General features: G+C 29.5%; 53 protein-coding genes, 1 tRNA gene, 1 other RNA gene and 1 other annotated feature (1 of these 56 running past the window's edge). Of the genes, 52 read left to right on the top strand and 3 right to left on the bottom strand.

What is annotated here, in order from left to right; all coding sequences use genetic code 11:
- From I6E15_RS01790 to I6E15_RS01765, 6 genes are all read left to right on the top strand, one after another.
- Positions 1-44: the 3' portion of a putative RNA methyltransferase gene (locus I6E15_RS01790; protein WP_235243699.1), read on the top strand. The gene continues 778 nt to the left of window position 1, outside the view; the window shows 44 of its 822 coding nt (coding positions 779-822); the start codon falls outside the window, past its left edge; the stop codon is at positions 42-44.
- Between the two features lie 27 nt (positions 45-71).
- A complete protein-coding gene (locus I6E15_RS01785; RefSeq protein ID WP_235243697.1) occupies positions 72-1,397 on the top strand; it encodes a YjiH family protein in 1,326 nt (441 codons plus the stop codon).
- 514 nt (positions 1,398-1,911) lie between these two features.
- Positions 1,912-2,826, top strand: coding sequence for a glutaminase A (gene glsA, locus I6E15_RS01780; protein WP_235243695.1), 915 nt, complete (start codon positions 1,912-1,914; stop codon positions 2,824-2,826).
- Positions 2,827-2,860: 34 nt separating this feature from the next.
- Positions 2,861-4,282: an alanine/glycine:cation symporter family protein gene (locus tag I6E15_RS01775; RefSeq protein ID WP_235243693.1), complete on the top strand. Its 1,422-nt coding sequence runs from the start codon at positions 2,861-2,863 to the stop codon at positions 4,280-4,282.
- 155 nt (positions 4,283-4,437) lie between these two features.
- Positions 4,438-5,829 (top strand): alanine/glycine:cation symporter family protein, encoded by a 1,392-nt coding sequence (locus I6E15_RS01770; RefSeq protein ID WP_235243691.1) that lies wholly within the window; start codon positions 4,438-4,440, stop codon positions 5,827-5,829.
- A gap of 128 nt (positions 5,830-5,957) precedes the next feature.
- Positions 5,958-6,782, top strand: a complete 825-nt coding sequence (locus I6E15_RS01765; RefSeq protein ID WP_235243689.1) for an EFR1 family ferrodoxin — start codon at positions 5,958-5,960, stop codon at positions 6,780-6,782.
- Positions 6,783-6,836: 54 nt separating this feature from the next.
- On the opposite strand, the gene I6E15_RS01760 is transcribed toward I6E15_RS01765, so the two are convergent.
- The 3 genes from I6E15_RS01760 to I6E15_RS01750 are packed head-to-tail and all read right to left on the bottom strand — an operon-like array spanning position 6,837 to position 9,573.
- The gene (locus tag I6E15_RS01760) at positions 6,837-8,432 is read right to left on the bottom strand and encodes a S1 RNA-binding domain-containing protein (RefSeq protein ID WP_235243687.1); all 1,596 of its coding nucleotides are present in this window, start codon (positions 8,430-8,432) and stop codon (positions 6,837-6,839) included.
- Positions 8,413-9,300, bottom strand: coding sequence for a 4-hydroxy-3-methylbut-2-enyl diphosphate reductase (ispH, locus tag I6E15_RS01755; RefSeq protein ID WP_235243686.1), 888 nt, complete (start codon positions 9,298-9,300; stop codon positions 8,413-8,415). Before ispH ends, I6E15_RS01760 begins: the two co-directional genes overlap by 20 nt.
- Positions 9,301-9,303: 3 nt before the next feature.
- The gene (locus I6E15_RS01750; RefSeq protein ID WP_235243685.1) at positions 9,304-9,573 is read right to left on the bottom strand and encodes an HPr family phosphocarrier protein; all 270 of its coding nucleotides are present in this window, start codon (positions 9,571-9,573) and stop codon (positions 9,304-9,306) included.
- Positions 9,574-9,880: 307 nt separating this feature from the next.
- Here I6E15_RS01750 and I6E15_RS01745 point away from each other — a divergent pair, with 307 nt between their 5' ends.
- The 46 genes from I6E15_RS01745 (at position 9,881) to rnpB (ending at position 57,249) form a co-directional block, all read left to right on the top strand.
- A complete protein-coding gene (locus I6E15_RS01745) occupies positions 9,881-11,998 on the top strand; it encodes a glutamine synthetase III (protein ID WP_235243684.1) in 2,118 nt (705 codons plus the stop codon).
- Between the two features lie 154 nt (positions 11,999-12,152).
- Positions 12,153-13,142 (top strand): Holliday junction branch migration DNA helicase RuvB, encoded by a 990-nt coding sequence (ruvB, locus tag I6E15_RS01740; RefSeq protein WP_177161775.1) that lies wholly within the window; start codon positions 12,153-12,155, stop codon positions 13,140-13,142.
- 5 nt (positions 13,143-13,147) lie between these two features.
- A complete protein-coding gene (locus I6E15_RS01735; RefSeq protein WP_235243683.1) occupies positions 13,148-13,570 on the top strand; it encodes an RrF2 family transcriptional regulator in 423 nt (140 codons plus the stop codon).
- An 11-nt stretch (positions 13,571-13,581) separates the two neighbouring features.
- Positions 13,582-14,298, top strand: a complete 717-nt coding sequence (locus I6E15_RS01730) for an RsmE family RNA methyltransferase (RefSeq protein WP_235243682.1) — start codon at positions 13,582-13,584, stop codon at positions 14,296-14,298.
- Complete coding sequence (gene mtaB / locus I6E15_RS01725) at positions 14,285-15,592, top strand: tRNA (N(6)-L-threonylcarbamoyladenosine(37)-C(2))-methylthiotransferase MtaB (RefSeq protein WP_235243681.1); 1,308 nt, start codon at positions 14,285-14,287, stop codon at positions 15,590-15,592. Before I6E15_RS01730 ends, mtaB begins: the two co-directional genes overlap by 14 nt.
- Positions 15,582-16,565 (top strand): LytR C-terminal domain-containing protein, encoded by a 984-nt coding sequence (locus I6E15_RS01720; RefSeq protein ID WP_235243680.1) that lies wholly within the window; start codon positions 15,582-15,584, stop codon positions 16,563-16,565. Before mtaB ends, I6E15_RS01720 begins: the two co-directional genes overlap by 11 nt.
- 26 nt (positions 16,566-16,591) lie before the next feature.
- A complete protein-coding gene (locus tag I6E15_RS01715) occupies positions 16,592-18,373 on the top strand; it encodes a ribonuclease J (RefSeq protein WP_235243679.1) in 1,782 nt (593 codons plus the stop codon).
- A gap of 34 nt (positions 18,374-18,407) precedes the next feature.
- Entirely contained in the window at positions 18,408-18,713 is a 306-nt protein-coding gene (gene yhbY, locus I6E15_RS01710; RefSeq protein WP_177161781.1) for a ribosome assembly RNA-binding protein YhbY, read from the top strand.
- Between the two features lie 26 nt (positions 18,714-18,739).
- Positions 18,740-19,204, top strand: a complete 465-nt coding sequence (locus I6E15_RS01705) for a divergent PAP2 family protein (protein WP_177161782.1) — start codon at positions 18,740-18,742, stop codon at positions 19,202-19,204.
- Positions 19,205-19,223: 19 nt separating this feature from the next.
- Positions 19,224-21,026, top strand: a complete 1,803-nt coding sequence (dxs, locus tag I6E15_RS01700; RefSeq protein WP_235243678.1) for a 1-deoxy-D-xylulose-5-phosphate synthase — start codon at positions 19,224-19,226, stop codon at positions 21,024-21,026.
- Entirely contained in the window at positions 20,989-21,873 is an 885-nt protein-coding gene (locus I6E15_RS01695; RefSeq protein ID WP_414146506.1) for an HD domain-containing protein, read from the top strand. Before dxs ends, I6E15_RS01695 begins: the two co-directional genes overlap by 38 nt.
- On the top strand, positions 21,857-22,654 hold the full coding sequence (locus I6E15_RS01690; RefSeq protein ID WP_235243677.1) for a TlyA family RNA methyltransferase: 798 nt from the start codon (positions 21,857-21,859) through the stop codon (positions 22,652-22,654). The genes I6E15_RS01695 and I6E15_RS01690 overlap by 17 nt, the downstream gene beginning before the upstream one ends.
- 9 nt (positions 22,655-22,663) lie before the next feature.
- A complete protein-coding gene (locus I6E15_RS01685) occupies positions 22,664-23,947 on the top strand; it encodes a S41 family peptidase (RefSeq protein WP_235243676.1) in 1,284 nt (427 codons plus the stop codon).
- 10 nt (positions 23,948-23,957) lie between these two features.
- Positions 23,958-24,686: a 16S rRNA (cytidine(1402)-2'-O)-methyltransferase gene (rsmI, locus tag I6E15_RS01680; RefSeq protein ID WP_235243675.1), complete on the top strand. Its 729-nt coding sequence runs from the start codon at positions 23,958-23,960 to the stop codon at positions 24,684-24,686.
- 7 nt (positions 24,687-24,693) lie between these two features.
- Positions 24,694-25,581 (top strand): ribosome biogenesis GTPase YlqF, encoded by an 888-nt coding sequence (ylqF, locus tag I6E15_RS01675; RefSeq protein WP_177161787.1) that lies wholly within the window; start codon positions 24,694-24,696, stop codon positions 25,579-25,581.
- A gap of 35 nt (positions 25,582-25,616) precedes the next feature.
- Complete coding sequence (locus I6E15_RS01670) at positions 25,617-26,369, top strand: NAD+ synthase (protein ID WP_414146507.1); 753 nt, start codon at positions 25,617-25,619, stop codon at positions 26,367-26,369.
- 13 nt (positions 26,370-26,382) lie between these two features.
- A complete protein-coding gene (locus tag I6E15_RS01665) occupies positions 26,383-26,763 on the top strand; it encodes a hypothetical protein (protein ID WP_177161788.1) in 381 nt (126 codons plus the stop codon).
- Between the two features lie 160 nt (positions 26,764-26,923).
- On the top strand, positions 26,924-27,091 hold the full coding sequence (gene rpmG, locus I6E15_RS01660) for a 50S ribosomal protein L33 (RefSeq protein ID WP_255456936.1): 168 nt from the start codon (positions 26,924-26,926) through the stop codon (positions 27,089-27,091).
- Between the two features lie 35 nt (positions 27,092-27,126).
- Positions 27,127-27,202, top strand: a tRNA-Trp gene (locus I6E15_RS01655).
- A gap of 33 nt (positions 27,203-27,235) precedes the next feature.
- Positions 27,236-27,421 carry a preprotein translocase subunit SecE gene (gene secE / locus I6E15_RS01650; protein ID WP_177161789.1) on the top strand — a complete coding sequence of 62 codons (186 nt, stop codon included), beginning with the start codon at positions 27,236-27,238 and terminating at the stop codon, positions 27,419-27,421.
- 1 nt (position 27,422) lies between these two features.
- Complete coding sequence (nusG, locus tag I6E15_RS01645) at positions 27,423-28,025, top strand: transcription termination/antitermination protein NusG (protein WP_177161790.1); 603 nt, start codon at positions 27,423-27,425, stop codon at positions 28,023-28,025.
- A 66-nt stretch (positions 28,026-28,091) separates the two neighbouring features.
- The gene (rplK, locus tag I6E15_RS01640; protein WP_177161791.1) at positions 28,092-28,517 is read left to right on the top strand and encodes a 50S ribosomal protein L11; all 426 of its coding nucleotides are present in this window, start codon (positions 28,092-28,094) and stop codon (positions 28,515-28,517) included.
- 72 nt (positions 28,518-28,589) lie between these two features.
- Positions 28,590-29,297: a 50S ribosomal protein L1 gene (gene rplA, locus I6E15_RS01635; RefSeq protein WP_177161792.1), complete on the top strand. Its 708-nt coding sequence runs from the start codon at positions 28,590-28,592 to the stop codon at positions 29,295-29,297.
- A gap of 68 nt (positions 29,298-29,365) precedes the next feature.
- Positions 29,366-29,507: a sequence feature (ribosomal protein L10 leader region), on the top strand.
- Positions 29,508-29,523: 16 nt separating this feature from the next.
- Positions 29,524-30,030 (top strand): 50S ribosomal protein L10, encoded by a 507-nt coding sequence (rplJ, locus tag I6E15_RS01630; protein ID WP_177161793.1) that lies wholly within the window; start codon positions 29,524-29,526, stop codon positions 30,028-30,030.
- A 58-nt stretch (positions 30,031-30,088) separates the two neighbouring features.
- A complete protein-coding gene (gene rplL, locus I6E15_RS01625; protein WP_177161794.1) occupies positions 30,089-30,457 on the top strand; it encodes a 50S ribosomal protein L7/L12 in 369 nt (122 codons plus the stop codon).
- Positions 30,458-30,643: 186 nt separating this feature from the next.
- A complete protein-coding gene (gene rpoB / locus I6E15_RS01620) occupies positions 30,644-34,219 on the top strand; it encodes a DNA-directed RNA polymerase subunit beta (RefSeq protein WP_235243673.1) in 3,576 nt (1,191 codons plus the stop codon).
- Between the two features lie 71 nt (positions 34,220-34,290).
- Positions 34,291-38,241, top strand: a complete 3,951-nt coding sequence (gene rpoC, locus I6E15_RS01615) for a DNA-directed RNA polymerase subunit beta' (RefSeq protein ID WP_235243672.1) — start codon at positions 34,291-34,293, stop codon at positions 38,239-38,241.
- A 63-nt stretch (positions 38,242-38,304) separates the two neighbouring features.
- Positions 38,305-39,177, top strand: coding sequence for a YicC/YloC family endoribonuclease (locus tag I6E15_RS01610; RefSeq protein ID WP_177161797.1), 873 nt, complete (start codon positions 38,305-38,307; stop codon positions 39,175-39,177).
- 29 nt (positions 39,178-39,206) lie between these two features.
- On the top strand, positions 39,207-39,770 hold the full coding sequence (gene gmk, locus I6E15_RS01605; RefSeq protein ID WP_177161798.1) for a guanylate kinase: 564 nt from the start codon (positions 39,207-39,209) through the stop codon (positions 39,768-39,770).
- The gene (gene rpoZ / locus I6E15_RS01600) at positions 39,770-39,985 is read left to right on the top strand and encodes a DNA-directed RNA polymerase subunit omega (protein WP_177161799.1); all 216 of its coding nucleotides are present in this window, start codon (positions 39,770-39,772) and stop codon (positions 39,983-39,985) included. The genes gmk and rpoZ overlap by 1 nt, the downstream gene beginning before the upstream one ends.
- A complete protein-coding gene (locus tag I6E15_RS01595; protein ID WP_419180942.1) occupies positions 39,969-40,952 on the top strand; it encodes an FAD:protein FMN transferase in 984 nt (327 codons plus the stop codon). The genes rpoZ and I6E15_RS01595 overlap by 17 nt, the downstream gene beginning before the upstream one ends.
- 73 nt (positions 40,953-41,025) lie before the next feature.
- Complete coding sequence (locus I6E15_RS01590) at positions 41,026-43,032, top strand: sodium-translocating pyrophosphatase (RefSeq protein WP_177161801.1); 2,007 nt, start codon at positions 41,026-41,028, stop codon at positions 43,030-43,032.
- A gap of 167 nt (positions 43,033-43,199) precedes the next feature.
- Positions 43,200-43,829: a LysE family translocator gene (locus I6E15_RS01585; protein ID WP_235243670.1), complete on the top strand. Its 630-nt coding sequence runs from the start codon at positions 43,200-43,202 to the stop codon at positions 43,827-43,829.
- A gap of 76 nt (positions 43,830-43,905) precedes the next feature.
- Entirely contained in the window at positions 43,906-44,595 is a 690-nt protein-coding gene (locus I6E15_RS01580; RefSeq protein ID WP_414146500.1) for an isoprenyl transferase, read from the top strand.
- On the top strand, positions 44,585-45,385 hold the full coding sequence (locus I6E15_RS01575; RefSeq protein WP_235243669.1) for a phosphatidate cytidylyltransferase: 801 nt from the start codon (positions 44,585-44,587) through the stop codon (positions 45,383-45,385). The genes I6E15_RS01580 and I6E15_RS01575 overlap by 11 nt, the downstream gene beginning before the upstream one ends.
- A gap of 13 nt (positions 45,386-45,398) precedes the next feature.
- Positions 45,399-46,556 (top strand): 1-deoxy-D-xylulose-5-phosphate reductoisomerase, encoded by a 1,158-nt coding sequence (locus I6E15_RS01570; protein WP_235243668.1) that lies wholly within the window; start codon positions 45,399-45,401, stop codon positions 46,554-46,556.
- Positions 46,557-46,564: 8 nt separating this feature from the next.
- Entirely contained in the window at positions 46,565-47,245 is a 681-nt protein-coding gene (locus I6E15_RS01565; RefSeq protein WP_177161806.1) for a dTMP kinase, read from the top strand.
- Positions 47,246-48,265, top strand: a complete 1,020-nt coding sequence (locus I6E15_RS01560) for a M50 family metallopeptidase (RefSeq protein WP_235243667.1) — start codon at positions 47,246-47,248, stop codon at positions 48,263-48,265.
- Positions 48,266-48,449: 184 nt separating this feature from the next.
- Positions 48,450-49,835, top strand: a complete 1,386-nt coding sequence (locus I6E15_RS01555; protein WP_177161808.1) for a sigma-54-dependent transcriptional regulator — start codon at positions 48,450-48,452, stop codon at positions 49,833-49,835.
- Between the two features lie 27 nt (positions 49,836-49,862).
- Positions 49,863-51,572: a peptidylprolyl isomerase gene (locus I6E15_RS01550; RefSeq protein WP_235243666.1), complete on the top strand. Its 1,710-nt coding sequence runs from the start codon at positions 49,863-49,865 to the stop codon at positions 51,570-51,572.
- Between the two features lie 117 nt (positions 51,573-51,689).
- On the top strand, positions 51,690-53,492 hold the full coding sequence (dnaG, locus tag I6E15_RS01545) for a DNA primase (RefSeq protein WP_235243665.1): 1,803 nt from the start codon (positions 51,690-51,692) through the stop codon (positions 53,490-53,492).
- Between the two features lie 15 nt (positions 53,493-53,507).
- Complete coding sequence (gene rpoD / locus I6E15_RS01540; RefSeq protein ID WP_177161811.1) at positions 53,508-54,773, top strand: RNA polymerase sigma factor RpoD; 1,266 nt, start codon at positions 53,508-53,510, stop codon at positions 54,771-54,773.
- Between the two features lie 45 nt (positions 54,774-54,818).
- A complete protein-coding gene (locus I6E15_RS01535) occupies positions 54,819-55,595 on the top strand; it encodes a sigma factor (RefSeq protein WP_235243664.1) in 777 nt (258 codons plus the stop codon).
- Positions 55,592-56,374 carry a Nif3-like dinuclear metal center hexameric protein gene (locus I6E15_RS01530; RefSeq protein ID WP_235243663.1) on the top strand — a complete coding sequence of 261 codons (783 nt, stop codon included), beginning with the start codon at positions 55,592-55,594 and terminating at the stop codon, positions 56,372-56,374. Before I6E15_RS01535 ends, I6E15_RS01530 begins: the two co-directional genes overlap by 4 nt.
- Positions 56,375-56,384: 10 nt before the next feature.
- The gene (locus tag I6E15_RS01525; RefSeq protein ID WP_235243662.1) at positions 56,385-56,852 is read left to right on the top strand and encodes a hypothetical protein; all 468 of its coding nucleotides are present in this window, start codon (positions 56,385-56,387) and stop codon (positions 56,850-56,852) included.
- 61 nt (positions 56,853-56,913) lie between these two features.
- An RNA gene (gene rnpB / locus I6E15_RS01520) (RNase P RNA component class A) lies at positions 56,914-57,249 on the top strand.
- Positions 57,250-57,671: the final 422 nt, after the last annotated feature.

Below are 57,671 nucleotides of genomic sequence, written 5' to 3'. Positions count from 1 at the left end.
CAATAACTGTAGATGTAAATTTAGATGTATTTAAAAAACCTTAGGTAAAAAAATTAAAAATAGGAGGAAAAATGGCGGTTTTTAAATTTTTATTTTACTCAATTTTAGGAGTAATAGCTTTTTTGGCACCGATTACAATAGGTGGAGAATCTTCAATTTTGATGGGACATATTAAATCTATAATTATAGATGGTTATATTGAACAAATTAGAGTGTTAGTAATAATAGCTTCTGTAACAACAGTTGTAGGAACTATAATAGGTTTTATAAAAAAAGATTTTAAAAACAAATATTTAAAAGAATTTTTTATATGTGGTCCAATTAATGGAGCAGCAAGAATATTAGGTGGAATATTTTTCTTAATGGTTCACTACGGAATAGGACCAGCTATAATTTTAGATCCAAATACAGGTGGAATGATGGCAAATGATTTGCTTCCATCACTAATGGTAACTTTTTGTGTTGGGGTTATGTTGATGCCACTTCTTACAGCTTTCGGACTTGTTGAATTTATTGGAGTTTTGATAGCTCCTTTTATGAGAAAAGTTTTTAAAGTACCAGGGTATGCAGCTATTGACGCAATCGCTTCATTTTTAGGAGATGGAACAATAGGGATAGTTGTTACTGATGAACAATATCAAAAAGGTTATTATACTCAAAGAGAAGCAGTAATAATAGCTACATCATTTTCAATAGTTGGAATATCTTTTGCGGCAGTTGTATCAGATTTATTAAAATTATCAGATAGATTTATAATATTTTATGCAACAATCGCTTTTTCAACAGTGATAGCAGGAATAATAATAGCAAGACTTCCATTAAAAAAATTCAAAAATGAATATTATATGGGGAAAAATTTTGCAGGAGAAGAGGGAAGTACATCTTTTATTGTTGCAATAAAAAAAGCTACAGAAGTAGCAAATAAAGCGAAAGAAATAGAAATTTTACTTGATTCAATAAAAAAAGTTGGAATTTTATATATAACTTTTATACCAGTTATTATGTTTATGGGAACTCTTGGACTTGTAATAGCAGAGCATACAAATATTTTTAATATTATAGCAATGCCACTAGTTCCAATTTTAAAACTTTTTGGTTTCTCTAAAGAGATAGCTACAGTAATGGCACCGGCTATGATAGTTGGATTCTCAGATATGTATCTTCCATCATTATTAATAGAGGGTGTTCCAAGTGAAATGGCAAGATTTTTAATAGGAACTCTATCTTTTGCACAACTTATTTTCTTAAGTGAAACAGGAATGATATTAGTTGCGTCAAAAATAGGATTTAATTTCTGGGATACTTTAAAATTCTTTGTTCTAAGAACTATAATAACTTTCCCAGTAATATTTATAATAGTTAGAATACTATATAGTATGGGAATACTAGCAAATTAATGAAATAAAAAATAAATAAAATTGTTAAGGAGCTTATTGGCTCCTTTTTTTGTATTAAAATGTACTGAAATAATAATTAAATGATTAGAATTTACTTTTTGGCTCATAAGTTTCCATAAAATGATTATTTTATAAAATTTTATAAAAAAATAAAAAAAATATTTAGATAGTTAAAATGAATTATGCTATAATTAACCTCATAAATTTATAATGATATATTTAATTAATTTAAAATATATTAAAAATATAAAAAAATTCCAAAAATAAAATATTTAAAAAATATATTTTTTAAATTAATTTTATATATTAAAATTTTAGTTAAAAAACTTATGAAAAAATAAATAGATTCTACCCGCCAATGTAATATAAAAAATATATAGCAAACATTTTAAATTTATATTGACAGAATAAAATTAAAGTTGTATATTGTTTAAGAGGAATGTTGTTGTTTTATAAAACAAAAAATTATATTTTTTGAATAAAACATATTGAAAAGTATCGCGGAGGAAGAAAAATGGAAGATTTATTAAAAAATCTAGTAAAAAATAATCAAGCAAAATCAAAACTAGGAGAAGTTGCTAATTATATACCGGAACTAGATAAAGCTAAAAAAGATGCTCTAGGAATTTGTATATATGATATAAATGGAAATGAATATTGTGCAGGAGATTGTGAAGAAAAATTTACTATTCAAAGTATATCAAAAATAATCACATTGATGTTGGCTATACTTGATAACGGTGAAGAGTATGTTTTTAGTAAAGTTGGAATGGAACCAACAGGAGATCCGTTTAACTCTATAAAAAAATTGGAAACTTCTAGTAGAAAAAGACCATACAATCCAATGATAAATGCTGGAGCTATAGCAGTAAGCTCAATGATAAAAGGAAAAGATGCAAGAGAAAAATTCCAAAGATTATTGGATTTTGTTAGAAAAATTTCTGAAGATGATACACTAGATGTAAACTATAAAATTTATTGTGGAGAATCAGAAACAGGAAATAGAAACAGAGCTATGGGATACTTCTTAAAAAGTCAAAATATCATAGAAGGAAATGTAGAAGATGCACTAGATGTGTATTTTAAACAATGTTCAATAGAAGCCACAGCTAAAAACTTAGCAAGAATTGGACTTTTCTTAGCAAGAGGTGGAAAAACTAGTACAGGAGAACAGGTTATCAACCCAAGAATAGCAACAATAGTAAAAACTTTAATGGTTACTTGTGGAATGTATGATAGTTCAGGAGAATTTGCAGTAAGAGTTGGAATTCCTTCAAAGAGTGGAGTAGGAGGAGGAATAGTATCTGTTGTTCCAGGAAAAATGGGAATAGGAGTTTTTGGACCATCATTAGGTAAAAGAGGAAACTCTGTTGCAGGGGTAGCTGTATTAGAAGAACTATCAAAAGAACTTAGTTTAACAATTTTTTAAAAAAAGATAAATAAAAAAATTAAAGGAGGTAGCTATGAACTTTTTACTTTCAATAGCTGGAACAATTAACGATTATTTATGGTCTTATATTTTAATGGGACTTTTAATCGCACTAGGATTATTTTTTACATTTAGATCAGGTTTTGCTCAAGCAAGATTATTAGGAGATATGGTTGGTTTAATAACTGGTAGACTATCTACTCTTAAAGATGGAGAAAAAAAAGTTACAGGACAAGTTACAGGATTTCAGGCATTTTGTATTTCAGTAGCATCTCACGTTGGTACAGGAAACTTAGCGGGAATAGCTATAGCTATTTCTATTGGAGGACCTGGAGCAGTATTCTGGATGTGGCTAATCGCACTTTTAGGTGGAGCAACAAGTTTGGTAGAAAATACTTTAGCACAAGTTTATAAAGTAAAAAATGACGATGGAACTTTTAGAGGAGGACCTTCATATTATATGGAAAAAGCTCTTGGAATGAAAGGTTTAGGAGCAATATTCTCTGTTATAGTTATAGTAACTTTCGCCATTATATTTAACACTGTTCAAGCAAATACAATAACTTCAGCTCTTCAAGGATCTTTTGGATTAAATCTTTATATAGGTGGAGGAATTGTTACATTATTAACTGCAGTTGTAATATTTGGAGGAACTGAAAGAATAGCAAATGTTTCTGGAGTTATAGTTCCAGTAATGGCTGTGGCTTATATTATAGTTGCAATTGTTGTTTTACTTTTAAATATAACTGAATTACCTAGATTATTTATGAGTATAGTAGAAAATGCTTTTGGAATTCAACAAGCAGTTGGTGGAGGAATTGGAGCAGTAGTACTTCAAGGGGTAAAAAGAGGATTATATTCAAACGAAGCTGGTATGGGATCTGCACCAAATGCTGCTGCTATATCTAATGTTTCTCACCCTGTTAAGCAAGGTTTATTACAAGCTTTTGGTGTATTCGTTGACACAATATTAGTTTGTAGTGCAACAGCTTTCATCGTTTTATTATATCCAGATTATCAAGCAGCTTATGCTCAAGGATTTGAAGGAATACAATTAACTCAAATGGCACTAGCACATTCTGTTGGAAATTGGGGAATTCACTTTGTAACTTTCTGTATTTTCCTATTTGCTTTCTCTTCTGTAATAGGAAACTACTACTATGGAGAAACTAACTTAGGTTATATTTCTAAAAATAAAACAAGCTTATTTATATTTAGATTATTTGTTCTAGTTGCTGTTTATATTGGTTCAGTAGCAAAACTTGGTACTGTATGGAATATGGCAGATTTATTTATGGGTATTATGGCTTTAATTAATATTGTTGTTATAGCTATTCTTTCTCCTATCGCCGTAGCAACTATTAAAGACTATATGAAACAAAGAAGAGAAGGAAAAAATCCTGTATTTAAAGCTAAATCTATTCCAGGTTTAAAAAATACGGAATGTTGGGACTAATTTAATAATTAGTTAATTAGAATAAAATCTAAGAACTACTAGAGTTAGATTGTTATAGAAAAAATACTAACTTTGGTAGTTCTTTTTTATTAAAAAATTGTATTATTTATACAGATATAGTATAATATTACAAAACATAAAATATAGGGGGGAGTATGGAACAAATATCTCAACTTATAGGAACGGTAAATAATTTGCTGTATTCTTATATATTAATCGCTTTACTTTTAGTTTTAGGAACTTATTTTTCAGTAAAAACAGAATTTATTCAAGTAAGAATGCTTGGAGAAATGTTTAGAATTTTAGGTGGAAAATCTTCAGGTAGCTCAAAAGGAATCTCTTCCTTTCAAGCTTTTTGTATATCAATAGCTTCTTGTGTAGGGACAGGAAATCTTGCAGGAGTAGCAATAGCTATAGTAATTGGAGGACCTGGAGCAGTATTTTGGATGTGGCTTATAGCTTTAATTGGAATGTGTTCAAGTTTAGTGGAATGTACGTTAGCTCAAATCTATAAAATAAAAGATGGAGATCACTTTAGAGGTGGACCAGCTTATTATATGGAAAGAGCTTTAGGAAAAAAATGGATGGGAGTAGTTTTCTCTATTCTTATGTCTGTAACATATGGACTTGTATTTAACTCAGTACAGGCAAATACAATGGCATCAGCTTTTAATAAAGCTTTTGGAATAAATCAACTTTATGTTGGAATAGTTTTAGCAGTTGTTACAGCAATAATTATATTTGGTGGAATTAAAAGAATAGCTCATGTTGCGGAAGTTTTAGTTCCAGTAATGGCAGTAGCTTATATTTTTGTAGCAGTATTCATTATTGTAAAAAATATTGCTATGATTCCTTCTCTTTTATCTTTAATTTTCTCTAGTGCATTTGGATTGAAACCAGTGGCAGGAGGATTATTTGGAACAGTTATAATGCAAGGAATTAAAAGAGGATTATTTTCAAATGAAGCTGGTATGGGAAGTGCTCCAAATGCAGCTGCAACATCTGATGTTTCTCACCCTGTAAAACAAGGTCTTGTTCAAGCTTTTGGAGTATTTACAGATACGATAATTATTTGCTCTTGTACAGCTTTTATAATATTAATTTCAGGAAATTATACAACTGGAAATGCTAATGGAATTCAATTAACTCAAGATGCAATCGTTTCTCAAGTTGGATCTTGGGGAGCAGTATTTATAGCTGCTTGTATATTATTCTTTGCTTTTTCATCAGTAATTGGAAACTATTATTATGGAGAAACAAATATAGAATTTATAAAAGTTAATAAAATATGGCTGACAATTTACAGAGTTTTGGTAGTTGCAATGGTACTTTGTGGTTGTATAGCAGATCTTCCATTTGTTTGGAACTTAGCGGATCTATTTATGGGTCTAATGGCAACAATGAACTTATTAACAATTGCAGTTCTTGCTAAATTTGCTTTTGCAGCTATCAAAGATTATGAAAAACAAAGAAAAATTGGAAAAGAACCAATATTCAAAGCTAGTAACATTCCAGGATTAAAAAACACAGAATGTTGGGACGATTAATTATTAAAAATTATAACTAAAGAGGATAGGAATTTCTTATCCTCTTTTAATTTTTATCTAAAAAATTGTATTATTTTTTAATATATAGTATAATATACTAAACAAAAAAATTATCTTTAGGAGGATATATGATAAAAAAAGTTTGGGGAATGTATTTCACAGGAACAGGAACAACAGAAAAAGTTGTAACACATATAGGTAAAAAAATTGCTGAAAAATTAGGAGTGGAATATGAAGATTATGATTTCACTTTACCAAAAGTAAGAAAAGTAGAAAAAAGTTTTACTGAAGAAGATTTAGTAGTTTTTGGGACACCAGTTATAGCAGGAAGAGTACCGAACTTACTTTTAAAATACTTAGATACATTAAAAGGAAATGGAGCTTTAGCTGTACCAGTAGTTTTATATGGAAATAGAAACTTTGATGACGCTTTAATAGAGCTTAGAAATATTTTAAAAGATAAAGGAATGAAACCAATTGCAGGGGGAGCTTTTATAGGAGAACACTCATTCTCAAAAATATTAGGAGCTGGAAGACCAGATACTAAAGACATGGAAATTGCCTCTACTTTTGCAGAAAATATTTTTGAAAAAGTAACAGGAAAAGATTTTGATCCAGAAAAATTGATCGAAGTAAAAGGAGAAACTCCAATTCGTTTCTACTATCAACCTAGAGATTCTAAAGGAAATTCAATAGATATCAGAAAAGTTAAACCAAAAACAAATATGGATCTTTGCAATAAATGTGGACTTTGTGCATCAATTTGTCCTCTAGGTTCAATAAATACTGAAGATCCAAGTGATGTTTTTGGAATTTGTATGAAATGTTGTGCTTGTGTAAAAAGATGTCCAAATGGTGCTAAATATTATGATGATGAAAATTATTTATATCACCAACATGAACTTGAAGCACAATACGCATCAACTAGAAGAGAACCTGAATTATTCTTATAATAATTATAAAAAAATGGAACCTCACAAGGTTCCATTTTAAATTTCTATTTTTTATTATTCACCAGCAGTTCCGTATTTTTCTAGTAACTCTCTAGTTTCATTTCTTTCAGCATCTAATTCATAAGCTTTAACAGATATTTTAATTCTTTGTTTTTCTCTGTCGATTTCGATTATTTTACCTTTTACAACATCTCCAACTTTGAATTTAGCTTTAATATCTTTTATAAATTCTTTAGAAAGTAGTTGTGTAGGGATAAATCCATCAACACCATTTTCAAGATTTACAAATACTCCAAAGTCTTGGATATTTTTTATAGGTTTTTCAACTATATCTCCAACTTTAAATTCTTTTAAAGCTTTTTCCCAAGGACTTTCTTCTAATAATTTGATACTTCCTTTTATTCTTCTTTCTTCAGTATCTAATTCGATAACTTGGAATTCTACTTCTTGACCTTTTTCAAATTTTTTGCTTCCTATCCAACAGAAATCAGCTTGGTGGATAAATACATCTATTCCATCTTCAATTTCAACGAAGATTCCATAAGGTTTAACTTCAGCTATTTTTCCAGAAAGTTTGTTTCCAACTGCATATTTAGTTTCAGCATCTTCCCAAGGATCAACAGAAAGTTGTTTAACACCTAATTTTAATTTTCTTGATTCAGGTTTTAATTCAAGAATTTTAACTTTTACAACATCTCCAACTTTTAAGAATTCAGAAACAGAAAGTTTTTTCTTATTCCAAGTTAAATCAGAAATGTGAACAAGTCCTTCAACTCCATCAAGAATTTCTACAAGAGCTCCATATTGTAAAAGTTTAGTAACTTTTCCATCAACAACATCATCAACTTTGAAAGTTTCAGCTGCAACGTCCCAAGGATTTCTTGTAAGAGATTTTATAGAAAGTTTTATGTTTTTCTTATTTTCTTCTAATTCGATAACTTTTACTTTTATAGTGTCTCCAACATTGTATCCTTCGATTTTTTCAGATTTTTTCCAAGAAAGTTCAGAAATATGAATAAATCCTCTTAATTTTCCAATAGCTACAACGATACCAAATGGAAGTATTTCAGTAACAACTCCTTCAGTAACATCTCCTATATTAATTTTTTTGAATTCTTCGTCTTTTTCAGCAAGTATGATATCTTTTCTTGATACAGTAACTTTTTTTCCTTTTTTATCTTCTTTAATTTCTTTTACTAAGAAATTAAAAGTTTTTCCAACTATTTCGTTAGCATCTTTAGCTTCAGAAAGAGATTTTGGTAAGAAAGTTTGGTGAGAGAAAACTTCGACAATATATCCACCTTTTATTTCTTTTAAAACTTTTCCAGTAACTTTTTCTTTTTCGTTGAAAGCTTTTTTAAGGTGTTCCCAACCAGCTTCCATTTCGATTCTTCTTCTAGAACCGATAAGGTATTCTCCTTCTGGTGTTTCTCCTACTAGCATAACTTCTACTTCGTCACCAACGTTATAATTTTCTAACTCTTCAGTTCTAACTCTAACAGGTGTTCCTTCTCCAGGTACATCTAAAAGGCAGAAATTTCTGTCTTTACTTTCAAGAGTTCCAACTACTTTTTTACCATTTCCTCCTTCTGAAGGAAGGTAGTTTTCAAGTAGAGTTTCAAATTCGTTGCTATAATCCATGTTTGTCATCAAAGTTCCCCCTTATAAATTTTTCTATCTCAATTATTATTTTTTCTGGTGTTGATGCTCCTGCTGTTATTCCAACAGAGGAGATATTTTTTAACCAATCTATATTAAGTTGGTCTACTTCTTCTATAAGATAACTTTTTTCATTTATCTCTTTAGAAATTTCATAAAGTTTTTTACTATTTGAGCTTTTTTTATCTCCAACTATAATAATAGCTTCACATTCTTTAGCTAATTTTTCAACAGCTCTTTGTCTTTCATAAGTAGCTCCACAGATTTTACTAAAAATCTCAATATTATTATAGTTTTCTAATATATAATCTTTTATTTTAAAGAAAACTTCTTTGTTAAAAGTTGTTTGAGTAAGTAGAGTATAATTTACATTACTATCTACTTTAAAGTTTAAAAACTCCTCAAAAGAGGCAACAACTTCAAAATTATTTCCAAAAGAAAGAATTCCTTTTACTTCAGGGTGATTTTTATCACCTACGAAAATTATTTTATTACCTTTATTCTCAGCCTCTATCAAAGTATTTCTTATTCTTTTTACAAAGATACAAGTGGCATCAAAAACTTCACAACCACTTTCATCTAAGATTTTATATATCTCTTTAGTAGTTCCATGAGCTCTTATTATAACAAGATCATTTTCTCCTAAATGGATTTTATGAGATAAAAGATCTTCTTCTTTTAAGACTTCAAATCCTTTATCTTCCATATCTTTTATAACTACTTTATTATGAACTAACATTCCTAAGATATACATCTTTTTTTTAGAGATATTATTTTTTTTAATAACCTCTTCACAAAGGTCAACAGCACCTGAGACTCCAAAACAAAATCCCATTTTTTCAGCTCTTTTAATAATCATCAGCTATTCTTCTCCAAATTTTTTATCTTCTATAAGCTCTTTAAGTGCAGCAAGTAGATCGTCTTCATCATCACCATTAGCAGTAAGTGTCAGAACAGCACCTTGTTCAGCAGCCAAAAGCATAAGTCCCATAATACTTTTTCCGTTAATTTCTTCATCTTCATACTTTACTTTGATTTCTGAATCGAAATTACTTGCGACCTGAACAAAAAGAGATGAAGGTCTAGCGTGAAGACCAGCTTTGTTTTTTATTTCAACTTCTATTGTCTTCATAACTAATTTCCTCCTCCTTTTTTGTGAAAAGTTATATATCCAGATAATTTATATTAAAAATTAAAAGTATACATATTAAATTATATATTATTTAGTGTGATTTTTCAAACATTTTCTGAAAAAATATTAAAATAAATAAAAATATAAAAAAAACATAGTGAATGAAATTTAAAAATTATTTTTGAAAAAAATCCTTTACATCAGAAGTGAATTGTGATAAAATCACCACCATAAATATTTTTTATAAATTTTTAACTAAATATTATATTTTTAAATAAATGATTTTGGGAAGGGGAGGAATATTTTTATGAAAAATATGTTGGAAGTTTTTGGAAAAAACTATTTTTCTGAATTACAATTGAAAAGTAGAGTTCCAAGCTCTATTTTTAAAGAATTTAAAGCTGTTCAAAGAGGAGAAAAAGAGTTATCAATATCTGTTGCGGAAGTAATAGCCAATGCTGCTAAAAACTGGGCTACAGAAAATGGTGCTACACATTTTACTCACTGGTTTCAACCTTTGACTGAACTTACTGCGGAAAAACATGAATCTTTTATATCGGTAACTTCTGATGGAAATATTTTATCTCAATTCTCAGGAAAAGAGTTAATAAAAGGAGAAGCTGACTCATCATCATTCCCTAATGGGGGACTTCGTTCAACTTTTGAAGCTAGAGGATATACAGCTTGGGATATATCTTCTCCAATGTTTTTAAGAGGACCAGAAAAAGCAAAAACACTTTTTATTCCAACCGCTTTAGTTGGATTTCATGGAGAAACTTTAGATAAAAAAGTTCCTCTTTTAAGATCAATTAATAGTGTAACAAAAGAGGCTCTTAGAATAAGAAGAGCTTTAGGTGATGAAAGAACTAGCAAAATAGATGTTACTTTAGGGATCGAACAAGAATATTTCTTAATTGAAAAACAATTTTTAGAAAAAAGAGAAGATTTGATGTTTGCTGGAAGAACTTTATTTGGTTCACTTCCTCCAAAAGGTCAAGAGTTATCTGACCACTACTACGGTGCTTTAAAAGAAAAAGTAGAACATTTTATGGCTGAGTTAGATTCTGAGTTATGGCAACTTGGAGTTATGGCAAAAACAAAACATAATGAAGTTGCACCAAACCAATTTGAGTTAGCTGTAATGTATTCTTCAGCTAATGTGGCAGCAGATCAAAATCAACTTTGTATGGATATGATAAAAAGAGTTGCAGATAGACATGGACTAGCAGCACTTTTACATGAAAAACCATTTGATAAAGTAAATGGATCAGGAAAACATTGTAACTGGTCTTTAAGCACAGACACAGGAGAAAATTTATTGGATCCAGAAAATATTTCAAAAGGAAAATTAGATTTTTTACTTTATCTAACAGCCATAATAGAAGCAGTAGATAGATATTCAGATGTTTTAAGAGTTTCAACAGCTACTTCAGGAAATGATCATAGACTTGGTGGTGCAGAAGCTCCTCCAGCAATAATTTCTATTTTTATAGGAGAACCTGTTCAAGAACTTTTAGAAAATGTTGACAAAATTAATAGAAGTGAAGAAAAAGAAGAGTCTATTGAACTTGGAACATATAATGTTCCAAGAATTCCAAGAGATAGTTCTGATAGAAATAGAACTTCTCCATTTGCTTTTACAGGAAATAAATTTGAATATAGAATGCCAGGATCAAGTGCATCTCCAACAACACCAGTATTTATAATTAATACTATAGTTGCTGATATATTAAAAGAGTACGCAGACAAACTTGAAAAAATAGAAGATAAAACAAATATGAATAAAGAGATTGTAAAATTGGTAAAAGAAAGATACAATTTACATAAAAGAATAGTTTTTAATGGTAACGGATATGACGAAGCTTGGGTAGAAGAAGCAAAAAGAAGAGGATTACCAAATCTAAGTTGTACAGTTGAAGCTTTACCAGTTTATAAAAAAGAATCAACAGTAGAATTATTTGAAAGAAATGGAGTTTTAAATAGAGGAGAGCTTAACTCAATATTTGTAATTTATACAGAAAGATATAATAAACAACTAAAAATAGAAACAACAACAGCTATAAGAATGGCAAGAAATGAAATTTATCCAGCAATAATGAGATATATGAATAATATTGCTACTTCAATAAAAAATATTCAACTTGCTTTAGGACCAGAATATGAAAACTGTGTTGCAGGAGATAAAAGACATCTATTAAAAGTTATAAATGGAAAAGATCATTTAAGAAATTCTTTGGCAGAACTAGAAAAAGATTTTTCAGAAGCAATTTATATAAAAGATCAATATGAAAGAGCTAAATATTATCATTATCATGTAGTTCCAAGATTAAAACATTTAAGAGAATGGGTAGACGTATTAGAACATCTTTGTGAAAAAAGTTTATGGCCATTCCCAGTGTATGAAGATTTATTATTTAAATTATAATTTTATTAAAAAGTCAGTTCACGCTGGCTTTTTATTTTTGTTATATATTAAAGAAAATATTTTTTGAAAATGGTAGAAAAAACTTTTAAAAAAATATCATAAATGATATAATAATTTATAAAATGAGTAAGGAATTTTTTGAAAGAGGTAAGTTGTGGATAGAGTGGTTACAGATAAAGAATTAGGAAATGAAGTAGAAACTCAAAGAACCCTTAGACCAAAAAAATTTGATGAATATATAGGACAATCTACTCTTAAAGAAAAAATGAAAATTTTTATAGAAGCTGCTAAAAGAAGAGGAGGGTGTATAGATCATATTCTTTTATATGGACCTCCTGGACTTGGAAAAACTACTCTTGCTGGAGTTATAGCCAATGAAATGGGAGTTAATTTAAAAATAACTTCTGGACCAGTTTTGGATAAAGCGGGAGACTTGGCAGCTATTTTGACATCTTTGGAAGAAAATGATATTTTATTTATAGATGAAATTCATAGATTGAATACCTCAGTGGAAGAAATTTTATATCCTGCTATGGAAGATGGAGAGCTAGATATAATAATAGGAAAAGGGCCATCAGCAAAATCTATAAGAATAGAGTTGCCACCTTTTACTTTGATAGGAGCCACTACAAGAGCTGGACTTTTAAGTTCTCCTCTTAGAGATCGTTTTGGTGTAACTCACAGAATGGAATATTATACAGATAAAGATTTGGTTGATATTCTTATTAGAGGAGCAAAAGTTTTACAAGTGGGTCTTGAAGAAGAGGGAGCTTTGGAGATCGCTAAAAGAAGTAGAGGAACTCCGAGAATTGCTAATAGATTTTTAAAAAGAGTGAGAGATTATGCTGAAATAAAAGGTGATGGAGTTATAACAAAATCTATTGTTACAGAGTCTTTGAAACTTTTAGGGGTAGATCAAAATGGACTTGATGAATTAGATAGAGGGATAATTGTTTCTATGTTAGAAAATTATAATGGAGGTCCTGTGGGAATAGAAACTCTTTCTTTACTTTTAGGAGAGGATAAAAGAACTATCGAAGAAGTTTATGAACCATATTTAGTAAAAATAGGTTATATAAAAAGAACTCCAAGAGGAAGAGTTGTCACAGAGAAAGGGAGAGAACATTTTAAGATTAAGGAGTAAAGAGTATGAAGATAAACACAAAAGTTAGATATGGTTTAAAAGCTTTAGTGTATATAGTAGAAGAAAGTCTAAAGGGAAAAATGGTGAGGATAAAAGAGATCTCTGAAAGAGAAGAGATTTCTATTCAATATTTAGAGCAAATACTAAATAAATTGAAAAATGAAAATATCATCGAGGGAAAAAGAGGACCAAATGGGGGATATAGATTTGTAACAGACCCAAAAGAGATAACTCTTTATAGAATTTACAAAATTTTAGACGATGATGAAAAAATAATAAATTGTAATGAAAATGTAAAAGAAACAAAAGATTGTGCTGATGAAGGTTGTGTAGGAAGTTGTATTTGGAATAGACTTGATAGTGCAATGAAAGAGATTTTAAAATCTACGACATTAGATGATTTATTAAAAAATAAAGATATTATCTAGGATGTGAAAAGATGATAACTGTAGTAATTGAAGATAAAAATATTATAGGGTTAGACAGAATAGAAATAACAGATAAGGCTGATATAAATCACTTAAAAAACTCTTTTAGGGTTAAAGAGGGTGAAGTTATAAGAGCTGTAGATGGTGAAAATGAGTATATCTGTAAAGTTTTAATAGTAGAAAAAAAAGAGATTATTTTAGAAATAATTGAAACTAAAAAATCGGAAGAAGATGAAGTTGAGTTAGTAGCAGGAATATCTATAATAAAAAATGATAGAATGGAGCTTGTTATACAAAAACTTACAGAGATTGGAATTGATAGAATAATTCCACTTGAAACAAAAAGAACTATTGTAAAATTAAATGAAACAAAAGATAAATGGAATGTAATTTCTAGGGAAGCAGTTAAACAGTGTCAAAGAACAAAATTTTTAAAGATAGATAAAATAACAAAAATTAATCAGATTGATTATAAAGAATTTGATTCAGTAATAGTACCTTATGAATGTGAAAAAGAATTTAACTTAAAAAATCTTTTAAGAAAAATTGAAAATAAACCTAAAAAAGTTCTTTATATTATTGGACCAGAGGGTGGATTTGATATTAGTGAGATAGACTATTTAAAAAATTTAGAAAATGTTAATATAGTTACTTTAGGAAAAAATATTTTGAGAGCTGAAACTGCTGCTATTGTAGTAGGAGGAGTGCTAGTTAATGAATTTAAATAAAAAAGTGGCTTTTTATACTTTAGGATGTAAAGTTAATCAATATGAAACTGAAAGTCTAAAAACAAAGCTTACAAAATTAGGTTATAAAGATGTAGATTTTGATGGATATTCAGATTTTTATATTGTAAACTCTTGTACAGTTACTTCGATAGCTGATAAAAAAACAAGAAATATATTAAGAAGAGCTAAAAGACATAATCCTAATGGAAAAGTGATAGTGACAGGCTGTTATGCTCAAACAAACGGAGAAGAACTTCTTAAAATAGACGAAGTTGATTATGTTGTAGGAAATACAAATAAAGAGGGAATAGTTACTCTTATAGAAGAATTAAAAAGTAAAGAACCAAATCATCTAATGGTATCAGATATTTTTCAAGAGGATAAATATCAAGAATTAGAGTTTTCAACTTTAAGAGAGATGTCAAGAGCCTATATAAAAATCCAAGATGGATGTAATAATTTCTGTTCTTATTGTAAAATTCCTTTTGGGAGAGGAAAAAGTAGATCAAGAAATTTTGAAAACATAATTTCTGAAGCAAAAAAACTTGTGGAAGAGGGATATAAAGAAATAATACTTATTGGAATAAATATAGGTGACTATGGAAAAGATCTTGAAGGAGATATAGTTTTTGAAGATTTATTAGAAAGCCTTACAAAAATAGATGGTATTACAAGAATAAGACTTGGTTCAATATATCCAGATAGAATAACAGATAGATTTATTTCTGTTATGAAAAATCCTAAAATAATGCCTCACTTACATATCTCTTTACAATCTTGTGATGATGATGTACTAAGAGCTATGAGAAGAAAATATGGAGTGGAATTGATAAAAGAAAGACTTCAAAAATTAAAATTAGAAGTGGAAAATATAGAATACACAGCTGATGTAATAGTTGGTTTTCCAGGAGAAACAGAAAAAATGTATGAAAATACAAAAGAAGCTATAAAAGAGATTGGGTTCTCATCACTTCACGTTTTCCCTTATTCAGAGAGAGAAAAAACTCTGGCAGCTACTTTTAAAGATCAAATACCTATGCAAGTAAGAAGAGAAAGAGTAATTGATTTAGAAAAAGCACAAGAAGAGTGTGGAGAAAAAATAAGAGAAAAATATTTAGGAAAAGAGTTAACTGTATTAGTGGAAGAACAAAAAAAAGGAAGCTATTTTGGGTATAGCAAAAATTATCTTAGAGTGGAAATTTTAGGAAAAGAAAATATTATTTTAAAAACAAATGACGAAGTAAAAGTAAAAATAATATCTATTGAAAAGGAGCTGTTAATAGGTGAACTATAAGAAAAAATTATCTAGAATAAAATATGTTTTAGGGGGAGCGATTTTACTTACAGTATTTATCTGTTCGTTAATTTTTATAACTTTAAGAGATAATAGAGAAACAGATAAAATGACAAGGTATATGTTGGTAGGGAAAGAAAATATTTTTCTAGTTTATGAAGATAAACTGGCAATAGAGATTCCTTTTGAAATACAACTAGATAAAGAAAAAACTCTTGGAGAGCTTGTAGATGTAAAAAATTACAAAGAAATTTTAAATAATATTAACTATATTTTTCCAGAAAAAATAAAAGACTATAAAGTTTTAAAATATGGAGAAGTAGAATTACCAGTAAAAACTTCTACAAAAATACCAGAAGTAGTGGTAGAAGATAAAAGATATATTTTAACTTCTAGTATAGAAAAAATATTTGAAAACTTTTATAGTAGTGATGAAAAAGCTAGTATAGAAAATGCTAAAGTAGTGGTTGATATATTAAATGCTAACGGAAAAGCAGGATATGCTAGAAAAACTGGAAATAAACTTCAAAAAGACCTTGGAGTTAAATATTCAGCAGCTAACTATGAAACAAATATCAATGAAAGTTATGTTATTATAAATGATCTAAATCAAAAACAAACTGAAGATATAATAATGTCAGTTGATGAAAAATATTTCAAAATAAAAGAAGATGCAACAATTCCAACATTAGCTAATGTAGTAATCGTTCTTGGAAAAGAGGAGAGAAAAATCTATGATATTGATGTTGTTGGAGTAAGTGAAAAAGCAGCTGAATATATGCAAACTTTGGATAAAGAAGGATACTTAGGGTTGAGAAGAATAAAAAATAAAGTATCTGAAAAAGAGAGTCAAGTTTCATATAATAAAGAAGATTATTTTGTAGCTTATAAAATAGCTAAAAAGTTAGGAATTGAAAATCTTAAAGAGGATAAAAATCTTAAAAATAAGATAGTTATATCCACAGGAGAATAATCAAATAAAGATAAGAGGAAGAAAAAATGATATTTAGGAGAAAAAAAACTAACTCTTTTGAAAAAAAAGGGAAGAAAGGAACAGAGAATTTAGAAAAAACAAAAGAAATAGTAAAAGAGATTAAAGAAACTAAAGAGACAAAAGAAGAAAAAATGTATGTTATTCCTCTAGGTGGATTAGATGAAGTTGGAAAAAATATGAGTTTAGTCCAATATAGAGATGAGATAATAATAATTGATTGTGGATTAGGATTTCCTGGAGAGGGACTTTTAGGTATAGATGCAGTAATTCCAGATTTTTCTTATGTAGAAAATAATAAGAGTAAAATAAAAGGTCTTTTTGTAACTCACGGCCACGAAGATCATATAGGAGCTATTCCATATCTATATCAAAAAATCGATAAAGATGTTTCTATTTTTTCAGGAAAATTAACACTTGCTCTGATAGAATCAAAATTTGAAAATCTTAAAATAAAAGATGTTCCAAAAATGAGAGAAGTTAAAAATAGATCAAAAGTAAAAATTGGAAAATATTTTAATATTGAATTTATAAGAATAACTCACTCCATTGCTGATTCTTATGCAATTTATGTAAGCACACCAGCAGGAAATGTTTTATTTACAGGAGATTTTAAAATAGATTTTACTCCAGTAGATGGACAACCAAGTGATTTGGCAAGATTTGCTCAACTTGGAGAAAAGGGAATAGATTTACTTTTATCTGATTCTACAAATGCTGAGTCAGAAGGATTTACTCCATCAGAAAAAACAGTTGGAGAAGCTTTTCAAATAGAGTTTGCAAAGGCTAAAGGAAGAATAATAATAGCGGCTTTTGCTTCACATATCCATAGACTTCAACAAATAATAGAAATTTCAGAATCATATGGAAGAAAAATAGCAGTTGATGGAAGAAGCTTAGTTAAAGTTTTTGAGATTGCTTCAAATATGGGATATTTAAAAATAAAAAAAGATACAATAATTCCTTTATCTGAAGTAGATAATCAAAAAGATAATAAAGTAGTCATACTTTGTACAGGTACTCAAGGAGAGCCAATGGCTTCTCTTTCAAGAATAGCTTCAAATATTCACAAACATACAAGGGTAAAAGAGGGAGATACAGTAATTATCTCTGCTACACCAATCCCTGGTAATGAAAAAGCTGTTTCAAAAAATATAAATAATTTATTAAAATATGAAGCAGAAGTAATATTTAAGAAAGTGGCTGGAATTCACGTTTCAGGACATGGTTCAAAGATAGAGCAAGAACTTATATTCAACTTGATAAAGCCAAAATATTTTGTGCCTGTTCACGGAGAATATAAAATGCTTAAAGCTCATATAGATACAGCTTTAAAAGTTGGAATTCCAAAATCAAATACAATACTTGCACTAAATGGAAATAAAATAGAAGTAGCAAAAAGTGGTGTAAAATTAAAAGGAAAAGTAAGTGCTGGAGCTACATTTATTGATGGTTTAGGTGTTGGGGATATAGGACAAACAGTTTTAAGAGATAGACAACAATTATCACAAGATGGAGTTATTATAGTAGGGTTTACTTTAGATAAAGAAACTAAAAAAATTCTTTCTGGTCCAGAGGTAATAACTAGAGGATTTACATATTCAAAAGAATCTGATGAACTTATAAATGGTGTGATAGAACATATCAATATGAAGATTGCCAAAGTTGAAAGAGATGAACTTAGAGATTGGCAACCTCTAAAAAATGTAACTAAAGAGGCTGTAGCAAAATATGTTTACAGCAAAACAAAAAGAAATCCAGTAATTTTACCAATTATACTGGAAGTTTAAAAAATTAAATAAAAAATATTAAGGAGAAAAATAGATGAACAGTAGAGAAAGAGAATTTTTAAGAAAAAGAGCTCATGAGTTAGAGCCATTAGTAAGAGTTGGAAAAGAAGGATATACAGATAACTTAGGACAAAGTATATTAGATGCTATATCTTCAAGAGAATTAATAAAAGTAAAAATGTTACAATCTGTAGAATTAGATAAAAGAGAATTAGCAGAAATAATTCAAGAAAAAACAGGTTGTGAAGTAGTTGGAATCATAGGAAAAACAATAATTTTATATAAAGAAAATAAAGAAAATCCAAAAATTTCTTTAGAATTGAAAGAAAGTGTTAGATAAGAAATTTCTGGATAAAAGGAGAAAGAATGAATGAGGTTGGTATCATTTTTAATAATAGAATATTAGATGTAACTTTTGTAGCATGGTTTGTGGCACAGTTTTATAAAGTTCTTGAAACAATCTTTACAAATAAAGACTTTAATTTAAAGAGATTTTTAGAAACAGGTGGAATGCCAAGCTCTCATTCATCAACAGTTTCTTGTTTGACTACTTGTATAGGGATTGTATATGGAACAAATACTCCATATTTTGCGATAGCTATAGTTTTTGCTGGGATAACAATGTATGATGCAGCAGGTATAAGAAGAGCTGCAGGAAGACAGGCTAAGATCGTAAATAAAATGGTAGACGAATTTGCTCAAAGACTTGGACAAAGATTTAATGATGGAAAAAAATTGAAAGAGTTATTGGGACATACACCATTTGAGGTCTTGATAGGAGCCACTGTAGGAATAATAATAGCTTTTTTATTTAAAGACTATTTAGTATAGGATAGATTGGGGCGAGAATATGGATTTGAGTAACTTAAACATAAAAGATTTAAAAGAACTGTGTGATAAATTAAGAGCTAAAATTATAGATGTAGTCCTAAAAAATGGAGGACATTTAGCTTCTAATTTAGGTATTGTAGAATTAACAGTTGCTTTAAGAAAAGTCTTTGATGATAAAAATACAAAAATTTTATTTGATGTTGGACATCAATCTTATGTATATAAAATTTTAACTGATAGAGAAGATAGATTTGATACTTTAAGAACTTTTGGAGGGATTGGACCTTTTTGTGATCCTAAAGAAAGTCATTATGATAATTTTATAAGTGGACATGCAGGAAGTGCTTTATCAGCTGGAGTAGGTTTAGCAGTAGGAAATCCAAAGGACAAAATAATAGTTATTGTAGGAGATGCTTCTATTGCTAATGGACACTCTTTAGAAGCTTTAAATAATATGGTAAATATAAAAAATATGGTTGTTATTTTGAATGATAACGAGATGTCTATTGGCGAAAATGTAGGAGGACTTTCTAAATTTTTCAGTCGTATGATACTTAGTAAAGCTTATATGAGTATAAGAAAAGATGTGAAAAATATCATAGGAAAGGGAAATTTTGGGAAAAAACTTTCAAATACAATAAAAAGAGCAGAACATTCTGTTAAAAATTTCTTTTTACCGGTAAGTATATCTGAAAATTTAGGTTTTAAATATTTTGGAGTAATTGATGGACATAATTTAGAAGATCTTATTTCTATTCTTGAAAAAGTAAAAGTTGAAGAGGGGCCTATATTTGTACATATAAAAACTCAAAAAGGAAAAGGATATAAACCAGCTGAAGAAGAGAAAGAAAAATTTCACGGAGTAAGTCCGTTGAATCCTCAAAAAAAAGGACCTCAAAAAATATATTCTGATGTTGTTGGAGAAAGTTTAGTTGAACTTGGAAAAGTTGATAAAGATATTTTTGCTATATCGGCAGGAATGGTAAAGGGTACAGGATTAAAAGAATTTTTTGAAAAATATCCGGAGAGAAGTTTTGATATAGGAATAGCTGAGGGACATGGAGTAACTTTTGCAGGTGGACTTGCAAAAAGTCAAAAGAAACCTTATTTTGCTGTTTACTCTACTTTTTTACAAAGGGGAGTGGGACAGCTTATTCATGATATATCACTGCAAAATCTTCCGGTTAGATTTTTAATTGATAGGGCAGGAATAGTTGGAGAAGACGGAAAGACTCATAATGGTCTGTATGATATATCTTTATTTATAACAATTCCTAATTTTTATCTTGTGGCTCCTACTACCGAAAAAGAATTAAAAGAAGTGTTGGAAATATCAAGAGATATTTATAATCCAATGGCTATAAGATATAGTAAAGAAAATGTTTATAATATAGAAGATGATAAAGAATTTGAATTGGGAAAATGGAGAGAGATAGTAAAAGGAGAGAAAAATCTTTTTATTTGCACTGGAAGTATGTTAAAAGAAATTCTATCTGTTAGAGATTTATTAGAGAAAAAAGGAATAGACGGGACTATTGTAAGTGCAGCGTCAATAACTCCTATGGACGAAACTTATATAAAAAATGAATTTGAAAAATATGATAATATTTTTGTGTTAGAAGAAGCCTATGAAGTAAATGGGTTTGGTAGCAAAATTTTAAATTATCTTAATGATATAAATATGAATAGAAAAGTAAATAAAATTGGGATAGAGTTTGGAGAAATTCCTCATGGAAAAAGAGGAGAACTAATGGAAAAATATGGTTTAAGGGGACAAACATTAGTTGATAGAATTGAAGGGAAACTTGATGTTAGAGGTTAATCAAAAGATAAAAATATTTTTGGAAGAATTATTGAATGAGGAAGCTGTTAAAGAACTAGAAAATTTTAGCGACCAAGGGGTAAAGATAACAGCTCACACATATGATGTTTTTATTCTTTCTGTTAATGAAATAAAAAAAACATATGCTAGTTTTTTCAAAGCAGGAACAGATTTGGATCTTTTTTCTATTATTGTTGGGATAATAATTCATGACTTAAGCAAAGGAAGCTTAAGAAAAAATGAAGAAAATATTTCTCACTCTCAGATAATGTTAAAAAATCCAGATTATGTTGTAAAAGAAACAGAAAATCTTATAGATAAAATAGAAGAAAGAACAGGATTAATTTTAAAAAATAAAGTTAAGAAAAATATAATTCATATAGTTGTATCTCATCACGGAAAATGGGGAAAAGTAAACCCAAGTACAAAAGAAGCTCGTCTTGTTCATTGGGCAGATATGTATTCGGCTAAACATCATAGAATAAATCCAGTGGAAGCAAATGAGATTTTAAAAGGCTTTGAGAGAGGAGAGTCTCTAGTTGAAGTAAGTAGAAGATTTAAATGTACTACTGGAGTTATAAAAGATAGATTAAAAAAATCTAAACAGGAATTAAAGTTAGGCTCTACAAAACAGTTGCTTAATTATTTTAGAAAAAATAAAAAAGTTCCAATTGGTGATGAGTTTTTTTCAAAAAGAATAATAGAAACAGGAAAATTAATAAAATCTGTTGAGAAAAAAGGATTTAAAAATCTTATTCTCAATAATGAGATTTTAAAATATCTAAATGAAAATGAAATTTTTGAGAAAAGATCTTTTAAAGGAGAGATTAATGAAACAAAGAATTGATGTACTTTTGGTGGAGAATGGTTTCTATCCAGATGTAGATAAAGCCAAAAGAGCTGTAATGGCTGGAATAGTTTTAGTTAATGATATAAAAATTGAAAAACCAGGGACTATGATAAAAATAGAAGATGACAAAGAACTTAATATCAGAGTTAAGGGAAAAGAATCGAAATATGTCAGTAGAGGTGGATTAAAATTAGAAAAAGCCATCAATGTTTTTAATCTTGATTTTAAAGATAAAATAGTTTTGGATATAGGAGCTTCAACAGGTGGATTTACAGATTGTTCTCTTTTAAATGGGGCAAGTCACGTTTATGCAGTTGATGTTGGAACAAATCAATTAGACTGGAAACTTAGAACAGATGAAAGAGTAACTTCTATAGAAAATAAACATATAAAGGATTTAACTGTTGAAGATATAGACAATTCAAAGATAGATTATATGGTGATGGACGTATCTTTTATATCGATAACTCATATATTTGGTTCTTTGAATAAATTTTTTGAAGAGGGAACAAAGTTAATGGCTCTTATAAAGCCACAATTTGAAGTAAAAAAAGATATGATAGAAAAAGGTGGCATTGTTAGAAATAAAGATTATCATATCTATGCTATAGAAAGAGTTTTAGAAAGTGCCAAAGAGAATGGACTTTATTTAGAATTTCTTGATGTTTCTCCAATAAAAGGCGGAAAAGGAAATACTGAGTATATCTCTTTATTTGGAAAACAGGAAAAAGATTACAATATAGATATTGAAGAGATAGTTAACGGTTCTACAAATTAGGAGGAAGATATGTCAAATTTAAGTATAAAAAAAATAGGAGTGTTAACATTTTTATTTTTTGCTTCTATTGCTCAATCTGCTGAAGAAGAAAAAACAGGTTTTATGAGTAATATAAAACAACTGAAAGAAATTTCTGATGTAATGGATATTATTCAAGAAAACTTTGTTGGAGATAAAAAACTTGATAAAACTATTCTTATGCAAGGAGCATTAAAAGGAATGATAGAAACTTTGGAAGATCCCCATTCAAATTATTTTTCTAAAAAAGGTATGGAAGATTTAGAAGGACAAATGAAAGGTGAATATTCTGGAGTTGGAATGATAATAAGAAAAGGGGCAAACGAACCAGTTACAGTAGAACTTCTTATTGAGGGAGCTCCAGCTTTTAATGCGGGAATAAGACCAAATGATAAAGTTCTATATATAGATGGAAAAAGTACTTATGATATAGAACTTGAAGAAGCTTCGAGACTTTTAAAAGGAGATACAGGTACAGAAGTAAAATTAAAAATCTATAGAGAATCTGAAAAGAAAGATAGAGATATAGTTTTAAAAAGAGCTGATATAAAACTTGAAAATGTAAGAAGCAAAATGTTAGATGGTAATATTGGATATATAAAACTTACTCAATTTGCAGAAAATGTAGATAAAGAAGTTGGAAGAGAGTTAGATAAATTAATAAGCCAAGGAATGGAAGGATTAATTCTTGATTTAAGAAACAATCCAGGAGGAATAATTGGTCAAGCTGTAAGTATTTCTTCTATGTTTATAAAAGAGGGAGTAGTTGTAAGTGAAAGACCTAAAAAAGGAGAGGAAGTATTTTCTTATAGAGAAGGAAAATATTATGGAGATTTTCCATTAGTAATACTTATAAACGAGGGAAGTGCTTCTGCATCAGAAATAGTTTCTGGAGCAATAAGAGATTATAAAAGAGGAACTCTTATCGGAGAGAAAAGCTATGGAAAAGGTAGCGTTCAAGTGTTACTTCCGTTGCCAGATCAAGATGGAGTAAAATTAACAATAGCTAAATATTATACTCCAAAGGGAGAAAATATTCATGGAAAAGGAATAAAACCAGATATATTAGTTGAGGAAGAAGATGATTATCTATTCTATGATGGTTTTGTTACTAATGTGGATGACAAAGCTCAAGAAGCTAGCAAAGAAAAAATATTAACTTCTATAGTTGGAGAAAAAGAAGCTAAAAAACTTATTAAAAAAGAGGACAAACAATTAAAAACTGCTGAAGCAGCGATTATTTCAATGATAAAAGAAAGAAAAAATAAAAAGTAAGGGGTAAAAAATGCTTTATATAGTGGCAACACCTATTGGAAATCTTGAAGATATTACTTTGAGAGCTATTAGAATATTAAAAGAAGTAGATTATGTTTTTGCTGAAGATACAAGGGTTACTAAAAAACTTTTAAACCATTTAGAGATAGAAACTACAATATATAGATATGATGAACATACAAAACAACATCAAGTTGAAAATATTGTAAATCTTTTAAAAGAAGGAAAAAATATTGCTCTTGTTACTGATGCAGGGACACCTTGTATATCAGATCCGGGATATGAAGTGGTAGACGAAGCTTTAAAAAATGATATAAAAGTTGTGCCAATTCCTGGGGTAAGTGCTATGACAGCTGCAGCTTCTGTGGCTGGAGTATCAATGAGAAGATTTGTATTCGAGGGTTTTCTACCAAAGAAAAAAGGTAGACAGACATTACTTAAATCTTTTGCAGATGAAAAAAGAACTATAATGTTTTTTGAATCACCTCATAGAGTAGTGAGAACTCTTAAAGATATAGAAGAATTTATCGGAGAAAGAGAAGTTGTTCTTATAAGAGAAATAACAAAAATCTATGAAGAGATTGTAAGAGGAACAACAAAAGAACTTATAGAAAAATTTGAAAATAAAACTCTTAAAGGTGAATATGTAATCATAGTAAGAGGAAATGAAGTAGAAGAGAAAAAAGAAAAAGTTAATAAATATGCGAAAGATATAGAAGAAGAGGACGAAGAGGAGTAAGAAAAAAATGTCAATGACAAGAATAAACTGGTATCCTGGTCATATGAAAAAGACTAAGGATATGATAAAAGAAAATATGCCTTTGATAGATATAGTATTAGAGGTTGTTGATGCTCGTATTCCAATATCTAGTAGAAATCCAGATATTTCTACTTTTGCAAAAGGAAAAAAGAGAATAATAGTAATAAATAAATCTGACTTAGTTGATAAAGAGGAACTTGCAAAGTGGAGAAACTATTTTATAAGTCACAATGATGCTGATGAGGTATTAGAGCTTAGTGCAGAAACAGGTTTTAATATGAAAAAACTTTATTCTATTATAGATAAAGTAGCTGCTGAAAAAAAAGAAAGAATGATGAAAAAAGGATTGAGAAAAGTTAATACAAGACTTATGGTAGCTGGAATCCCTAACGTTGGGAAATCAAGACTTATAAATAGAATAGTTGGTAAAAATAGTGCTGGCGTTGGAAATATGCCAGGATACACAAAAGGAAAACAATGGGTAAGAATTAAAGAAGGACTAGAACTTTTAGATACTCCAGGAATCTTATGGCCAAGATTTGAAGATGAAAGAGTTGGTTTTAACTTAGCTATATCAGGAGCTATAAAAGATGACATATTACCTATTGAAGATGTAGCTTGCAAATTTTTAGATAAAGTTTTATTATATGGTCTAAAAGAAAATTTAAAAGAAAGATATAAATTACTAGATGAAGATTTTGAAGGAGTGGCAGGAAATATATTAGAAAAAATAGCTCTTAGAATGAAGATGATTCAAAAGGGTGGAAGTCTTAATGTACATCAAGCTACTCTTACACTTTTAAGGGATTATAGAAGTGGAAAAATTGGAAAATTTGGATTGGATAGAGAATTGTTAGACGGGGAGGAAAAATAATGAAACCAGAAATCTATAATGAACTTACTTCTAATATGAAAGAGTTAGAAGAAAAATTAGTAAACTTTGTAAGAGAAGAAACAGCTAAAAGAGGATTTAAAAAAGTAATACTTGGACTTTCTGGAGGAATAGATTCAGCTCTAGTGGCTTTTATAGCAGCTAAGGCTATAGGACCAGAAAATGTTTATACAGTTATGATGCCTTATAAAACTTCTAGTAAAGAGAGTGTTGAGCATGCAGAGCTTGTTGTAAAAGCTTCAGGGATAAACTCTAAAAAAGTAGAAATAACACCAATGGTTGATGGATATTTTGGAATGGAAGGGGAAGCTTCTGGACTTAGAAGAGGAAATTACATGTCAAGAACAAGAATGTGCGTGTTATTTGACAACTCAGCAAAAGAAAATGCTATCGTAATGGGAACTTCTAACAAAACAGAACTTTTATTAGGATATGGAACTCAATTTGGAGATATGGCAAGTGGAATAAATCCAATTGGAGAATTATTAAAAGTTCAAGTTTGGGAACTTTCAAGATATATGGGTGTACCAAAAGAAGTAATAGATAAAAAGCCAAGTGCTGATTTATGGGAAGGTCAAACTGATGAAGCTGAATTAGGATTTTCTTATGAAATGGCAGATGAGATCCTTTATCATTTAATTTATCTAAATAATACAAAAGAAGAGATAAAAGCAAAAGGATATGACGAAAAAATAGTTGATACTATATTTACAAGAATAGCGAGAAATCAATATAAAAGAGAGATGCCTACAATAGCTAAAATAAGATAAAAAGGAGTGGTTTATGGATAATAGTCAAGAAAATTTATTACAAGAGTTAGAAGCTTTTCAAAAAGAAAAAGAAAAAATCCAAAAAATAATTGGAAAAATAGGTGGAAAAAATGATACTCAAAATAAAAGAGTAAACTTTTTATTAATTTCAATGATAGTTGTACTTCTTTTTATGGGTGGAGTTTTAAGAAAAATTTCTTTGGAAGTATCTATCTATTTTGCAATTCTTTTAGGAATAGCAAAAATAATTTGGCTTATCTATGAGATGAAAAAAGCAAACCACTTTCAGTATTGGATACTTAATTCTATTGAAGTAAGAGTTAATGAAATGAATGTAAAATTAAGAAATATAGAAAAAAAATTAAAAGAGCAAGAGGCTGGAGATAACAAGTAAAATTTTTCCCTCAAAAAATTGAGGGAAAAATAAAAAAAAGTATTGACAAAATCGAAAGAATGATGTATAATCATCTATGTCTTAATAAACTAGAATCATAAGAACTCTATTACCATACTCGTCAGTGGTATGGGAGGATTAAGGATTATCCGATAAACAAATGGAGGTGTATGAATTGAGAGTAAATATTCAATTAGAATGTACAGAATGTAAAAGAAGAAACTACAGTACTTCAAAAAACAAAAAGAACACTACTGAAAGATTAGAATTAATGAAGTATTGTAAATGGTGTGGAAAAGAAACTCTACACAAAGAAACTAAAAAATAGTCAGTAGAATACAGTTAGAATAGTTATCAACATGCAGGTCAATGGCTCAATTGGTAGAGCATCGGTCTCCAAAACCGAGGGCTGGGGGTTCGAGTCCCTCTTGACCTGCCATTTTTATGAAAAAGATAAAAAGGTGGACAAACTATGAAGTTATTAAAAGATGTAAAGATGGAATACTCTAAGGTTGAATGGCCTAGAAAAAAAGCAGTAATACATGCTACTGTGTGGGTTGCTGTGATGAGTGTTGCACTTAGCATATATTTAGGAGTTTTTGATATAGTTGCTTTAAGACTTTTGAAGATACTTGTATCTCTATTTGGAGGACAATAAGATGAATACAGTTTTAGAAAAAAAATGGTTTATGATCCATACTTATTCTGGATATGAAAAAAAAGTTAAAACTGATTTAGAGCAAAAAATAGAAGCTTTAGGAATGAATGAAATTGTAACTAAAATATTAGTTCCTGAAGAACAATCTGTTGAGCTTAGAAGAGGGAAGAAAAAAACAATAAGTAGAAAATTATTCCCAGGTTATGTAATGCTTGAAATGGTAGCTACAAGAGAAGAAAGTGAAAATGGAATTAACTATAGTGTTGATTCTGATGCTTGGTATGTAGTTAGGAATACAAACGGTGTTACAGGATTTGTTGGAGTAGGATCTGACCCTATACCTATGGAAGAAGAAGAAGTAGAAAACATCTTCAGAGTAATAGGATATAGTGTTGAAAATAGTGAAAAAGAAGATGCAGAATTAGTTGCAGTTGACTTTGAAGTTGGAGATTATGTAGTAATTGAAGCTGAAGGATTTGTTGGACAAAGAGGAAAAGTTGCTGAAATTAATTTAGAAAATAGAAAAGTTAAAGTAATGATGGAGATGTTTGGTCGTTTAACACCAATCGAAGCTAACATTACTGATGTTAAGAAGGAAGACTAATTATTTGATTAGTCAAGTGGGAGAAAAATCATTAGGACCACATATTTTGGAGGTGTAATATTAGGAATGGCAAAAGAAGTTATTAAAGTTATAAAATTACAATTACCTGCAGGAAAAGCAAACCCTGCACCACCAGTTGGACCAGCTTTAGGACAACACGGTGTTAATATTATGGAGTTCTGTAAAGCATTTAACGCTAAATCTCAAGATAAAGCAGGATGGATTATACCAGTTGAAATATCTGTTTACAATGACAGATCATTCACATTTATCATGAAAACTCCACCAGCATCTGACTTATTAAAGAAAGCAGCTGGAACAACTAAAGGAGCAGGAAACTCTAAAAAAGAAGTTGCTGGAACTATCAATACAGCTAAATTAAGAGAAATTGCTGAAACAAAAATGCCTGACTTAAACGCAGGATCAGTTGAAGCAGCAATGAAAGTATTAGCAGGATCTGCAAGATCTATGGGAATAAAAATAGTAGACTAATAAATAGCGAATTATTTGATATATGTATAGTGGTAGGATAAATTCCATTGACCACAGAGGAGGAAGTAATAAATGGCAAAACATAGAGGAAAAAAATACTTAGAAGTTGCTAAGTTAGTAGATAGTACAAGATTATATGAAGTTAAAGAAGCTTTAGAAACTGTTGTAAAAACAAGAAGTGCTAACTTCTTAGAGACAGTTGAAGTTGCATTAAGATTAGGAGTAGACCCTAGACATGCAAGTCAACAAATAAGAGGAACAGTTGTTTTACCTCACGGAACTGGAAAAAGCGTTAAAATATTAGCAATAACTCAAGGAGAAAACATCAACAAAGCATTAGAAGCTGGAGCTGACTATGCTGGAGCTGAAGAATATATCGAAAAAATCCAACAAGGTTGGTTAGATTTCGACTTAGTAATCGCTACACCAGATATGATGCCTAAATTAGGAAGATTAGGTAAAATATTAGGAACTAAAGGTTTAATGCCTAACCCTAAATCAGGAACAGTTACTCCTAACATCGCTGGAGCAGTTTCTGAATTCAAAAAAGGTAAATTAGCATTCAGAGTAGACAAATTAGGATCTATCCACGTACCAATCGGAAAAGCTGATTTCTCTGATGAAAAAATATATGAAAACTTTAAAGCATTCATGGCAGAAATCGTAAGATTAAAACCAGCTGATGCAAAAGGACAATATTTAAAAACTGTAGCTGTTTCATTAACTATGGGACCTGGAATAAAAATGGATCCAGCTTTAGTAGCTAAAGAAATAGGATAATAAAAAAATAATAAATTTTTCTTGACTTTTTATAGAAAAATATATTATAATAGATTGTTGGATAAAAAATTAAATATAAATCCATACTAAAGACAGTAGGTGGCATAGCCATAAATCCTACCGAGGTTGGAATCAGGTATTCATAAACCTCAATGGAAAATACAGCCTCCGTCTCTAGTAATATAGTTGCGGGGGTATTTTTTAAAAAAAGAGGAGGTGACTTGGAATGGCAAATCAAGCTAAAGTAGAAGCAGTAGCAGTATTAGTAGAAAAAATTAAAAGAGCTCAATCTATCGTATTAGTAGATTATGAAGGAATAAAAGTTAAAGAAGAAACTCAATTAAGAAAAGCTTTAAGAGAAGCTGGTGGAGAGTATCTAGTAGCTAAAAACAGATTATTCAAAATAGCTCTTAAAGAAGCTGGAGTTGAAGATTCTTTTGACGATATATTAGAAGGTACTACATCTTTCGCATTCGGATATGATGACGTAGTAGCACCTGCTAAAGTAATGAACGAAGTATCTAAAGCTAACGCAAAAGCTAAAATATTCAACATCAAAGGTGGATATTTAACTGGAAAAAGAGTTAGCGAAGCTGAAGTTGTAGCATTAGCATCTTTACCATCAAGAGAACAATTATTATCTATGGTGTTAAATGGAATGTTAGGACCAGTAAGAAAACTTGCTTACGGATTAGTAGCAGTAGCAGACAAAAAAGAAGGTTCTGCTGAATAATTAATTAAAAAATAAAAATTAAATCATATTATTGAAAATATTTAAGGAGGAAAAATAAATGGCATTTGATAAACAACAATTTATCGCTGACTTAGAAGCTATGTCAGTTTTAGAATTAAGAGAATTAGTAACTGCTTTAGAAGAACACTTTGGAGTAACTGCAGCAGCACCTGTAGCAGTAGCAGTAGCAGGAGGAGCAGCAGCTGAAGTTGAAGAAAAAACTGAATTTGACGTAATATTAAAATCAGCTGGAGACAAAAAAATCGGAGTTATTAAAGAAATCAGAGGAATCACTGGATTAGGATTAAAAGAAGCTAAAGAATTAGCTGACAACGGTGGAACTATAAAAGAAGGAGCATCTAAAGAAGAAGCTGAAGAGATCAAAGCTAAATTAGAAGCTGCTGGAGCAACAGTAGAAGTTAAATAGTTCTTTTAAACTGAAAGTTTGTACAGAACAAAAAGAAATAGGCACTCCAACTGAGTGCCTATTTTAGTCATCTATAAGAGTTGTAGTTTAATTTGTAGTAGTTAATACTTAATCTTTTGAAACTAAGATAGAAGGTTATTTTCAAAAGGTTAGGTATTGACATTAAAGTTGAAGGAGTGTGAGTAAATGGGGAAACTCGTTGAAAGATTTAATTTTGGAAAAATAAAAGAAAGAGGAGAAATGCCTCATTTTTTAGAATTTCAATTAAATTCTTATGAAGATTTTATTCAATCTAGAATCAGTCCATTATCAAGAGAAAATAAGGGATTGGAGTCTGCTTTTAGAGAAATATTTCCAATAGAGTCTTCAAATGGAGATATTCGTTTAGATTATATCTCTTATGAATTGCATGATGCTGAGCCACCTTTAAATAATGAATTAGAGTGTAAAAAAAGAGGAAAAACATATTCAGCTTCATTAAAAGTTAGACTTAGACTAACAAACAAAAAAAGTGGAAATGAAATCCAAGAAAGTCTAGTTTACTTTGGAGAAATACCTCTAATGACTCCAAGAGGAACATTCATTATAAACGGAGCAGAAAGAGTAGTTGTATCTCAGTTACATAGATCTCCTGGAGTTTCTTTTGACAAAGAAGTTAATCTACAAATAGGAAAAGACCTTTTCATAGGAAAAATCATTCCATACAAAGGAACTTGGCTAGAATTTGAAACAGATAAAAATGACTTTTTAAATGTTAAAATTGATAGAAAGAAAAAAGTATTAGCTACAGTATTCTTAAAAGCTATTGAGTTTTTTGATAACAATCAAGAAATAATGGAAGAGTTTTTAGAAACTAAAGAATTAGATTTAACAACTTACTATGATAACTATAAAAATTCTGAAGAACTTTTAGAAAACTTAAGACAAGAAATTGAAGGATGTTTCTTAAAAGAAGATATTGTTAATGAAGAAGATGGAGAATTTATAGGAGAAGCTGGAGAACATATCACAGTTGAAACTATATTAGAACTTATCGAAAAGAAAATTGCTAAAGTTGTTTACTATAAAGTAACTCCAAAAGAAAAAATATTAGCAAATACTATCTTAAATGACGATACTGAAACTAAAGAAGAAGCAGTAACTGAAGTATTTAAAAAATTAAGACCTGGAGATTTAGTAACAGTTGAATCAGCTAGATCTTTAATAAGACAAATGTTCTTCAATCCACAAAGATATGACTTAGAACCAGTTGGAAGATACAAGTTAAATAAGAGATTAGGAATCAATGTAGACGCTAATGAAATTATTTTAACAAAAGATGATATCAGAAGAACTATCGAAGTTATAATGGATTTATTTAACGGAGAAGGACATACTGATGACATAGATAACTTATCTAATAGAAGAATTAGAGGAGTTGGAGAACTTCTATTAATGCAAATCAGAGCTGGACTTGCAAAAATGTCTAAGATGGTAAGAGAAAAAATGACAATTCAAGATTCAGAAACTTTATCATCTCAATCATTATTAAATACAAGACCATTAAATGCTTTAATATTAGATTTCTTTGGTTCTGGACAATTATCACAATTCATGGACCAATCAAATCCATTAGCTGAATTAACACATAAAAGAAGAATATCAGCATTAGGACCTGGAGGACTTTCTAGAGAAAGAGCAGGATTCGAGGTTAGAGACGTTCATGACTCTCACTATGGAAGAGTTTGTCCAATAGAAACACCAGAAGGACCAAACATTGGACTTATCGGATCTTTAGCTACTTATGCTAAAGTAAATGAATATGGATTTATGGAAACTCCATATGTAAAAGTAGAAAATGGAGTTATCAAATTTGATCAAATAGATTATTTAGCAGCAGATGAAGAAGATGGACTATTCATCGCCCAAGCTGACTCTAAGTTTGACGAAAATGGAAAACTTTTAGGAAGTATCACTTGTAGATTTGGTCATGAAATATTACAAGTTGAAGGAGAAAAAGTTGATTATATCGACGTATCTCCAAAACAAGTTGTATCTGTATCAGCAGGACTTATTCCATTCTTAGAACATGACGACGCCAACCGTGCTCTAATGGGATCAAACATGCAAAGACAAGCAGTACCATTATTAAGAACAGAAGCTCCATATGTTGGAACAGGAATCGAAAGAAAAGTTGCAATAGACTCTGGTGCAGTAGTTACATCTGAAGTATCAGGAGTAGTAACATATGTAGATGCTCACTTAATAAAAATAATGTCTGATGAAGGAATAGAAGTAACTTATCCTTTATTAAACTATGAAAGATCAAACCAAGCAATGTGCTTACACCAAAAACCAATTGTTGATTTAGGTGAAAGAGTAGAAAAAGGTGCAGTAATAGCTGACGGACCTGCTACAAAAGGTGGAGACTTAGCACTTGGAAGAAATATTCTTATGGCATTTATGCCTTGGGAAGGATATAACTACGAGGACGCGATCTTAATTTCTGATAGATTAAGAAAAGAAGATGTATTTACATCTATTCACATTGAAGAATATGAAATAGAAGCTAGAAACACAAAATTAGGTGACGAAGAAATTACAAGAGAAATACCAAACGTTTCTGAAGAAGCTTTAAGAAACTTAGACGCAAATGGTATAATCATTGTAGGATCTGAGGTAGAAGCTGGAGATATCTTAGTTGGAAAAACAGCTCCTAAAGGAGAAACTGAGCCACCTGCAGAAGAAAAATTATTAAGAGCAATATTCGGGGAAAAAGCAAGAGATGTAAGAGATACATCACTTAGAATGCCTCACGGATCAAAAGGAACAGTAGTTGAAGTTCTTGAACTTTCAAGAGAAAATGGAGACGACTTAAAAGCTGGAGTTAACAAAGTTATAAGAATTTTCGTAGCAGAAAAGAGAAAAATAACTGTTGGGGACAAAATGTCAGGACGTCATGGAAATAAAGGGGTTGTATCAAGAGTATTACCAGCAGAAGATATGCCATTCTTAGCAGACGGAACACACTTAGACGTTGTTCTTAACCCACTTGGAGTGCCTTCTCGTATGAATATAGGACAAGTACTTGAGGTTCACTTAGGATTAGCTCTTCAAAAAATTCCTAATAAAGATGAAAGATATATAGCAACACCAGTATTTGACGGAGCTACTGAAGAAGAAATCAAAGATCGTTTAGAAAAATCTGGATATCCAAGAAGTGGAAAAGTTACACTTTATGATGGAAGAACAGGAGATCCGTTTGATAATAAAGTAACAGTTGGTATAATGTATATGTTAAAACTACACCATCTAGTAGAAGACAAAATGCACGCAAGAGCAATCGGACCATATTCATTAGTAACACAACAACCTCTAGGAGGAAAAGCTCAATTCGGAGGACAAAGACTTGGAGAGATGGAGGTTTGGGCTTTAGAAGCATACGGAGCATCAAATATACTTCAAGAAATGTTAACTGTAAAATCTGACGATATAAACGGAAGAACTAAAACTTATGAAGCTATCGTAAAAGGTGAAGAAATGCCAGAAGCTGATTTACCTGAATCATTTAAAGTATTATTAAAAGAATTCCAAGCAATAGCTTTAGACATTGAGTTATTTGATAAAGAAGGAAATGTAATCAACGTTGATGAAGATTACAATAAAGAAGAAACAATAACAGAATTTTCATTAGGAGCTCCAACATTTGGAGAAGATTTAGGTCTAGATGATGTTGATGATGAAAATTTAGATGATGATTTATCATTCGGAGACGACGAATAATAAATTATCTTGCATTTAATAACTATAAAGTGTAAAAACTTTATCTCGATTAAGGAGGCTTTACATTTAATATGGGAATAAAAAGTTTTGAAAAAATCAGAATAAAACTTGCTTCACCTGAAAAAATATACGAATGGTCTCATGGGGAAATTACAAAACCTGAGACAATAAACTATAGAACATTAAATCCTGAAATGGACGGATTATTCTGCGAAAAAATATTTGGACCAACAAAAGACTGGGAATGTAGCTGTGGAAAATACAAAAGAATGAGATACAAAGGTCTTGTTTGTGAAAAATGTGGTGTTGAAGTAACAAAATCTAAAGTAAGAAGAGAAAGAATGGGGCATATAGCACTAGCTGCCCCAGTATCTCATATTTGGTATTCTAAAGGAACTCCAAATAAAATGGCTTTAATCTTAGGAATATCTCCAAAAGAATTAGAGTCTGTATTATACTTTGCTAGATATATAGTTATCCAAAGTAATGAAGAAACATTACCAGTTGGAAAAATTATAAACGAAAAAGAATATAAATTATTCAAACAAATGTATGGAAATTCTTTTGATGCAAAAATGGGAGCAGAAGCAATCTTAAGATTATTAGAAGACCTTAACCTTCCAGTATTAAAAGAAGAATTAGAAAAAGAACTAGAAGATGTAAATTCTAGCCAAAAAAGAAAAAAAGTTGCTAAGAGATTAAAAATAGTAAGAGATTTCTTAGAATCTGAAAATAAACCAGCTTGGATGATACTTAAAAATGTACCAGTAATACCAGCTGACTTAAGACCTATGGTTCAATTAGACGGAGGAAGATTTGCTACTTCTGACTTAAATGACCTTTATAGAAGAGTTATTAACAGAAATAACAGATTGAAAAAACTTTTAGAAATAAAAGCTCCAGAAATCGTAGTTAAAAATGAAAAAAGAATGCTTCAAGAAGCCGTTGACGCTTTAATTGACAACGGAAGAAGAGGAAAACCAGTTGTTGCTCAAAACAACAGAGAGTTAAAATCTCTATCTGATATGTTAAAAGGAAAACAAGGAAGATTCAGACAAAACCTACTAGGTAAAAGGGTTGACTACTCTGCCAGATCAGTTATCGTTGTAGGACCATCATTAAAAATGAATCAATGTGGAATTCCTAAGAAAATGGCTCTTGAATTATATAAACCATTTATAATGAGAGAACTAGTTAAAAGAGAATTAGCTTCAAACGTAAAAACAGCTAAAAAACTAGTTGAAGAATCAGATGATAAAGTATGGGATATCATAGAAGATGTTATTGATGGACACCCAGTACTATTAAACAGAGCTCCGACTCTACATAGACTTTCGATTCAAGCATTTGAACCTGTATTAATTGAAGGAAAAGCAATAAGACTTCATCCATTAGTATGTTCTGCGTTCAACGCTGACTTCGACGGAGACCAAATGGCAGTACACTTAGTACTTTCTCCAGAAGCTATAATGGAAGCAAAACTTCTAATGCTTGCACCAAATAATATTATTGCTCCATCAAATGGACAACCAATAGCTGTACCAGGACAAGACATGGTTATGGGATGTTTCTACATGACTAAAGATAGACCTGGATGTAAAGGTGAAGGAAAAGAATTTTCTAACAGAGAACAAGCTCTTACAGCTTATGAAAATGGAGTTATTGATACTCACGCAATAATCAAAGTAAGAATAGATGGAGAAATGGTAACAACTACTCCAGGAAGAATATTATTCTCTGAAATCTTACCTAAAGAAATAAGAGATTATAATATGACTTATGGTAAAAATCCATTGAAAAAATTAATCGCTGATTTATATGACAGATATGGATTCACAAAAACAGCTGAAGTTATAAATGACATCAAAAACTTTGGATATCACTATTCAACATTCGCAGGAGTTTCAGTAGGTATTGAAGACCTAGAAATTCCAGCTGTTAAAAAAGATATCTTAAGAAAAGCTGACGAAGATGTAGCTTCAATTGCTCAAGAATACAAAGAAGGAAAAATAATCAACGAAGAAAGATACAGAAAAACAATTGCAGTTTGGTCACAAGCTACTGCAGATGTTACAGACGCAATGATGAACGGACTAGATCAATTTAACCCAGTTTACATGATGGCGACTTCAGGAGCCAGAGGATCTATCCAACAAATGAGACAGTTAGCAGCTATGAGGGGTAACATGGCCGATACAAGAGGTAGAATCCTAGAAGTACCTATCAAAGCTAACTTCCGTGAAGGACTAACAGTATTAGAATTCTTTATGTCATCACACGGAGCTAGAAAAGGTCTAGCAGATACAGCCCTAAGAACTGCCGATTCAGGATACTTAACAAGAAGACTTGTTGATATTTCTCATGAAGTTATAGTAAACGCAGAAGATTGTGGAACTCATGAAGGAATTGAAGTTTCTGAATTAATTTCTGAAGGAAAAGTAATTGAAAAATTATCTGAAAGAATAGACGGAAGAGTATTAGCTGAAGACTTAATAGTTAACGGAGAAGTAATTGCTCCAAGAAATACTCTTATCGGAAAAGAATTAATTAAGAGAATAGAAGAATTAGGAATCAAAAAAATAAAAATCAGATCACCTTTAACTTGTGCATTAGAAAAAGGTGTATGTAAAAAATGTTATGGTATGGACTTATCTAACCACAAAGAAGTATTACTTGGAGAAGCAGTTGGAGTTATTGCAGCTCAATCAATCGGGGAACCAGGTACACAGCTTACAATGAGAACGTTCCATACAGGAGGAGTTGCAACAGCAACAGCTTCAGCAACAACTAAAAAAGCAGAAAATGCTGGTAAAGTAATATTTAAAGATGTAAAAGTTTTAGTTAACGAAGAAACTGGAGAAGAAATTGTAGTTAGCCAATCAGCTAAAATTATAATTGGAAACAACGACCATGAAATTCCATCAGGATCTATCTTAAGAGTAAAAGATGGAGATATGGTAGAAGAAGGTCAAGTTCTTGCTAACTTAAACCCATACCATGTACCAATTATCTGTGACCAAGAAGGAACAGTAGCGTATAAAGATATCACTATCAAATCAAACTATGATAGTAAATATGGAGTTACTGAATACTTATCAGTAAAACCAGTTGATTCTGGAGACCTTAACCCAAGATTACTTGTTTTAGATGATAAAAAAGAAGTAAAAGCAAGTTATCAAATCCCATTCGGAGCTTATATGATGGTTCACGAAGGAGATAAAGTAAGAAAAGGACAAGTTATCGCAAAACTTATCAAAGAAGGGGAAGGAACAAAAGACATCACTGGAGGTCTTCCAAGAGTACAAGAGCTATTTGAAGCTAGAAATCCAAAAGGAAAAGCTCTATTAAGTGAAGTTGATGGTAAAGTTGAAATCACTTCTAAAAAGAAAAAAGGTATGAGAGTTATCTTAGTTAAAGACGAAAGAAACTCTGAATTATTTAAAGAATACCTAGTATCTGTTGGGGATCACTTAGTTGTAACTGACGGAATGCTTATCAAAGCTGGAGATAAAATTACTGAAGGAGCTATTTCTCCATACGATATCTTAAGTATCAAAGGACTAGTAGCAGCAGAACAATTTATCCTTGAATCTGTACAACAAGTTTATAGAGACCAAGGAGTTACAGTAAACGATAAACATATCGAAATTATAGTTAAACAAATGTTCAAGAAAGTAAGAATTACAAACTCTGGATCTTCTTTATTACTTGAAGATGAAGTAATAGAAAAGAGAATAGTTGATCTTGAAAATGAAGAATTAAAAGCTAAAGGTAAAAAACTTGTTGAATACGAACCAGTAATTCAAGGTATTACTAAAGCTGCTGTTAATACAGAAAGCTTTATATCAGCTGCTTCATTCCAAGAAACAACAAAAGTTCTTTCTAATGCAGCAATAGAAGGAAAAGAAGACTACTTAGAGGGATTAAAAGAAAACGTAATCATTGGTAAGAAAATACCAGCAGGAACAGGTTATGTTGATTATAAGAGAATAATCCCTGAAGAAGTTAAAGAGGAACAGTAATTAATTTAATAAATAGGCGACACAAGTCGCCTATTTTGTCATCTGAGAACAAAGGAGATTTCAATGAGAAGTATGACTGGTTACTCAAAAATCTCATATCAAAGTGAAGACTTTGTAATAGATATGGAGATTAAGAGTGTAAATAATAAAAATCTCAATTTAAAAATAAAAATGCCTACTGTCTTGAACTTTCTAGAAAGTAAAATAAGAACCAATGTAGGAGAAAAAGTAACAAGAGGTAGCATAGATTTAAAAATAGATTTTGAAGATAGAAGAGATTTAGATAATCTTTTTGAATATGATGAAAAAATCTGTGAAGCTTATCTAAAAGTTTTAACTGATATGGAAGAAAGATTTAATGATAAGTTCACTAATAAAATGGATTATCTAATAAGAAATTTCAATGTTATCAAAAGAAAAGAAAATGATACTAACGATTATGAAGAGATTATTATTTCAAAACTTGATGAATTACTTGATGAGTTTTTAGTATTTAAAGATACTGAGGGAGCAAGATTAAAAGAATATTTCTTAGAAAGACTTGCTTTTATAAAAGAAAGAGTTGAGATAATAAAAAAACATAAAGAACAAGTGGTAGGAATATATAAAGAAAAACTTTTAAAAAGACTTGATTCAATAAGAGGAGAAGTAACTTTTAATGAAGAAGATATTTTAAAAGAGATACTTCTTTTTACAGATAGAAGTGATATTTCAGAAGAAATTTCAAGACTTGATAGTCATCTAAAACAATTAGAAATAGAACTTACTTCATCTGAAAAAGTAGTAGGAAAGAAAATAGATTTTATACTTCAAGAGATATTTAGAGAATTAAATACTACAGGGGTAAAATGTAGTTCATATGAAATATCTAAAATAGTTGTTGAATGTAAAAATGAAATAGAAAAAATAAGAGAACAAGCGATGAATATAGAGTAGTTTTATAAAACTAAGAAGGAGTATAAATTATGAGTAAAGGACATTTGTTTGTAGTTTCAGGACCAAGTGGAGCAGGAAAATCTACAATATGTAGACTTGTTAGGAAGATGTTAAATATAAACTTAGCTACTTCTGCTACAACTAGAAAACCAAGAGTTGGAGAAGTAGACGGGAAAGATTATTATTTTTTAACAATACCTGAATTTGAAAAAAGATTAGCTAATGGAGAATTTTTGGAATATGCTAAAGTTCATGAAAATTATTATGGAACTTTAAAATCAGAAGTTGAAAGTCGTTTAGCTAATGGAGAAAATGTTATTCTTGAAATAGATGTACAAGGTGGATTGCAAGTAAAAGAAAAATATCCAGATGCTAATATGATATTTTTTAAAACTCCAACTAGAAAAGAATTGGAAGAAAGACTTAGAGGAAGAAAAACTGACAGCGAAGAAACAATTCAATTAAGACTAAAAAATTCTTTAGAAGAATTAAAATATGAAGAAAAATATGATACTTCTATAGTTAATTACACTGTTGAAAAATCTTGTGAAGAGTTAATAAATATTATTAAAAGTAAAGGAGAGATGAAATAATGAAAACTGAAATAACTTATGATGGACTTTTAGAAAAAATACCTAACAAATACATACTAACAATAACTACTGGAAAAAGAATGAGAGAATTAATAAAAGGAAAACCTCTTTTAGTAAAAGCTAATAAAAAAGATACTTTAATGAAAAAAGTATTTAAAGAATTAGTTGAGGGAAAAATAACTTATACTTATGAGAAAGATCAAGTTGAAGAATAATATCTTTAAAATTTTTATATTTATTATTCTTGGAGTTTTGGTTGGTTGTGGTCAACCTAAAGAAAAAAGATTTTCTCAAGAGAGATTTTTATTTGGAACATATATCCAAATGATTGTTTACTCTGAAAATGAATCAAAAGCAAATAATGCTATGGAAAAAGCCTTTAAAGAGATTGAGAGAATAGATAATAAATATAATAGTAAAAATGAAAACTCTATAATTTATAAGCTCAATGAATCTAAAAACAAAGAAATAGATTTAGATGAAGAAGGAGTATATATCTTTAAAGAGATTGAAAAGATGTATAAAGTAACAGATGGAGCTTATGATATTACAATAGGACCTCTTTTAGATTTATGGGGATTTGGAACAGAAGAGAGAATAGAAGTTCCAACACCTGATGAATTAAAAGAAGTAATGAAAAAAATAGATTTTTCAAAAGTAGAAATAAGAAGTAATAAATTTATTGTAAATGGTGAAGAGAAAATAGACACAGGTTCTTTCTTAAAAGGTTATGCTCTTGAGAAAGCAAAAGAAGTTCTGATTGCTAATAACATAAAAAGTGGATTTATCTCTTCTATTTCAAGTATTGTTACTATTGGTACAAAAAGTGATGGGACACCTTGGAGAGTAGGAGTACAAGATCCTAAAAATCCAGAAAACAGACTAGGAGTTGTAGAAATCCAGAATCGGGCTATGGGGGTCTCAGGTGACTATCAAACTTATATAGAAATTAAAGGAAAAAAATATCATCATATTATGAATAAATTTACTGGTTATCCAATTGAAAATAAAAAGATGGTAGTTGTAATTTGTGATTCAGGATTTATGGCAGATATTTATTCTACAAGCTTTTTTGGCATGAGTGATGACAAAATACTAGAGTTTTGTGAAAAAAATAATGTAGAAGTCCTAATAGTGAAAAAAGATGATAGTTTACTTAAGACAAAAAACTTTAAAATTTAGAAAGAAAATACTTGAAATTATTTCAATAAATTAATATAATAATATGGTATGAAAAAATTTTAGGAGGTTTGAAATGGAACAAATTTTGTATCTAGGAATAGGTGCAGGAATCGTTGCTTTACTAGCAGCATTCTTCTATTCTAAAAAAGTGGAAAGTTATCAAATTAACATTCCAAGAGTAGCTGAGATTACAGAAGCTATCAGAGAAGGAGCTATGGCTTTCTTAGTAGCTGAGTATAAAATCTTAGTTTGGTTCGTTGTTGCAGTAGCAATAGCTTTAGGAGTATTCATCTCTATGAATACAGCAATCGCATTCGTATTAGGAGCTATCACTTCAGCTTTAGCTGGAAACATCGGAATGAGAATAGCTACTAAAGCAAACGGAAGAACATCAATAGCAGCTAAAGAAGGAGGACTTGCAAAAGCTCTTGACGTTGCATTCTCTGGTGGAGCTGTTATGGGACTTTCAGTTGTTGGATTAGGAATGTTAATGTTATCTATTTTAATCTTAGTTTTCGGTCAAGATGCAACAGCATTTGCTGACTTAACAGGATTTGGAATGGGAGCTTCTTCAATCGCATTATTCGCAAGAGTTGGAGGAGGAATCTACACTAAAGCTGCAGACGTTGGAGCAGACTTAGTTGGTAAAGTAGAAGCAGGAATCCCTGAAGATGACCCTAGAAACCCAGCTACAATCGCTGACAACGTTGGAGATAACGTTGGAGACGTTGCTGGAATGGGAGCAGACTTATTTGAATCTTATGTTGGATCAATAATCGCTGCAGTTACATTAGGATTCTTAACAGCTAAAGAATTAGGAAATAACGGATATGTTATCGCACCAATCTTATTATCAGCTTGTGGAATCATCGCATCTATACTTGCAACAGTAACTGTTAAAACTAACGACCCTTCAAAAGTTCACGCTAAATTAGAAGGTGGAACAAGAATAGCAGGAATCTTAACAATAATCGCTTCATTTGGAATTATAAAAATGTTAACATTACCAATGGGTGTATTCTGGGCTATCGTTGCAGGACTTGTAGCAGGAATCTTAATTGCTTACTTCACAGGAATCTACACAGATACTGGAAAGACTGCAGTTAACAGAATTTCTGACGCAGCAGCAACTGGAGCAGCAACAGCTATCATCGAAGGATTAGCAGTTGGAATGGAATCTACAGTAGCACCTATCTTAATTATATCTGGATCTATCTTAGTTGCATTCAAAACAGCTGGATTATACGGAATCGCTATCGCAGCAGTTGGAATGTTAGCAACTACAGGAATGGTTGTAGCAGTTGACGCTTACGGACCAGTAGCAGACAACGCTGGAGGAATCGCAGAAATGTCTGAATTACCACCTGAAGTTAGAGAATGTACAGATAAACTTGACGCAGTTGGAAACTCAACAGCAGCAGTTGGAAAAGGATTTGCAGTTGGATCTGCAGCTTTAACAGCTTTATCATTATTTGCATCTTATAGAGAAGCAGTTAACAACTTAACTCCAGAAGAATTACAAATCGAAGTTACTAACCCAGATGTAATCGTTGGATTATTCATCGGAGGTATGTTAACATTCTTATTCTCTGCTTTAACTATGACAGCAGTTGGAAAAGCAGCTATGGAAATGGTTGAAGAAGTTAGAAGACAATTCAGAGAAATACCTGGAATCATGGAGAAAAAAGCTAAACCTGACTACAGAAGATGTGTTGAAATCTCTACTCACTCTTCATTAAAACAAATGATCGTTCCTGGAGTTTTAGCAATAGTTGCTCCAGTTGTAGTAGGACTTTGGTCAGTTGAAGCTTTAGGAGGATTACTTGCTGGTTCTCTAGTTACTGGTATCTTAATGGCTATCATGATGGCAAATGCTGGAGGAGCTTGGGATAACGGTAAAAAACAAATCGAAGGTGGATACAAAGGAGATAAAAAAGGTTCTGACAGACATAAAGCAGCAGTTGTTGGAGATACTGTTGGAGACCCATTCAAAGATACTTCTGGTCCAGCTTTAAATATCTTAATCAAACTTATGACAATAGTTTCTCTAGTATTAGTTCCATTATTTGTTAGATTCTAATTTTGGAATATAATCTCAAGAAATAAAATATAATAGGGGTGACTCAAACGAGCACCCTTATTTTTATTATTTTTAATTGGATTTATAAAAATAAATTATAAAGTATGTTATAATGATGTAAATAACATTAAAAATAATAAAATGATGATAATAATTAAGGAGAAATAATGTTTGGAATAGTAAATTTTATAGTTTTTGTATCATCTTGTATAATATTACATTTTACTCCCGGTGCAGATACAATGTATATTTTAGGAAAAACTTTATCTGGTGGAAAAAAATCTGGAATAATATCTGTGTTTGGAATATCAACTGGAGTATTAATTCATACTATTTTAGTGGCTTTTGGTCTTTCGGCTGTTTTATCAAAGTCAATACTAGCTTTTAATATTATAAAAACTTTGGGAGCAGTTTATCTTATTTATATGGGGATAAAATCAATAATGGATAAGAGTTCTTTAGAAGAAAGCAGAGAAAATAAAATTGAAAATATAAAAGAGATATATTTTCAAGGAGTGATTACAAATATATTAAATCCTAAAGTAGCACTTTTTTTCTTAGCTTTTCTGCCACAATTTATTAACGAAAACAATCAATACGGAATTTTACCTTTTATTTTACTAGGGATAAGTTTTTGTATAACAAGTAGTATTTATGGAGTAATACTTGCTATTTTTTCAGGAGAAGTTTTAAAATTTTTTAATAAAGATTCAAGATTTTCTACTAAAATGAAAAAGATTTCGGGAATCATATATATTCTTTTAGGAGTTGGAATTCTTAGAGCAAAAATAAGTTAAGTTATAAAATATTGTATGGAAAAAAAACAATAGATATGATAAAATTTAGAGTAAGTGAGGTGATAATTTGGATAAAATGTTAAATATACCAAATCATATAGCCATTATTATGGACGGAAATGGAAGATGGGCAAAAGGAAAAAATAGACCTAGAGTATTTGGACACAAAGCTGGAGCAGATACTTTAAGAAAAATTGTAAAATATTGTGGAAATATTGGGGTAAAATATCTTACAGTTTATGCTTTTTCAACAGAGAATTGGAAAAGATCTCAAGAGGAAGTAAGTGCTTTGATGACACTTTTTAAAACTTATATAAACTCTGAAAAGAAAATGCTTTTAGAAAATAAAGTTAGATTTATGGTGTCAGGAAGAGAAGAGGGAGTTAGCGAAAGTTTATTAAAAGCTATAAGAGAATTAGAAAAAGAAACTTCAAAAGATTATAAAATGACTCTTAATATTGCTTTTAACTATGGTGGAAGAGCTGAAATTATAGATGCAATAAAAAAAGCTAAGGAAATGGGAGAGGAAATAACAGAAGAGAATTTTTCAAAATTTCTTTATAATGATATTCCAGATCCAGAGCTTATAATAAGAACCAGTGGAGAGTTTAGAATATCAAACTTTTTATTATGGCAATTGGCATACTCAGAAATTTATATTACAGATGTTTATTGGCCAGATTTTGATGAAAAAGAGTTGGATAAAGCTATAGAAAGTTATAATAAAAGAGAGAGAAGATTTGGAGGGCGTATAGATGATAAATAGAATACTAATAGCTTTATTAGGAATACCAGCTTTAATGTTTATATATTATAGCGGTGGAATTTATCTTTTAGCTTTGACTAATATAATAGTGGGGATAGGGCTTTTTGAATTTTATAGAATGTCAGAGGCAATTGGAATAAAACCTTACAAAAATATTGGTTTGGTAGCAGGAGTTTTACTACCAAATATAATTTATTTTAAAGGTATTGAAACAGGAGTAGGAGCATTAATAATATTTTTAATTTTAATTCTTGGAATAAGAGTTATTAATAACCAAGTAGAGAATACCTCTAAAGATATAGGAACAACACTTTTAGGAGTTGTTTATATTTCTTTGATGTTTAGCCATATACTTTTATTTCAAAATTTAGAAAATGGTTGGAAGTGGCTTATTGCTACTCAAATTATGGTTTGGTTATGTGATAGTGCTGCATATTTTGTTGGAATGGCTACTGGAAGAAAATTTTTCAAAGAAGGATTTTCTGCTATAAGTCCTAAAAAATCAAAAGAGGGAGCTATTGGTGGAATTGTATTTACAATCATTGGAATACTTTTGATAAATAGATTTTTTAATTTGTCAGTTAATAATTTTGCAATAGTAATTTTAGGATTTTTTGTAAGTCTTGTGGCACAGATTGGTGACTTAGCTGAATCAATGTTTAAAAGAGAGTTTAAAATAAAAGATTCTAGTAGAATACTTGGAGAACACGGAGGAATATTAGATAGATTTGACAGTATGATATTTGTCATACCAATGGCATATTATATTTTAAAAATATTTGTAGATTAGTGGTGAGGATTTTATGAAAAATATAGTTATTTTAGGTTCAACAGGAAGTATAGGGACAAACGCTTTGGAGATTATAAGAAATAAAAAAGAGGAATTTAATGTAATCGGTCTTAGTGCCAATTCAAATCATAAATTAATTTGTGAACAAATTGAGGAATTTAAACCAAAATATGTTTCAATAGGAACTGAAGAGGGAAAAAGAATAATAGAAGAAAAATTTCCAGAAGTAAAGGTTTATGTTGGACGTGAAGGATTAAAAAAACTTGGACAGATAGAGGAAATGGATATAATTTTGGTAGCTGTAATAGGAGCTATCGGAATAGAAGCTACATCTGAAGCTATAAAACTTGGTAAAAGAATAGCACTAGCTAATAAAGAAACAATGGTAGCTGGTGGAGATTATATTAATAAACTTTTAAAAGAAAATCCAAAATCAGAGATAATACCAGTTGACAGTGAACACTCAGCTATATTTCAATCTTTGATGGCTGGAAAAAAATCTCAAGTAAAAAATCTTATAATAACTGCTAGTGGTGGAACTTTTAGAGGAAAAAAATTAGAAGATTTAAAAGATGTAAAAGTAGAACAAGCTCTAAAACATCCTAACTGGTCAATGGGAAGAAAAATAACTGTAGATTCTTCAACTTTGGTAAATAAAGGACTTGAAGTAATAGAAGCACATCAACTTTTTGGAATGGATTATGATAAGATAAAAGTTGTAATTCATCCACAAAGTATAGTTCACTCACTTGTAGAATATGATGATAACGCAGTTATCGCTCAACTTGGAGTAACTGATATGAAACTTCCAATTCAACTTGCATTTACTTATCCAGATAGAATACAAAACAATTGTTTGGACACTTTAGATCTTTTAAAAGTGGGAAATTTAACTTTTGAAGCACCAGACAGAGAAGTTTTTAAAGGTCTTGATTTAGCATATAAAGCTGGAAGAATAGGAAAATCTATGCCAACAGTTTTAAATGCAGCTAATGAAATAGCAGTTGACTTATTTTTGAATAAAAAAATAAAATTTTTAGATATTTATAAAATAATAGAAAAAGCTATTGATAATCACGAAGTTGAAGAGATAGATAATTTAGATTCAATACTAAGAATAGATCAAGCTACAAGAAAATGGGTTTATGATAACTATTCAAATTTAGACTAGGAGAAAAAATGGGAAAATTAATTGTTATAGAGGGAACAGATTCAAGCGGAAAAGAAACTCAAACAAAAAAATTATATGAAAAATTAGAGGAAAAAGGGTTAAAAGTAAAAAAAATAACTTTTCCAAATTATGAAAGTCCAGCTTGTGAGCCTGTAAAAATGTATCTTGCTGGAGAATTTGGAGAAAATCCTTTAAAAGTAAATCCTTATCCAATTTCAACTATGTATGCCATAGATAGATACGCATCTTTTAAAAAAGATTGGGAAGAATTTTATAATTCAGATGGAGTTATTGTAACAGATAGATATGTTCAATCTAATATTATTCACCAAGCTTCAAAAATATCTGATCCACAAGAAAAAGAAAAATATATAAAATGGTTAGATGATTTGGAGTTTGAAAAAATAGGAATTCCTAGAGCGGATTTAGTAATTTTCATAAATATGCCACATAAATATGCTAAAATGTTAATGGAACATAGAAAAAATAAAATAAATGGCGAAGTAAAAAAGGATATTCATGAAAGAGATGAAGAGTATCTAAAAAAATCCTATGAAAATGCTTGTGAAATAGCTAAAAAACAAGGTTGGTCAGAAGTTTGCTGTGTAGAAAATGACAGATTGAAAACTATTGAGGAGATTTCAGAAGAGATTTATAAATTGGTAAGTAGTTGTTTGGAGGAAAAATAGATGAAAATTTTAATATCTCTTTTAATACTAGGAGTCATAATTTTGATACATGAGTTGGGACATTTCTTAAGTGCAAGATTATTTAAAATTCCAGTTGAAGAGTTTTCCATAGGAATGGGAACAGAGGTATATACATATGAAGGACTGAGAACAAAATATTCATTTAGATCAATTCCTATCGGTGGATATGTAAATATAAAAGGAATGGATATTGAAGATAAAAGTGAAGATGGATTTAATCAAAGGCCAGCTTATCAAAGATTTATAGTTTTGATAGCTGGAGTTTTTATGAATTTCTTACTTGCTTATTGCCTTTTATTTGGAATGATATTTTCAAAAGGTGAGATTCAAATAAATGAAAAAGCAGTTGTAGGAAGCATAGTAAAACATGAAAATATAAACTCTTTAAAAAAAGGAGATTTGATTTTAGAGATAGATGGCAAAAAAATAAATAACTGGTTGGATATAAAGAAAACAGTTAACTCTTTAGAAAATAAATCTGAAGAAAAGAAAGTTTTAGTTCAAAGAGATGGAAAAACTGAAGAAATAAAAGTTCATTTAATAAAAGATGAAAAAATAGATAAATATTTTTTAGGAATTTCTCCAGAGTATACAATAAATAGATTTGGATTTGGAGAAAGTTTGGGACTTGCTTGGGACGGATTCAAAGAGATATTTGGAAATATTTTAACAAGTCTTAAAATGATGGTTACAGGTGGAGTAAAAAGAGAAGAGATAAGTGGACCTATTGGGATTATAAATATTGTAGGAGAAGCTAGTAAAATGGGAATAGGTACTTTAGTGTGGCTTACAGCAATACTTTCAGTAAATATTGGAATATTTAATCTGCTTCCTTTCCCAGCTCTTGATGGTGGAAGAATAATATTTGTGCTTCTAGAATTTTTAAAAATTAAAATAAATAAAAAAATAGAAGAAAAAATTCATTATACAGGAATAATATTAATATTCATTTTGATTATTTTCATAACAGCAAATGATTTTACAAATCTTCTAAAATAAAAAAGCAAAAAAAATTATAAAATTACAGTTCACAAACTAAACGTAAAAAATATTCAAGGGACATTATTTTAAAAAAAATCTTGAAAAAACACAAAAAAACTATTATAATACATAGAGAAAGAATTGAAACAGTTTGTAAATATTTTTAAGCATATTGATATTTGAAAAAAACAGGAGGTAATTGATGAAACAATCAGTATTAGCAATATCTGAGAGAAAAGAAGTATTAAAAGACATTAGAAAAGAGTTATTAAAGTATTATGAAGTTATAACTTTTAACAATCTATTAGATGGATTAGATATGTTAAGAGAAAGTGATTTTGATGTAGTATTATTAGACCAATATTTAACTTGGTTCAACTTTGTAGATGCAAAGAAAAAATTAAACGGACTTGGAAAAGAATTTGTTACAATAGGATTAATAGATGAAGAAAATGATGAAGTTTTAGATGAATTAGAAAAAGCAGGAATTTACAGCTACGCTTTAAAACCAATAAATGGTGAAGAAATTGTAAAACTTGTAAAACCAGCTTTAGCTAACATAGAAAATGTAAAAAAATATAAAAAATTAAAAGAAAAAATTGCTGAATTAGAAGAAGAAAGAGAAATAATCGGACAATCAGTAAAAATTAAAGAAGTAAAATCTAAAGTTGAAAAAATGGCAGCAACAGATTTACCAATATTAATTACTGGAGAAGCTGGAGTTGGAAAAACTTTAGTAGCTAGAGAAATATATAGAAAAAGCGACAGAAGAAAGAAAGATTTCTATACACTTAACTGTGGAACAATGACAAGTGAAGTATTAGAAAGAGAACTATTCGGATATGAAAGAGGTGCTTTCTCAGGAGCAATATCTAGCAAAAAAGGTATCCTTGAAGAAATTGATGGAGGAACTTTATTTATAGATGAGATAGCTGGAATAGATATCAAAATCCAATCAAGAATATTAAAAGTTATTGAATATGGAGAATATAGAAAAGTTGGAGGAACTAGAGCAAAAAGAGCTGATGTAAGATTTATAGTTTCTACTGATAAAGATTTAAGAGATGAAATAGAAAAAGGAAAATTCAGAAAAGATCTATATCACAGATTAAATGGATTTAAAATAGAAGTTCCACCTTTAAGAGATAGAAGAGAAGATATACCATTACTTGCTAACTACTTCTTAAATGGAATTTCAAAAGACCTTAATAAACCAATTCCTGTACTTTCTGGAGAAGTAATGAAATATCTATTAGAATATGCTTTCCCTGGAAATATTAGAGAATTAAGAAATATGTTAGAAAGAATGATAATCCTTTCTGATGATAGAATAATCGGAATTGAAAATCTTCCACTTGAAATAAAAATGAAATCTGATACAGTAGAAAATAAAACAGTATCTGGAATCGGACCACTTAAAGAGATATTAGAAAAAGAAATATTTAGTTTAGATGACGTAGAAAGAGTTGTTATAGCTATGGCTCTTCAAAGAACTAGATGGAATAAACAAGAAACAGCTAAAATCTTAGGAATTGGAAGAACAACTCTATACGAAAAAATAAGAAAATACAAATTAGATGACAAATAAAAACTAGAAGAGAGGTCTGATTAAAAAATGGCTATTAGAAAATTTAGACAAAGAATGAAAGTTATTACCTTAGTGATTACGATAGCTTTTGCTGTGTCATCAGCAGCTCTATATGTTATGAATCAAATGAGCTACACAACTACTAAAAATTACGCTTTTAAAATTAACGGAAATAAAGTTAAATTAGAAGATGTAATGAGAAGTAAAAGTATGTTGGCTAATAACTTTAGAAATGAAATAGATGAAGATATTATAGGAGTGTTAGCTCTAAATCAAGTAGTTGAAAATGAACTAGCTCAAGAATTAGCAGATAGTTTAAAAATAAAAATTTCATCTAAAGATATCAATAATGAGTATCAAAATATTGAATCTAATTTTAAAGACAAAGAGCAATTTAAAAGAATGCTTACAGCTCAAGGATATACAAAAGCTTCTTTGAAAAAAGAATTAGAGAAAAGTATGAGAAGTATCAAAGCTAGAGAAGTTATTGGATCTCAAGTAACAGTTACTGATGAAGAAATTGGAAAATACTATGAAGAAAATAAATTCTATCTTTTCCAAGGTTTACCATTAGAAGATGTAAAAGAAAGAGTTAAACAATATTTAATTCAAGAAAAAGCAAACGATTTATATCAACAAGAGCTAGAAAAATTAAAAGACAAAATGGTGCTTTCTGATGTAAATCAAGAGTTTGATAAATATATGGAAAAAGTACAAGTTGAAAAAGATGGAGTAGAATTTACAAATGTAGATTACAGTAAAATCTATATTACTTTTATAAGTAATGGACTAGAAAAAGAAGCTGCTAAAGAAGAAACAGATAAATTTATAGAAAGTCAAGTAAAAATGGTTAAAGCAGCGGAAGATAATGGAATTGAAATAGCAAAAGATTTACCAGTATCATTAAAAGTAAAAGAAGCTTATGAAAAATTATACTCTAAATTAGAAAGTCAAGTTGTAGTTAATGATGAAGAATTAAACAAATTCTTTGAAGCAAATAGAATGAGATATGATATTTATCCTTCAGCTGATGCTTATATCGCTTATGTAAAACTTAATCCTTCAGATGCTGATAAAAAAATAGCAAATGAAAAAGCAAAAGAGATATTAAAAACAGTTAATAAAGATAATTTTGCAAGTATTGCTAAAGAAAAATCAGAATGTCCAAGTGCAGCAAATGGTGGAGAATTAGGTTGGTTTACAAAAGAGGATATGGTAGCAGAATTTTCTGATGCAGCTTTCAAAGGAAAAGCTGGAGAAATTTATCCTGAAGTTGTAGATACAGTCTTTGGATCACATATCATTTTTGTACAAGAAAAAAATGAAGATGACAAAACAGTTAGAGCAAGTCATATATTAGTAAAATCTAATGTATCTCCTGAAACTATAGCAGAGAGAGTAAAATTAGAAGAGGAACAAGCTTTAAAACTTTCAAATGGAGAAATAAAATTTGAAAATTTACCAAAAGACAGATATGTTGACAGCAGTTTATTTACAAAAATAACTGAGCAAGGATATATTCCAGGAATTGGTTATAAAGAAGAATTAGCCGAAGAAATATATAAAGCTCCATTAAATAAAGTAGTTGTAAAAAATATTGGAAAAGATATATATGTATTCCAAAAAATAAAAGAAGTTCAAAGTAAAAAAATGACTTTAGATGAAGTTAAAGAGCAAGTAACAAAAGATTATAAAGCTCAAAAAACAATGGAAGAAATTCAAAATCTATTAAAGTAAAATAAAGGCAACCTAAATAGGTTGCCTTTCTAATCTAGGCTGAGCTTAAAATAAATTGATATTTTTAAGAAAATATATTATAATATACTTTTGAGACTTTTTAATTGGGAGAAATAAATGAAGTATAGGTCAGAGGACATAGAAAATTTATTAAGCCATTTGAGAATAGAAGAAGTTGTTGGAGATGAGATTGAACTAAAAAAATCAGGAGCTAATTATAAAGGGCTTTGTCCATTTCATCCAGATACTACTCCTTCATTTTCAGTTAGCCCTACAAAAAATATTTGTAAATGTTTTGTGTGTGGTGCTGGTGGAAATGCAATAAAATTTTATTCTATGTATCACAAAATTTCCTACGAAGAAGCAGTGGGAGAACTGGCAAAAAAATATAATGTCCCAATAAAAGCTTATGAAAATAAAAATTTTAGGCAAAAAGAAGAAAATGAAAAATATTATAAGATAATGGAAGAAGCTCACAATTATTATCAAGAGAATATTTTTGAAAATCAAGGAAGAATCGCTTTAGAATATCTTAATAAAAGAGGTGTTTCTCCTAAGGTTATAAGAGAAAATCAACTTGGTTATGCTCTAAGTGAGTGGAGTGGATTATTTGATCACCTTATAAAAAAAGGTTTTCAAAAAGATGATATTGTGGAGTTAGGACTTGCTAAAAATGGAGAAAAAGGGATTTATGATGCTTTTAGAAATAGGATAATGTTTCCTATATATTCTGTAAGTGGAAGAATAATTGCTTTTGGAGGAAGAACTTTAGAAAGTAGTAAAGAGATTCCTAAATATATAAACTCCCCAGATACTCCTATTTTCAAAAAAGGAAAAAATCTTTATGGAATAAAAGATAAAGGAAGTATATTAAAAAAGAAAAATTATTCTTTGTTGATGGAAGGATATATGGATGTTCTCTCAGCTCATAGTTATGGATTTGATGTGGCACTAGCTTCACTTGGAACTGCTTTTACCTATGAACAGGGAGAGTTGCTAAAAAAATATACAAATAATGTTATTATGTCTTTAGATATGGATAGTGCTGGTCAGATGGCAACAGAGAGGACAGCACTTATTCTTAAAAATTTAGGATTTAATATAAGGGTATTAAAATTAGAAAATGCTAAAGATCCAGATGAATACTTAAAAACTTTTGGAAAAGAGGCATTTTTAAAGTGTGTAAAAAATTCTTTGGAGATTTTTGATTTTTTATATGAGCTTTACTCAAAGGAATATGATCTTTCAAATATAATGTCTAAAGAAAAATTTATAGCAAGATTTAAAGAATTTTTTAAAAATGTAGAATCAATTTTGGAAAGAAGTTTGTATTTAGATAAATTAGCTAAATACACAAATCTAGATAAAAATCTTTTAAAAGAAACTTTAATTGACAATAATGTTTATAAAAAAGTTGAAGAAAAAATTGAAATTTTTTCAAAAAAAGAAAAGGAAAAACAGGCTGAACACAGTATATTAGAAGAAATGACTATTGAGCTCATTTTTTCTCAGATAGATTTTTTTAAGTATTTTTTTGATAAAACTCTTGAGTCAAGTTTTTCAAAAAAGATATTTTATTTTTTTGAAAATCTAGAAGAGGGAAAAGAGTTATCAATGGAGCTTATGGAATTTATAAAGCAAGAGGAATTTACTGAAAGTGAAAGGGATAAGATTTTAACTCTTATGTTTCGTTCGACAGAATATTCAGATGAAAAGAAACGTCAAGAATTGTTAAAAGAAATCTATAAATCTTGGTTTTTAAAAGAAATAAAAACTTTAGAGGGAGAATCTAAAGATTTACTTTTAACTTTTAAGTTAAAAAAACTAGAAATGGAACTAGGTTCAGAAATAAGTTTTGTAGAATTAGTGGAAAAGTACAAAAAATTTAGGGGGATACTAAGTGAAAATAATATTTTATAAGGAGGCTTCTCATCTATGGAAGGATTAAAAGAATTAATAACAAATGAAAAAGTTCTTGCCTTACTTCGTAAAGCTATACAAGACAAAGTGATTACTTATGAAGAAATCAATAGGGAATTAAAAGATGAGCTTTCTGTTGAAAAAATACAGCAACTAATAGAAGGTATGATTGACCAAGGTATTGAGATAATAAAAGAAGAAGAAATGGTTGCTAGAAAAAACAAAAAAGCTGACTCTTCAAAATCTAAAAAAGCTGAAAAAGACCCATTAGATTATGGAAACTATGATGATTTTGCTGGAAAAAATATATTAGACGAAGATGATTTTGGAGATTTGGATGATTTAGATTTCCATGACTTTGATGATATGGATTTAGATGACTTTGATGATTATTCAAAAGAAGATTTTTCAGATGATGATTATTATAGTGGAATGATGTCAAATGAGATGGGAGTAGATGAGCCTATAAAAATGTACTTAAGAGAGATAGGACAAATTCCATTACTTAGTCACGCAGAAGAATTAGATTATGCAAAAAGAGCTTACGAAGGTGACGAGTATGCAGCACAACAACTTGTTGAGGCAAACTTAAGACTAGTAGTAAGTATTGCAAAAAAACATACAAATAGAGGTTTAAAACTTCTTGATCTTATTCAAGAAGGAAATATCGGACTTATGAAAGCTGTTGATAAGTTTGAATATACAAAAGGATATAAATTTTCTACGTATGCAACTTGGTGGATAAGACAAGCAATAACAAGAGCTATTGCTGACCAAGGTAGAACTATTAGAATACCAGTTCATATGATAGAAACAATTAATAAAATCAAAAAAGAAGCTAGAGTATATCTTCAAGAAACAGGAAGAGATGCTACTCCAGATATAATTGCAAAAAGATTAAATCTAGAAGTTGAAAAAGTAAAAGCTATCCAAGAGATGAACCAAGATCCAATCTCTCTTGAAACTCCAGTTGGAAGTGAAGAGGATAGTGAATTAGGAGATTTCGTAGAGGATAACAAAATGTTAAATCCTTATGAAGAAACTAATAGAGTTTTATTAAAAGAGCAACTTAACGAAGTTTTAAATACTTTAAATAATAGAGAGAAACAAGTTTTAAGATACAGATATGGTCTTGAAGATGGAGCTCCAAAAACATTAGAAGAAGTTGGAAAAATATTTAAAGTTACAAGAGAAAGAATAAGACAAATAGAAGTGAAAGCTCTTAGAAAATTAAGACACCCTAGCAGAAGAAAAAAATTAGAAGATTTTAAACAAAAATAATAGATAGGAGCTACAAAGCTCCTATTTTTTAAGTAAGGAGAAAAAATGTTATTAGAAAATTTTGAGAAGTTTGTGTTTGAAAAGTATAGAGATAATAATGAGTTTGACGAATTTTTAAAAGATGATTTAGAATTTGATTTAGAATTGGAAAGAGAAAATGAATTTTTAATTTCTCAAAAACCTGTTGAAGAAATGAGTGATGAAAATGTTTTAGATTATTTGGAAGAAATAAATCTTTATGAACCTTTGACGGAAGAGGAATATGAAGAATTTACAGATAATTTAGAAGATGAAGAAGCAAAAGAAAAAATAATAGTTGATAATTTCACAGAGATAGCTAAAATAGCTCTTTATTTCTTAAGAGATGGGATAGAATACCTTGAACTTATCCAAGAGGGTGTAATGGGGGCTGTAGAGGCTATAAATAGATATTCATATGATAATGGAAATATAAAAAAATATATAAAAATTTGGGCAGGAAGACAAATGTCTTTTTACATTGAAGAAAGATTTGAACAAATGAAACAAGAATTTTTATATTATTTCACAAAAACTCATATGGACGATGTTGAAATAACGAACGAAGAGAAAGAGCAAAAAATAAAAAAATTAGAAAGTTTATCAATAGATGATGTAGCTTTTACACTTTCAAAAAATGAAATAAAAGCTATTGAATATTATTTTGGATTGGGACTTGATAAAAGATACTCAATATTTGAAATAGAACAAGAGATGAAACTTGAAAAAAATCAAGGAGAACCACTATTTTCAATGGCACTTTCTAAAATTTCATCAAGAGATGGAAGGATGTTTTCTCTATGATTTTAAATGAAATAATAAAAGTTTTGGAAAAAAAATTTCCTGTGACTAATAAAGAAGAATGGGATAATGTTGGTCTTATGATAGGTAGAAGACAAAATGAAATAAAAAAAATCCAACTTTCTTTAGATGTAACAATGGAAATAATAGATAATGCAGTAAAAAATGGTGTTGATCTGATAATCTCTCATCATCCTATAATTTTTTCGGGAGTAAAAAAAATAAATAGTGATACAATTATTGGAGAAAAAATAATAAAAGCGATAGAAAATAATATTGCAGTATATTCTCTTCATACTAATCTTGATAGTACAAAAGATGGTTTAAATGACTATGTTGGAAAAAAATTAAATCTGATTGGCGGAAAAATTATAGATGAAATAAACGAAAATGAAAGTGGAATAGGACGTGTCTATTCATTAGATGAAAAAATAAAGTTTAGTGATTTTCTGGAAAGGATAAAAGAAAATTTTTTAACTAACAATTTAAGAGTGGCAGGAAAAAATCTAGATGAACTTTTAATAAAAAAAGTTGCTATAGTAAATGGTGCTGGAAGTAGTTATTGGAGAAAGGCTAAAAAAATGGGAGCAGATCTTCTTATAACTGGAGATGTGAAATATCACGAAGCTTTAGATGCTATGGAAGAGGGATTTTGTATTGTAGATATAGGACATTATGAAACAGAACATTTTTTTGGAGAGATTATAAAAAAAGAATTAGAAGAATTTGAAGGAATAGAAATTATAGAATTTAATGATATTCCTGTGTTTAATAAAATTTAGAGAGGACAGAATGAAAAAGATATTGTATTGTATTTTGTCTATGATTATTTTTTCTAATAGTTTTGCTGGAATAAAAGATGAAACAAAAACTTTAAATTCTGAAGCTATAAAAAGAATTGAAAAAGTAATAGAAAAAATAGAAAATAATCAAAAGATAAAGTTGTATGTAAATATTTTTAATGGAGAGGAAAGTTTTCAAGTAGAGGATCCTCAGCAAACGATAATTTTTAATATTCAAAAAATAAGTGAAGATGAAATAGGTGCAGAGCTTAATTTTTCAGAAGATTTGAACATGGAAAATAAATCCACAGAGATAGGAGTCGTTTTGGATTATTATCAAAAATATTTGTATGAACAAAAATATGAAGAATATATTACAAGTATTTTAAATGCTATGGAACAGATTTTAACTTCTCAAAAAAATGATGAGGAAGAGGAAAAAGAAGAACTTGAGGCGAATAAAGTTATTGAAAAATAAGAAAAAAAACATATTTTAGAGAAAAAAATAGAAAAGTAAAAATTTTGTGATATAATGTAGTGTAGGTATTACAGTTAATTGCTTGGAAATTCCAAGAGGAAAGTCCGGGCTCCATAGAGCAAAGAGGATAGCTAACGGCTATTGGAAGTAATTCTAAGGAAAGTGCAACAGAAAATAAACCGCCATTATGGTAAGGGTGAAAAGGTGGTGTAAGAGACTACCAAATTTTTAGGAAACTGAAAATGTTTTGTAAACCCCCTCTGGAGCAAGACTAAGAAAGAAAGGTTAAGGGCTGCTCGTCCAGCTTTCATGGTAAGTTGCTTGAGCTTATAAGCGATTATAAGACTAGATAAATAATTAACTAATACAAAACCCGGCTTACGTGATGCCTACTTATGATAAAAAATATGACTTTTAAGGGATTAAGAGTCATTTTTTATTTTTTGAAAAAATTTATTTAAAGATATAAGATAAAAAATAATTTTTAATTTTATGCTTTTTAAATTTTCACTAGTTTTTTTATATATTTTTGTAAAAAAATAATATAAAAAAATTAAATTTTATTAAAATAATTTAGAAAAATTTAAATTTTTTAATAGACTTTTTAAAAATAAAATAAAAAATTTAAAAATTAAATCATTGATATTAAAAGAAAAGATTTAAAATTTAATAAAATTAAAAAAATATCGTTGACAAAATTTGAGTTGTAGGGTATAATAAATCTTGTCCGTGAGATACGGAACGAAGGACATTAACAACAGAATAGAGAAATATGACAAGCAAACAACCTTATTTGGTGTTTAAAAAATGGTAAGTGTA

This window comes from Fusobacterium perfoetens, assembly GCF_021531475.1.
In the GTDB taxonomy this organism is placed as follows: domain Bacteria; phylum Fusobacteriota; class Fusobacteriia; order Fusobacteriales; family Fusobacteriaceae; genus Fusobacterium_B.
Note: the sequence above shows the minus strand (reverse complement) of the source record. Positions and strands in the feature narration are given on the sequence as shown.

Excerpts from the sequence above, each read along its gene's own strand:
- I6E15_RS01785 (WP_235243697.1), top strand. The coding sequence starts at position 72 with ATGGCGGTTTTTAAATTTTTATTTTACTCAATTTTAGGAGTAATAGCT.
- glsA (WP_235243695.1), top strand. The coding sequence starts at position 1,912 with ATGGAAGATTTATTAAAAAATCTAGTAAAAAATAATCAAGCAAAATCA.
- I6E15_RS01775 (WP_235243693.1), top strand. The coding sequence starts at position 2,861 with ATGAACTTTTTACTTTCAATAGCTGGAACAATTAACGATTATTTATGG.
- I6E15_RS01770 (WP_235243691.1), top strand. The coding sequence starts at position 4,438 with ATGGAACAAATATCTCAACTTATAGGAACGGTAAATAATTTGCTGTAT.
- I6E15_RS01765 (WP_235243689.1), top strand. The coding sequence starts at position 5,958 with ATGATAAAAAAAGTTTGGGGAATGTATTTCACAGGAACAGGAACAACA.
- I6E15_RS01760 (WP_235243687.1), bottom strand. The coding sequence starts at position 8,432 with ATGACAAACATGGATTATAGCAACGAATTTGAAACTCTACTTGAAAAC.
- ispH (WP_235243686.1), bottom strand. The coding sequence starts at position 9,300 with ATGATTATTAAAAGAGCTGAAAAAATGGGATTTTGTTTTGGAGTCTCA.
- I6E15_RS01750 (WP_235243685.1), bottom strand. The coding sequence starts at position 9,573 with ATGAAGACAATAGAAGTTGAAATAAAAAACAAAGCTGGTCTTCACGCT.
- I6E15_RS01745 (WP_235243684.1), top strand. The coding sequence starts at position 9,881 with ATGAAAAATATGTTGGAAGTTTTTGGAAAAAACTATTTTTCTGAATTA.
- I6E15_RS01735 (WP_235243683.1), top strand. The coding sequence starts at position 13,148 with ATGAAGATAAACACAAAAGTTAGATATGGTTTAAAAGCTTTAGTGTAT.
- I6E15_RS01730 (WP_235243682.1), top strand. The coding sequence starts at position 13,582 with ATGATAACTGTAGTAATTGAAGATAAAAATATTATAGGGTTAGACAGA.
- mtaB (WP_235243681.1), top strand. The coding sequence starts at position 14,285 with ATGAATTTAAATAAAAAAGTGGCTTTTTATACTTTAGGATGTAAAGTT.
- I6E15_RS01715 (WP_235243679.1), top strand. The coding sequence starts at position 16,592 with ATGATATTTAGGAGAAAAAAAACTAACTCTTTTGAAAAAAAAGGGAAG.
- yhbY (WP_177161781.1), top strand. The coding sequence starts at position 18,408 with ATGAACAGTAGAGAAAGAGAATTTTTAAGAAAAAGAGCTCATGAGTTA.
- I6E15_RS01705 (WP_177161782.1), top strand. The coding sequence starts at position 18,740 with ATGAATGAGGTTGGTATCATTTTTAATAATAGAATATTAGATGTAACT.
- dxs (WP_235243678.1), top strand. The coding sequence starts at position 19,224 with ATGGATTTGAGTAACTTAAACATAAAAGATTTAAAAGAACTGTGTGAT.
- I6E15_RS01690 (WP_235243677.1), top strand. The coding sequence starts at position 21,857 with ATGAAACAAAGAATTGATGTACTTTTGGTGGAGAATGGTTTCTATCCA.
- I6E15_RS01685 (WP_235243676.1), top strand. The coding sequence starts at position 22,664 with ATGTCAAATTTAAGTATAAAAAAAATAGGAGTGTTAACATTTTTATTT.
- rsmI (WP_235243675.1), top strand. The coding sequence starts at position 23,958 with ATGCTTTATATAGTGGCAACACCTATTGGAAATCTTGAAGATATTACT.
- ylqF (WP_177161787.1), top strand. The coding sequence starts at position 24,694 with ATGTCAATGACAAGAATAAACTGGTATCCTGGTCATATGAAAAAGACT.
- I6E15_RS01670 (WP_414146507.1), top strand. The coding sequence starts at position 25,617 with ATGAAAGAGTTAGAAGAAAAATTAGTAAACTTTGTAAGAGAAGAAACA.
- I6E15_RS01665 (WP_177161788.1), top strand. The coding sequence starts at position 26,383 with ATGGATAATAGTCAAGAAAATTTATTACAAGAGTTAGAAGCTTTTCAA.
- rpmG (WP_255456936.1), top strand. The coding sequence starts at position 26,924 with ATGGAGGTGTATGAATTGAGAGTAAATATTCAATTAGAATGTACAGAA.
- secE (WP_177161789.1), top strand. The coding sequence starts at position 27,236 with ATGAAGTTATTAAAAGATGTAAAGATGGAATACTCTAAGGTTGAATGG.
- nusG (WP_177161790.1), top strand. The coding sequence starts at position 27,423 with ATGAATACAGTTTTAGAAAAAAAATGGTTTATGATCCATACTTATTCT.
- rplK (WP_177161791.1), top strand. The coding sequence starts at position 28,092 with ATGGCAAAAGAAGTTATTAAAGTTATAAAATTACAATTACCTGCAGGA.
- rplA (WP_177161792.1), top strand. The coding sequence starts at position 28,590 with ATGGCAAAACATAGAGGAAAAAAATACTTAGAAGTTGCTAAGTTAGTA.
- rplJ (WP_177161793.1), top strand. The coding sequence starts at position 29,524 with ATGGCAAATCAAGCTAAAGTAGAAGCAGTAGCAGTATTAGTAGAAAAA.
- rplL (WP_177161794.1), top strand. The coding sequence starts at position 30,089 with ATGGCATTTGATAAACAACAATTTATCGCTGACTTAGAAGCTATGTCA.
- rpoB (WP_235243673.1), top strand. The coding sequence starts at position 30,644 with ATGGGGAAACTCGTTGAAAGATTTAATTTTGGAAAAATAAAAGAAAGA.
- rpoC (WP_235243672.1), top strand. The coding sequence starts at position 34,291 with ATGGGAATAAAAAGTTTTGAAAAAATCAGAATAAAACTTGCTTCACCT.
- I6E15_RS01610 (WP_177161797.1), top strand. The coding sequence starts at position 38,305 with ATGAGAAGTATGACTGGTTACTCAAAAATCTCATATCAAAGTGAAGAC.
- gmk (WP_177161798.1), top strand. The coding sequence starts at position 39,207 with ATGAGTAAAGGACATTTGTTTGTAGTTTCAGGACCAAGTGGAGCAGGA.
- rpoZ (WP_177161799.1), top strand. The coding sequence starts at position 39,770 with ATGAAAACTGAAATAACTTATGATGGACTTTTAGAAAAAATACCTAAC.
- I6E15_RS01590 (WP_177161801.1), top strand. The coding sequence starts at position 41,026 with ATGGAACAAATTTTGTATCTAGGAATAGGTGCAGGAATCGTTGCTTTA.
- I6E15_RS01585 (WP_235243670.1), top strand. The coding sequence starts at position 43,200 with ATGTTTGGAATAGTAAATTTTATAGTTTTTGTATCATCTTGTATAATA.
- I6E15_RS01580 (WP_414146500.1), top strand. The coding sequence starts at position 43,906 with ATGTTAAATATACCAAATCATATAGCCATTATTATGGACGGAAATGGA.
- I6E15_RS01575 (WP_235243669.1), top strand. The coding sequence starts at position 44,585 with ATGATAAATAGAATACTAATAGCTTTATTAGGAATACCAGCTTTAATG.
- I6E15_RS01570 (WP_235243668.1), top strand. The coding sequence starts at position 45,399 with ATGAAAAATATAGTTATTTTAGGTTCAACAGGAAGTATAGGGACAAAC.
- I6E15_RS01565 (WP_177161806.1), top strand. The coding sequence starts at position 46,565 with ATGGGAAAATTAATTGTTATAGAGGGAACAGATTCAAGCGGAAAAGAA.
- I6E15_RS01560 (WP_235243667.1), top strand. The coding sequence starts at position 47,246 with ATGAAAATTTTAATATCTCTTTTAATACTAGGAGTCATAATTTTGATA.
- I6E15_RS01555 (WP_177161808.1), top strand. The coding sequence starts at position 48,450 with ATGAAACAATCAGTATTAGCAATATCTGAGAGAAAAGAAGTATTAAAA.
- I6E15_RS01550 (WP_235243666.1), top strand. The coding sequence starts at position 49,863 with ATGGCTATTAGAAAATTTAGACAAAGAATGAAAGTTATTACCTTAGTG.
- dnaG (WP_235243665.1), top strand. The coding sequence starts at position 51,690 with ATGAAGTATAGGTCAGAGGACATAGAAAATTTATTAAGCCATTTGAGA.
- rpoD (WP_177161811.1), top strand. The coding sequence starts at position 53,508 with ATGGAAGGATTAAAAGAATTAATAACAAATGAAAAAGTTCTTGCCTTA.
- I6E15_RS01535 (WP_235243664.1), top strand. The coding sequence starts at position 54,819 with ATGTTATTAGAAAATTTTGAGAAGTTTGTGTTTGAAAAGTATAGAGAT.
- I6E15_RS01530 (WP_235243663.1), top strand. The coding sequence starts at position 55,592 with ATGATTTTAAATGAAATAATAAAAGTTTTGGAAAAAAAATTTCCTGTG.
- I6E15_RS01525 (WP_235243662.1), top strand. The coding sequence starts at position 56,385 with ATGAAAAAGATATTGTATTGTATTTTGTCTATGATTATTTTTTCTAAT.